The sequence below is a fragment of the Shimia sp. NS0008-38b genome, from assembly GCF_040370365.1.
Classification (GTDB): Bacteria; Pseudomonadota; Alphaproteobacteria; order Rhodobacterales; family Rhodobacteraceae; genus Shimia.
Genome location: NZ_BAABWQ010000002.1, coordinates 849,463 through 905,392, shown reverse-complemented (window position 1 = coordinate 905,392; position 55,930 = coordinate 849,463). Strand labels below are relative to the sequence as shown.

The window sequence follows — 55,930 nt, the reverse complement described above, 5'->3', positions numbered from 1 at the left end:
ATCAACCCAGCTCTGTCCTGCGCCATAGTTTTCAACAGTCCATGGGGACATGCTTGCTGGCAGGGGGTGCAAAAGACCACGTGCGGCCAGATCTGAGGCGAGGCCCGGCTGGGGGAAGACGGCGATGTTGGGCGCGGCACCTGCTTCGGCGTCGATCACGATCTGCTGCTCAAAGCTGTCAGAGCCAGTGTAAATCGCTTCTGCACCTGTGGCGTGAATGAAGTAGGCCAATACGGAGCGGAAGACATCGTCTTCAGGCTGCAACCATGGGCCAGCAACGGTGACGGTTTGACCGGACAGGTCAGGCGCGTTTTCGGCCCAAGCATTGTAGCTGTCCCAGCTGAAAGCACCTTCGCCGGGGGCGAATTTCAGGTGGCCGTCTGCCATGGCGGCGCCCGCCATCAGCGCAAATGCGGCCGCTCCTGCATACAAAGTCGTTTTCATGGAGTTCCTCCCAGTTCATGAAACTGAAAGCAGTTTACCAAAGCGCTTTGGATTTTGCAATGTGCTATAAATTGGAGCGCTTGTGCGAAAGTTACATATGAATTATTAGGTTTGTAGGAGGATGTGCTTTGAGAGAGTTGCGGGGGGAGCCCTAGGGCGTAGCCATAAAATTTAAGCGCTTTGGATAATGAAGTCTAAGAAAATGAACTTAAAAGACCTGTCGGAGGCATTGGGGTTGTCACAAACCACGGTGAGTCGTGCGTTGAACGGATATCCCGAAGTGCGCGAATCAACCCGGCAAAAAGTGTTGGAGGCGGCGGAGGCCTATGACTATGCGCCAAACACCCGCGCCAAGACGTTGGCGACCGGTCATTCGATGGCGATCGGGCATGTTCTGCCACTCAGTAAAAAGCATGAAATGGTGAACCCGATTTTTGCAGATTTCATTGCGGGGGCCGGGGAAATCTATTCGGACAATGGCTATGATCTTTTGTTGTCGGTCGTGGATGATCAGGACGAAGAGTCGAGCTATCGCAAGTTGGTGTCACGCGGGGCAGTCGATGGGCTGATTGTCCACGGACCTAAAGTGCGTGACCGGAGGATTGCGTTGTTGCAGGGGCTTGGTGTGCCGTTTGTGGTGCACGGACGGTCCTCAGACGTGATCGAAGACTACAGCTGGGTGGATGTGAACAACAAACGCGCTTTTCAGCGGGCGACCGAGTTTTTGCTTGATCTTGGACACCGTCGAATCGCGTTGCTCAATGGCTTGGCAGATATGGATTTTGCCACGCGTCGTGGGGCTGGATACAAAGCGGCGCTTGCTGCGCGCGGTATTCAGGCGGACCAGAGTCTTATGTTTCACGATGAGATGACTGAAAACTACGGGTATGAAGTGTGCAACCGATCGTTGGCGATGGACAAGCCGCCGACCGCCTTTGTGGTGTCGTCGATAATTCCTGCGATCGGCGTGCGTCGGGCGCTTGCCGAAGCGGGGCTGCAGATGGGTCGGGACGTGTCCGTGGTGATCCACGATGACGCGCTTAGCTATTTTGGAAATGTTGGGGAGGTGCCCGAATTTACCGCGGTGCGCTCCTCTGTGCGCGAAGCCGGTCGGCGGGTGGCACAGGGTCTGATCTCGATGATTCAGACCCCCGGTACAGTATTGCATCAGGAAATGATGGAGGCGGCGCTGACTGTGGGTCAATCCACAGGGCAAGCACCGGCGCTTCGAGAGGTTTTAGAGCGAGATGACTGACATGATGAACCACAAACGATCCGATTTTCCGGAAGGGTTCCAATTTGGCGTTGCAACGTCGAGTTACCAGATTGAAGGCCATAGTTTTGGTGGGGCAGGTCGCACCCAATGGGATGATTTTGCAGCCACACCGGGAAATGTGGTGCGGGCCGAAAATGGCGCCGTTGGGTGTGATCACTACCATAGGATGGATGAAGACCTAGACTTGATCGCCGGGCTGGGCGTGGACACTTATCGGTTTTCCACCAGCTGGGCGCGGGTTTTGCCAGAAGGGCGCGGTGCGGTAAATGAGGCCGGGTTGGATTTCTACGACCGGTTGGTTGATGGGCTTTTGGAGCGTGGTATCAATCCGGCAGTGACACTGTATCATTGGGAATTGCCCTCACCGCTGAACGACGCCGGTGGGTGGCGCAACCGGGATATTGCCAGTTGGTTTGGTGATTACACTGAGACTTTGATGAAGCGCATTGGTGACCGCGTCTGGTCGGTGGCGCCGATCAACGAGCCGTGGTGCGTAGGATGGTTAAGCCACTTTATGGGCCTGCATGCACCGGGGCTGCGCGACATTCGCGCCACAGCACGCGCGATGCACCATGTGTTGCTGGCGCATGGCACAGCCATTCAACGGATGCGTGGTTTGGGCATGAACAACCTCGGGGCTGTGTGCAATTTTGAATGGGCCGCTCCGATTGACGACAGCCCAGCGGCCGTGGCCGCCGCGGCGCGTTATGACGCGATTTACAATCGTTTCTTTTTGGGTGGGATTTTTAAAGGCGAGTATCCAGCGCTTGCGTTGGAGGGGCTTGAGCCGCATCTGCCTCAGGGGTGGCAGGATGATTTTGGTGTGATCACCACTCCGGTGGATTGGAGCGGTCTGAATTACTATACGCGCAAGGTTGTTGCCCCAGACGACAGCCCATGGCCGAGCTATTCAGAGCACACGGGGGATTTGCCTCTGACATCTATGGGATGGGAAATCTATCCCCAAGGTTTGCATGATCTGCTGATGCGGATGGCCCGAGAGTACACGGGGGACATGCCGATCTACGTCACCGAGAATGGCATGTCTGCGCCGGATCAGCTTTCAGGTGGGAGCGTCGAAGATCCTCACCGGGTGTCCTATCTGAATGCGCATATGGATGAGATCAAAAAAGTGATCGCTGCCGGTGTGCCGTTGAAGGGCTACTATATCTGGTCGCTTATGGACAATTACGAATGGGCGTTGGGCTATGAAAAGCGATTTGGGATGATCCACGTCGATTTTGACACATTTGAACGCACACCCAAGCAGTCTTATCACGCGCTGGCAGCGGCCTTGCGCAGCTGATCACACAAGAGAATTGAGAACATCTCTAAAGGTGGCCACCGTTGCACGGTCGGTCACCTTTTGCGTTTTAGCGAAGCCGAAACGGTGCAGATGATCGGCGACAGGCACTTCGGTGCTGCAAGAAGCGTGAAAAGACGTGATCTGGGTCTCGTTTGCAATTTTGGCCAAGTTAGACACTGATATTCCGCTGCCTGCCATAATTTCGATCCGCCCTGCTGCGGCGTTATGAAGGGCCGCAAGTGCGGTCAGGCCATCTACGGCCTTTGGTGCTCCACCTGATGTCAGGATACGATCAAACCCCAATGCGATGACCTGTTCCAATGCCAGCAGTGGGGCATCAACAAGATCAATCACCCGGTGGAGCGTGACCTCCATATTCCCAGCAGCTGACTTCAGGGCGCGCAACAAGTCGGTGTCAAGTGCGTTGCCAATAGAGGCGCCGACAACAATGCCCGCGAGACCTGCTTTTTTCACGGCAGCGACAGAGGCCAACATGGCGTGCTGATCTGCGGCGTTGTAGTGGAAGTCCCCGGCGCGCGGACGGATCATCGCGTGACACGGAAACCTGTGTTCCTTTGCCAATGCGATCAATCCGGGATCAGGGGTCAACCCGCCAAGATCCAAAGCACTGCACAATTCGACGCGATCAACCAAGCCTTCGCAGGCTTCAAGACCGGAAGGCGCGTCTATGCAGACCTCAAATGTGAGACTATTCTGCTGCATTTGGGGTCTGAGGGGCAATTGCATACTCCGACAATGTGCCCCGGACGGAGTGGTCCACATCAAGCAGAATGAGATCTTCTAATGGGCGGTTGAGCGGCGAAGCCAGAGCTGAAACGCCCATACACTTGGCGGGTGTGGTGATGGCCATACGCAGGGCTGCATCTGGTGAAATGCCCACTTTCTCAATCAAGCGCTGCACGCCTTCCGCCTGCGTGATATGCGCGCCGGCAAGATTGCCCGCGCTGTTGAGCAGGCGTCCGTCCTGTAGAACCACGTCCCGCCCATAAAGGTCAAACCGATCGGGTCCGCCGACTGTGGCCATTGAATCTGATACCAGCATCATGCGGTCCGGCTTTGGTCGTGCCCGGATCGCCAGACCAACCATGCTGTCATCCACGTGAAAACCGTCAGCAATGATGCCTGCATAAAGCGTTGAATTGATCACGGCGCCAACAGCCCCAGGTTCACGGCTGGTCATTGGTGACATGGCGTTGAACAGGTGGGTGGCACAGGTAGCGCCCGCGTCGATAGCGGCTTGCACTTGATCAGCAGTGGCATTGGTGTGGCCCAGTGAGACCACCGCACCGGTTTTTGCCAAAACGGAGATTTGTTCCAAAGGCGTGACTTCGGGAGCAAGCGTGATCATCACGGGCAGGCCGATGTTGCGCAGGTGGCTGACAACGGCAATCGTACGATCATCAAGCGGCCGGATGAAGCGCGCATCATGGGTGCCTTTGCGGGCCTCGGAGATATGCGGCCCTTCGATGTGCAAGCCAATGATACCCGGGATGCCCTTGGCCGAAAGAATTGCATTGGCGACGTCATCCAGCACGTTGGCTTCGTCTGTAATCACGGTTGGCAAGAGCGCCACGGTGCCAAATTGGCGATGGGCCTTTGCTATTGTAGCGATGCCTTCCCGTGTTGGGGTCGCGTTCAAAAGCACACCGCCGCCACCGTTGACCTGCAAGTCGATGTAGCCCGGGGTCAGCAAGCCATGGACCTTTTGCGCGCCCTTAGGAGCTGGTCCGATGTCGATCACGTGCCCATCTTTGACGTGCAGGCCAATGCCAGATTGGATTGTTTGGCCGTCAAACAGATGATCAGGGATGATCCAATGATCGATCATGAGGTTTCCTCAATGAAATAGGGTTCCAGCGCAAGTTCGATTTGAGCGTCGATCAAGCGTTGAGCATGTGAGCCTGAAAGCTCTTCAGCGCGTTCAAGCGTTGTGGTGCCAAAAGCTGCTCGGACCGAGGCTTCGTTGAGCACATTGGGTGTGTCCGCCATCAAGCGGGCGACAGCGGCCTGTGCTTTGGGTTGCGGCCAATAATAGCGAATGCGGTCCGCGAGACCAAAATGGCGCTGACGGTACACACATTTTGTGTCGCCGTGGTAGTGTCCCTGCCAGGATTTCGGGTTGCTCAGCATCAGTTCTTCCATCGTGGCGCGCAAGACGCCGGTTGGTTGGCGCAACGCATCTAGGGAATAGGCTGCCTGTCGGTAGGCAAAGGTCAGCGCTGGGCCCACCTTTTGAAAGGCAAAGCCCAATTCTGCAAGGCGTTTGAAGGCGCGCGGGCGTTGATAATCGGTGGAGTGTGCTTCTAGGCATACGGTTGGGTGATCGACAAGCGCCCGAAGGAAGCCCGGATCGCGACTCATAGGCAAATGATGCACGTCTGTGGGGCCAAATTCGACACCCGGTTGCACAACAAGCCCTCCGATCAGAGGTGCAAGATCGCCAAACGTATCGATGTGCGTCGTTAACGTGGCGGCCGCTGCGGCTGCATCTGTTGGTGGGATGTCATCGTCCTCATCCGCGCGCGCGCCGCCGGGTGGGGGCACTTCGGTGCCGACCACAAACAGCAGCCTGTCGCTTTCTTGTGCACAGACCTTGGCCAGATCAGCAGAGCGGGCGGCCGTTTCACTGTCGGTCAATTGAGCGGTTTCGCCCGCACAGCCTTCGGAACAATCGAGATGAATTTTGCCAAATCCCGCACGCACATAGTCTCGGACCAAGACGCGTGCTTTTTCCATTGCGGCCTCTGCGGGCAGGTTGCGCCATGCCTGTGGGCCGAGATGATCACCACCAAAGATGATGCGATCACGATCGACGTTGGCACGATCCGCAATGTCATGCACATAGCGGATAAACCCTTCGGGCGTGATGCCGGTGTACCCACCGTCTTGGTTCACCTGATTAGAGGTGGACTCGATGACGATGTGGCGATCTCGGCGCTGAGCAAAAGTGAGTGAGGCCCGCAACACATCAGGATGTGCGGAGCATACAGACGGTATGGCCACCGGCGTGCCCGCGCGGTTTTGGGAAATGATCTTGCGTAGCGTATCTGTCATGTGTTGGCCTCCTGCCAGGCGGCATAGGCTGCACCACGGGCACCGCTGCTGTCGCCGCCTTGCGCCAAAATGAGTCGGGCGGTCGAGAAATCACCGATTTGAGCTTTCTGCGCGGCAACGGACAAATCTTGGATAACCCCTTCAATCCGACTCAATCCACCGCCCAAAACGATCACGTCTGGGTCAGCCGTGAGTGTCAGGCTGTGAATAAGTTCCGCCGCGAAGGCGCACCAAATTGTCCAGACCTCAGCCATGTCTGTGTGGCGGCGGGCGGCTATCTCTGGTGGAGAGATATCTTGACCGGTGAGGGTTTTGGCAAGCGTGGCGAGGCCGGGGCCAGCAACATAGGTTTCAATGCAACCCAAACGTCCACATCCGCAACGATGGATCGGCAGGTTGTGCCGGCTGACCAAATGGGCGGGAGCGGAGGTGTGGCCGAACTCTCCTCCGGTGAGTGTTGGACCTTGCAGTAGAGACTGTTTCACCACAATGCCGCCACCAATGCCCGTTCCGAGGATGAGTGCCATCACCGTGTTGTGGCCTTTGCCAGCGCCAAATATCGCCTCTGATAGTGCCATTGCCCGGCAGTCGTTGACATATGTGATGGGGCGCCCTGCCGCGGCGTTGATATCGGCGGGAAAGGGCTTGTCCGTTGCTGGTAGATTGGCTGTGAGGGCAAGGCCGGTGTGCGGGTTTATGAGCCCCGCTGCGCCTACGCCAACAGGGAGTTTTTCACCTGATTCCGCTTCGGCCCAAGCCACTTGGTCGGCCACGGTTTGCACAAGATCATCATAGCTCTCAGGTGTTGGGTCGCGGTGGCGGGCCACTTCGTTCCAGTCTTGATCAAACAGGCGCACTTCGCATTTGGTGCCCCCCAGATCGATGCCCGCGACGGTCATGCGCCCACCCCGTGGAGTTTGACGCCGGACACAACACGGCTGAGCGTGCCTTGGCCCGTGAAGGGATCATCGACATTCAGGCCCAGATCAGAGGCCCATTGCACACCATCTATTTGCGCAGCTGCGATACATAGCGGGGCAGCCCATGCCGGCCCAAACGGCATATCGATGGGTATGTCACCCAGTGGGCCGATGTTGGTCACGCGCGCGTCGGGGAATTGGGCACGTAATTCCGTGACCAAATCTGCGTCATACGCACTGGTAGGCGCTTGCGGGCTGGAAAATATAGTGATGGCGGTGACATCCCGTACAAAGGATTTTGGCCCGTGGCGAAACCCCAATGTGCTGTCCCAGAGTGCAGGTGTTTGGCCTGCGGTGAGCTCCATAACTTTAAGCGCCGCCTCGCGCGCGGCGAAGGCGAGTGGACCAGATCCAACATAGACGGCGCGGTCTGGACGTGGTGATCCAAGCGCAGGCAGCAAGGCGTCTAGTTGATCTGCCAACGCATTGAAGCGTGTCGCTACATCACAGGGCGCGTCAAACAGGGCGAGCGCAGTGAGCAACATGGTGGAGAAGCTGCTGGTCATCGCAAATCCCGCGTCATGGGTGACCTCAGGCAGAGAGATGACTTTCAGAGGACCTGACGCGCTGCGGGTGGCCAAGGCACCATCTGGATTGCAGGTGATGTGCAGCCGCGGGGCGTCAGGTGCCAGTGCATCCAGCGCATCCAGCGTGCCGAGACTTTCTGTAGAGTTGCCAGACCGCCCAAAACTGACAACCAAGGGTCGGTTTCCGGTCAGGAATGCGCGCGGATTGGCGACCAAATCTGTGGAGGGCACAGACCGCGTGCCAGGCACAGCTGCGGAAATGATGTCGCCAATATAGGCGCTTGTTCCGGCACCACAGAACCACACTTCGTCAGCGTCCTGAGAAGCGATCCAATCACGAAGACCAGCCACATCGAGCGTCTGTCCCCAAGCGCGCCAGATCGAGGGCTGTTGATGAATTTCTTTCCATGTTGCCCACTTTTGAAGCGTGTCAGTCATGTTGTTTGTGTCACTTTCGACAGAGTTTCCGGTGCATCGGGGTTCAAACCCAATGCCAGAGCAGTTTCAAGGATCACGGGATACATCACTGCGAGAAGGTAGGCGGCTGCGGCGGCGGGTTTGACCGCAGTTTCGATATGATCGGTTACGCGCAGGCGGTGAACGTCACATCCGACGGAAGTGAAACGCGCTTCGGCTTGATCTAGGCTGTCCTGAATGTCAGCCTGCCCTGTGTCTAAGATCAGCACCATCAACGGGTTGGTTGCGAGCTGCAAAGGGCCGTGTAGCACTTCGGACGCGGAATAGGCTTCGGCATGAAGTGCACAGCATTCTTTGAGCTTAAGCGCCACTTCTTGGGCCGCTCCAAAGCCAGTGTCGCGGCCAATAACATAGAAGTGGCGCGCGCGCAGAAAAGCCGCCCGCAATGCTGTTGCGTTTGGCAAGGTGGCCGGGGCATTCCTCAATGCGTCCGCAGAAGTTTTGGCATCATATTTAGAGTCTAATCCAGCTAAAATCGCCATACCAGCTGCAATGGATCCAACCACGGTTTTGGTGGCAGGAACTGCGTTTTCGGCGCCTGCACCAATGGCGATTGTGGCCTCGGCGGCAGCTTCTACCGGGCTGTTAGGTATATTGGTCAGCGCGAGGACTTTGGCTCCGCGATCGGCGGCACCTTTGGCGCTGCGTACGAGGTCCTCGGAGGCGCCAGATTGGCTCACCACAAGTGCAGCTGCGCCGTCCATAGACACGCCTTTGCCGATGGAGAAAACAGAGGGCGGCAGGGAGGTTACCGGCACGCCCAGTTCGCGCATAAACTCATAAGATAGAATATTGGCCGCAGCGTCGGAAGAGCCGCGAGCAATGGTGTAGATTGCTTTGGTATCAGCCATGTTCGGAAGCGTGGCATTTTGAGTTGCTGCCCGGACAAAGACACCAATGGCCTCCGCGCTTTCCTTAGCCATCAGTGCGCCGGGCACAGTGCTGTTCATTGTCATTCTCGCAATCCATATGTGTCAAATTCGGCCCATGTGGGGGCCATGTTGATCATTGTTCCAGTCACGCGCGCTTCATCCAGCGCCATCGCAACCAATCCCGCTTCCAGAGCATCAACGACGCCCACAGGCAGGCTTTCGCTGTCGCCCTTCAGGAACGCGGCGATGTCATCCACCATCATGTGGTCTGCGCCGTAATGGGCAGAGGCCCGTGCTTGGTCCATTTGGGTATAGTCGTGATCGGCTATCACGGTGCCGTCGCGTGCGGTGGCTTTCAGGTAACCACGTACAAAGTCGCCTTCGGCCATGCCAAGCGCACCCATCACACAGAAGCGACGATGCTCGTCTGGCACGTTGAGATTCGTATGAAAGGCCAGTGAGGACCCGGTTTCGTAGTGCAAAATGGCGGTTTGGTTGTCGATGATATCACCGTCGGAGCGGAAAGGATCATCGACGCTTTGCCATACGCTTTTTTTGCGGTGCATGATTTCGTTTTCGGTGTTCGAGCTGGGTGCAAATTCCGGCACAAAGGATTTGCGTCCTCCAAAGCTGGCCACGCGATCCGGGCGTGAGCCAGTGATCATGTTGTAGATATCCAAATCGTGGCAGCATTTCTCCAACATGAAACCACCGGACCAGTGCACCATACGGCGCCAGTCTCGCATGAAGAAAGCCCCATGATATGGCGCAATGTGTTCGCTGGCATCCATGGACGTGATTGGGCCAAGCTGATCCAACACGCGGCGCAGATCGACCATATGCTGAGAGTAGCGTAGGACCAAGCCGACCATCACGCTGTCCGTGCCGTGCTCGGCCAACAACGTGGCCAGCTCCATGGTTTCCGCTTTTGTGGTCACCACCGGTTTCTCGGTGAAGATGCGGACACCTGCCGCCAATCCAGCCTTGATATGCTCCAGGTGGAAGCTGTTTGGAGATCCAACAAAGAAGAGATCTGGGGCCGTTTCAGCCAGCATAGTCTCTACATCGTCGTATTGAGGCACCTCCGTGCCAATCATTTCAAGATGGGTCGGTTGTGGATCAAAGAACCCGACAAACTCCACTTGTGGCATCGCCTCTTTGAGAATTGAGAGCACATGCCCGGCCCGAAGGCCAATACCTGCTGTAACAACGCGCATGACGTATCCTTATGCGACCAGAGCCGGGGCTGATTGGCGGCGCAGAACTTGGCCGTCGGTGCGGAAAACGTGGCAATCCTCAGGTGCAACCGTCAGGCGCATGTTTTTGCCTTGTTGGATTGGGGCGTCACCGGGCAGCGAGGCGCAGAACCGGGTACCGGTTCCAATTGTGCCGTAGGTGATGGACACACCACCGAGGCGTTCCAGCACGTTTACGGTGATATCCAGACCTTCGGTGCCAAGCGTGACGTGCTCTGGACGGATGCCTACCTCGACGGTGTCACCTTTGTCGACGCCTGAGGTGTCGACGGGCAGTGACATGCGGTGGCCCCCTTCCAATTCCACAGACAATGCGCCGGAGGTTTTGAGCACTTTGGCGGGCACAAAATTCATATTGGGTTGGCCGATGAAGCTGGCGACAAATTTGGTGGCGGGATGGTGGTAAAGCTCCATCGGTGTGCCAAACTGCTCCACCAGTCCGCCGTTCAGAACCACAATTCGGTCCGCCATGGTCATGGCTTCGACTTGATCGTGGGTGACGTAGACCATGGTTGCGTCCAACTGGTTGTGAAGCTGGCTCAGCTCAACACGCATGTCCCCGCGCAACGCGGCATCAAGGTTGGAGAGCGGTTCGTCAAACAGGAATACTTTGGGTTCGCGCACAATCGAGCGACCGATGGCGACCCGCTGGCGTTGACCACCGGAGAGTTGTCCTGGCTTCAGGTCCAGTTTTTCGGTGAGTTGCAGAACGTCGGCGGCGCGTTTCACGCGCGCATCGAGATCTTCTTTCGCCATTTTCTGCACGCGCAGAGGAAAGGCAATGTTTTCATAGACACTCAGGTGCGGGTAGAGCGCGTAAGACTGAAACACCATGGAGATACCGCGGTCCACCGGGGCGGCGTCGCTGACGTCTTCGCCTCCGATCACGATGGAGCCAGAGGTGGCTTCCTCAAGACCAGCAATGATGCGCAGCAGAGTGGATTTTCCGCAACCTGAGGGGCCTACGAAGACCACAAATTCCTTGTCCTCGATTGCGAGGCTGATGTCATGCAACACTTTGGCGGTGCCGAAAGATTTGTTGATTGCATTCAGGTTGAGCGTCGCCATTGGTCTGTCCGTTTCTGAGTGAAGGTTCGTGAGTGATGGCGCTCCGGCCATGCCGTCGAAGTGGCACGCCCGGAGCAGGGAGAAATCGCTTACAGCGCGTCGTCGAGCTCTTCGCCCGCGATGGTCACCAGATTGTCGACCGTGTCATCCTGCAAGATGATGCCTTGCACCATGTTGGTGAATACGGACTGAAGTGATTTGAAATCTTCCACGAGCGGCTCTGGACCACCGGTGGAGATTGACGCTGTGAAAGTCGGCCAAATGCCGTCTGCATAGTAGAGATCATCTTTGCCAAGCTTGGCGTAATCCAGAATTGGTGTCAGACCCCAGCTGCTGTCCAGATCGTACTGACTGTCACCAGATGTGATGCGTTTTGCCAATTCCTGCGCCAGATCTTCGTGACCGGAGCCTTTGAACACCACAATTGAATCGGTGATCAGGATTGAGCCACTTTCACCGGATGGACCTGCTGGAACAGGCGCAACGATTTGATTGATGTCTTCGTTGTGCTGGCCGTAGCCCCACGGACCGGACACATACATCGCGATCTGACCGTCGTTGAACAGGTCACGCAGTTGGTCGCGTTCCCAAGCGGTTGGGCCGTCTTGAGCCACATCCACAAGTTTGCCGTAGAATTCCAGAGTTTCGCGAGTCTGCGCACTGTCCAGCATGTTTTTGCCAGATGCAGAGTCAATCACCACACCACCGTTGGAGTACAGGTAATTGAGGAACTGGTGCATGGTGTTGTCGAAGTCTTTGCCTGCAAGACCAACGCCAGCAGAGTCGGTGTTGTCGACCACACCTTTGGCCATGTCATACATCGCGTCCCAGGTTGCAGGTGCTACGCACTCCTGACCGGACGCTTCAACGATGTCACAGTTGATGTAGAGACCTTTGGTGGAAAACGCGTGCGGATAGCCCCATGCGGTGCCTTCAACGGTCACTGTGTTTAGAACACCCGGCTGATACGGGGTTTCCGGATTGATTTCTGCCGGAACGATCAGATCGTTGTTGGCCAGCTGGCGCAATGTACGCGAACCCATGTACGCGATGGAGGGCGGATCGCCCGCGGCGGCCAGTGTCAGTGATTTGTCTTGGCAGGTGCCCCATGGCACGGCTTCGAGGTTCACTTTCACGCCATCAAAGTCAGCTTCAAATTGATCAACCACGGCTTGGTCTGCGGCGCGGACTTCGCCGCCACACATGATGAAGTGTAGTTCTTTGGCGTGTCCGTCAGCAAGCGCGGCTGTTGCAGCGCCAGACAGAAGGGCAGCACCCAATGTCAGTTTTGCGAGTTTCATTATAGTCTCCCTTGGTTTTGATTATTCTTTCACGGCGCCTGCGGTGAGGCCGGCGACGAGATATTTTTGGAGGAATAGGAAGATGACCATGACAGGCAATACGCCTACCAAGGCAGCGGCCATCATCTCGTTCCAGGTCACCGACTGGTAGCCGATGAATTCATACAGACCAGCAGGCAGCGGTTGCAGCTCGCGGGTCTGGTTGAATGTGATTGCGAACAGAAATTGCTGGGCATAGGCGCCGATGAACACGGCGACACCCACAACAATCAGACCCGGTACCGCCAGAGGCAGAACAACACGGCGCAGCGTGTAAATGCGGGACGCGCCATCTACAAAGGCGGCTTCTTCCAGTTCGCGTGGAATTTTCTCTAAGTAGGATCGCAGCAGCCAGATGCCTGTTGGGATCAAAAAGGCCACCCCGGGCACAATCATTGCCCAGTAAGTGTTCAAAAGCCCCATTGTGCGCAGCACGCGGTACAGTGGGATCAGAAGCACGGCGCCGGTGAACATGTTGACGCCGAGGAAGATCGCAAGGCTCATGCTTTTGAAGGGGAAGTCCAACCGAGCATAGGCGTAAGCGGCTGGCACCACAAAGACCATGGTGATGCTTGTCACAGCGCTGGCGATGAAAATCGAGTTGAAGATGTAGCGGCCTAAAAGTGGAACCGTGACCCACATGTCTTTGTAAGCCTGAAAGCTAAAGTCGTCCGACCAGAACTGATAGGGACTACGGAAAAGATGCTCCAGTGGACGCAAAGAGGCCATGAACATTTCAAAGAACGGCAGCAGGATAAAAGTGAGAAAAACTGCCAGCGCCGCGTAAATCCCGATCATCTGAAGCTTTGTGTAACGATCCATCATGTTACTTCACCCCGTAGCGTTTGTTGATTTTGTTAAGGAAGAACAGATAGATGAGAGAGAATACGGCGAGCAGGAACACGATGATCACAGCCCGAGCAGCGCCCTCGCCAAATTTGTAGTTCCCGATAGCGACCTTGTATGTGTCGACGATCAACGTGGTTGTTGCGCTGCGTGGGCCACCTTCGGTCAAAATCCAGATGATTTCGAAGCTGTTGAAGGTCCAGATCGCGGACAAAAGCGCCATAGAGACAATCACCGGCATGATTTGTGGTATCGTGATGCGGCGGAACCTGTACCAACGCCCAGCGCCGTCCACCCATGCAGCCTCATACAAATCGCGAGATACACCTTGCATGGCGGCAAGGAAAAAGAGCGTCACCATCGGCGTGCCAACCCAAACATCAGTCACGATTGCGGAGTAAAATGCAGAGGTTTTGTAGGCGAGGAATTCAAACGGTCCGTCGATGATGCCAAGCTTCATCAGAACACCAGACAGCACGCCAAAGTAGCCGTTATAGAGCCACAACCAGCCAATACAGCCGATGGCAATTGGGATCACCCACGGTGGCATGACAAGTACGCGAAACAAGGCCCGGCCGGGGATGGCAGCGTTTAGAAGGACGGCGCCAATAAGACCTAGCAACAGCTTCAGGCTGACACTGAGGAACATCCAATAGAAAGTACGCACGATGGTCTGATGAAATTTCCGGCTGTCTGCGAGGTCCTGATAGTTCTCAAGACCAACGAATTTTTCGCCACCCAGCCCGGCTTCCATAAACGACAGGCGAATGGTCTCCGCCAATGGCCAGGCCACAATCACAGCGATGAAGAGCATGGCGGGACCCACAAGCAACCATCCGAAAAGCCCCTCTGACAAAGTGCGGCTGCGCACCTCTGTGGCTGTCTGCGATGCCTGTGCAGATAGTTCGGCCATCAATTTCCCCCTTGGTCGATCTGTTGCTTCGACGCTGAGTCGAATCACTGCGTTACAAATATGTTACCCCAAAAGAACCAAAACACTACCAATATAATACCAAAGCTAAATCTCGTATTTTTACACATATAAAACAGCGAGTTATGAGAAATATTGAGGACACCTATTGCGCCTAAGTATTACATTGGTATGGTTTTTAGAGACCATGAGGGGGAGGCCTTATGACCACTACCAATGATTTTTTCCGTCCGGATGCGTGGTATCGTTCTGGTCGAGGCCCTCGGTATCAACAGCTTCATCGCCATATTTCCGCAGAGATACGCGCTGGGACTTTACAGCCGGGAGATCAGTTGCCACCGGAGCGTGATTTGGCAGAGGTGGCTGACATCAGCCGCGTCACCGTACGCAAAGCTGTGGCTCAATTGGTCGAAGAAGGGTTGATTGAACAGCGGCGCGGGGCCGGCTCGTTTGTGGCTGCAGCTTCGCCGAGACTAGAGCAATCCTTGTCGTCGTTGGTGTCTTTTACGGAGACAATGCAGGCGCGTGGCATGGAGGCTACAAGCGTTGTGCTGGATCGTGGTCTGTTTTCACCCAATCCCGACGAGATGGTGACGCTGGGGTTGGCTGCACATGAGAAGGTTGCGCGCATCAACCGATTGCGTAGCGCGGGCGGGACACCCGTGGCCTTGGAGGATTCCTCTTTACCTCGAGACATCCTGCGCGATCCGCAGCAGGTCCAAACTTCGTTGTATGAGGTGTTGCGCAAAGATGGCAGCGCGCCCACCCGCGCGATTCAACGAGTGACCGCGATGAACTTGACGCCGTCTGACGCTGAGAAGATGAAATTGCCTGAAGGCAGCGCAGTTTTGCAGATCGTGCGGACAGGGTATTTGTCCTCGGGGCGTCCGATAGAGCTCACACGAGGGCTGTATCGATCTGATATTTATGACTTTGTTTCCGAGCTTAGATTGGACTGACATGCAGTATGAAAGCCGCATTGCGGGTGACACGATCCTTTGTACATTTGTGTCCGACCGTGGGCTAACCGCCCCGGTATTTTGTTTTTCAGGCATGGGGACATTTGAAGCGATTTCAGGTGGAACAGTGACACATAGTTTGGGGAGCTACACCGAAATTAGCTTGCCAAATTTGACTGTCGGTGCGCGACACGTGCTGGAGATAAAATATGCAGGTGGGTTCACACCGGCCAATCGGGCGTGGTTGCCTTTGGGCCCATATTTGCGGGTGGGAGAGAAAACAATCACTTTGCCCAAACCGAACTCCGGGTGCCGAGCACAACGCCTGCCGGATTTGGGGCCCTTTGAGGGATTGGGTTTGGTGCCACAGCCAGAGACATGGCTGCCTTCTGAGGGCGTGATTTCGATAACTGGTGTTGTTTGTGATCATCCAGCTTTTGCAGCGGTTTCCTCGTTGGCCAGCCGAAAGGGCTGGTCATTTCAAGGTGAAATAGAGACTGTTTTTGAAGAAACGGACATGCCAGAGGATGCCTATGAACTGACGATATCGGAGATGGGGCTCAAAGTGCGTGCCGGCGGGTATGGCGGGTTCTTCTACGCGGGGATTACGTTGCTGACTCTGATGCAACAAGGACCTTTGCGTTGCGGCACAATCAAGGATGCTCCGCGATTTGGCTGGCGAGGCCAGCATTTGGACGCGGCACGGCATTACTATGCGCCGGAAACGATCCTTGAGCTTTTGGATTTGATGGCTTTGCTGAAGCTGAACAGGTTTCATTGGCACTTTGCCGATGATGAGGCCTTCCGATTGGAGATCGAGTGTGTGCCGGAGTTGTGGCAGAAAACCGCATTCTGTGGCGAGGGGCACCTCTTGCCAGCTCTGTTTTCTGGCGCGATCGAAGCGGGCGGCAGTTATTCCAAGGAAACGGCGCGTGCAATCGTCGCTCACGCCAAAGCGCTCAATATTGAAGTGATGCCGGAAATCGAAGTGCCGGCGCATGCTATTGCATTGACACATGTGTTTCCTGATCTGCGCGACCCAGCCGACAACGGTGCCGAGGTCAGTGTGCAGGGCTACAAAGGCAATGCGGTGAACCCGGCAATAGCACGCACCTGGGATGTGCTAGAGGCAATTGCGGCTGAGGTTGGAGCGTTGTTCCCGTTTGGTCATCTGCATCTTGGTGGCGATGAATTGCCGGAAGGTACGTGGATGGGCAGCCCAATGGCGCGGGCTCTGATGGAGCGCGAAGGTTTGGAAACAACCGACGACCTGCAGGGGTGGACGATGGCAAAGCTCGCGGCCAAAGTTGTCGAGAACGGGCAGCGCCCATGTGGCTGGGAAGAATCCGCGCGCGGCAATCAAGGAGGCATGGGGCACAATGCCATCTTGTTCAGTTGGACAGGTCAGGGACCCGGACTAGAGGCGGCGCGGCAGGGCTATGATGTGGTCATGACTCCGGCGCAACACGTTTATTTGGATATGGCACATACCGATGATGTGGATGACTGGGGGGCAAACTGGGCCGCTTATGTGAGCCTTGCTGATACCATCAATTGGGAACCCGTTTCTGATCCTGCGCTGACGGATCGCATTATAGGCGTGCAGGGTGCGTTTTGGTCGGAATTCACGACCAAGGATTCGCAAATGTGGCCTATGCTGATGCCTCGCCTGCTTGGCGTCAGCATCAAAGCCTGGCAATCCAACGAAGTGACCGTTGATGCGTTGACCCAACTGGCAAGGCTATATCAACACGGGTTGGGAAAACAGGTTTGGACGTAGAACCTTGGTTTGTCGTGCGTCTAGTTTAGGCGAGATCTGCCATCAGAATCTGCGCAACCTGTTTGGCCTGTTTGGCGGGGGCGGTGGTGTGGGACATGGCGGCCAGTACAATGGCCCCTTCTTTCAATAGCAGCAATTCTCGCGCCAGTTGGGACGGATTGCTCGCATTTGCCTGTTCCGCCAAAGTGCGGAAATGCTCTTCCAACAAGCGCTTGTGTTCAAAGGCGTGCAGGTTGATCGCGTCGCCCTGATCCTGAAACTCGGCGCTGGCTTTGATGAACATGCACCCTCTGAAGCTGTCTTCAAGGAACCACTGCTCTAAGATGTCAAACATAACCAAAAGCTGGCCCGCCGGGGTGTCTGCCATCTCTTCCATCTTGCGACACAGCCAGTTGCGAAAACTCTCATCGCGCAAACGCAAGACCGCAAGGATGAGCTCTTCTTTGGTGCGAAAGTGCTTGTAAATGGATGTTTTGGAGACGCCGGTTTCCTTGGCAACGAGATCCATGCCGGTGGCGTGAAATCCATTCCGATAGAACAGAGGTAGGGCATTTTCCACCAGTTCTGCGCGTTTGTTTTGGCTCATTTGTGTACCTAGGTTGACCGGTCAGTAAATACATTCACATCCTAGCCAGGTCAAATGGAACATTTTATATATATAAAAATCAAATAGATAGGAGGTGTTTTGGGAGGGATGATCCGAAATTCGAAAATGACATCTTGAAAAGGTGAACAGATCGGTACATGTATCATTTCGCAAACATTAACCGATCTGTTCACCTTGGGGGAATTGATGCCATACCTTTCAACGGCTCTCACGCTTCAACTATCCCCGTCGTGAAGGGCTTCTCGATCCCAGAGCCCTTCCCTAAGCCGACCTGCGGGCCCTGTCCCCCTGATCTCCGCAGGTCGGCACCTAACCCAAAACGGATATCCGAATGTCTATGACCCGTCCTCCTTTGCCCCCTTTCACACAGACCTCAGCGCGTCAAAAAGTGCGTGCCGCAGAAGATGCGTGGAACAGCCGAAACCCTGACATCGTGACCCCGGCCTATTCCGAGGACAGCGTCTGGCGAAATCGTTCCAGCTTTGTCGCTGGACGCACCGACATCCACGCTTTTCTGACGCAAAAATGGCACCGCGAACATGAGTATCGGTTGATCAAGGGGCTATGGACCTTTGCAGGACATCGCATCGCCGTCCGGTTTGCTTACGAATGGCATGATGTCGAAGGGCAGTGGTTTCGCTCTTACGGCAATGAAAATTGGGAATTTGCCGAAGATGGTCACATGCGTCGCCGGATTGCGTCGATCAATGATCTTGCCATTTCTCACACTGATCGCCTGTTCCATTGGCCGTTAGGCCCCCGCCCAGAGGGCCACCCCGACCTTGAAGATTTGAGCCTGTAGGAGACACATCATGGCCCTTGCATTTGCAGACATCGCGTTCACCCCAACCGTACAGGCGCAGCAGGAGAAAAACGGCTCTGGCAATTACCGAAACCTGTTGTCTCCCGAGCGCCAAGGTGGTGACAGACTGCGACTGGCCGAGGCCGCCTTTATTGAAGCACGTGACGGGTTTTATCAGGCGAGCACATCGGAAACGGGGTGGCCTTACGTTCAGTTTCGCGGCGGCGCGCCGGGGTTCCTGCGCGTGCTTGACGAGCAAACCATCACTTATGCGGATGTTCGCGGCAATCGGCAGTACATCAGCCTTGGCAATTTGACTGGAAACGACCGTGTGGCTCTCATATTGATGGACTACCCGAATGCCCGTCGGCTGAAAATCTGGGGGCGAGTGCAATTCTTGGAACAAGATTCGGCGGAGTTCGACAGCCTGCTTGAAGAACCACTGTCGTCGAAAGTTGAGCGTCTGGTGAAAATCCATGTGGAAGCCTTTGATTGGAACTGTCCCCAGCATATTCCACGCCGATTCACGGAAGGAGAGGCGATTGACCGGATTGCGGCACTAGAGGCTGAGAACGCAAAGCTGCAAAGGCGACTAAGCCAAGCCGTTCGAGAGACCCCTTCAAAAACCCAATGACTGCACTGTGCCTGACAGTAAAGTTTGAAAAGTCAGGCGCTTGTTCGAGCGACAATCTTGCCTTGAAAGGCACTATATCTGGCAAGATTAGGCTCTCCGCTGAGCACTTCAATTAGCCCATTGGCGAGAGCCTTTATGGGCTGAGCATAGGTGGTGAGATCATAGTTCGGATTGGCGGCATACGGCGTGTCGTCAAAGCCGGTGATTGCGACATCATCTGGAATACGCAGTCCAAACTCATAGCGCACGGCGTCGCTCGCCCCCATTGCGAGTGCATCGTTTTCGCACACCAAAACGTCAGGAAAATCCACCCTAGGGAGCGATTTCAGATGATGTGCAACGCGGTCGTAGGCTTGTTGTGGATCATAGGAGCCGACCACAAGGTGTTCGGGATTGTTGCCTTTGGAGTGTCGCCATTGCGCTTGAAAAGTCTCCCAGCGCAAAACGTGGGCGGAGGTGTGTTGCGGGCCAGCGACAAACAGGGGCTTTTGATAACCTTGTTTGAGCACGTAGGCACCGATCGTCTCCATTGCCTTCTGGTCATCGCAGCAGATTGAAATTGTGTTTGCATTGTCAGAATAGCGCGCAAACAGGATGAGTTTGCGGATGCGCTTGGCCACAAGCGCCGTTTGCAAAATCTTATCATCAAACTGCACCCCGATCAGCACGGCTGCATCCACGCGACGCTGGCTGGCGGTGAGCAGCGCGCTTGAAGCGTCTTCTGAGTTGAGTGTGTTGACCAGAAGTGTGTCCCAACCATTTTGGCGTAGGACATTGGTCAGAGTTTCGAGCATGACCAATTTGTGCGGATTGGCGAAGTCATCCACGAGCAAAGCCACAAGATTGCTGCGATCGGAGGCAAGACTGGAGGCCAACAGGTCTGGCGCGTATCCAAGTTCTTTTGCGGCAGCCATCACCCGTGTCCGTGCGCTCGCAGATATTGAAGCGTTTGTTTTAAAAGCGCGATTCACGGTCCAGCGGGAAACGCCCGCCAGTTCAGCAACATCATCTGCTGTAACGCTGTGTGATGTAGATTTGTCGACCATGTTTGCGCGCTCCTTGACGGCTATCCTATTGTGATCGGTTGTGTGATGCCACCGTTTTGCACGCGCGTGCAAAAAGAAGTTGCACGCGCGTGCAAAGTGGGGGAATTAGGAACCACAAACTGAATCGAGGGCAACATGATTAATGTAGGATTGCTTGGCGCGGGGCGCATTGCGACGGTCCATGCACGCGCCATCAAGGCACATCGTAACAGCACATTGGTGGCTGTGGCGGATGTTGTGGCAGAAAACGCCGCGCGGTTGGCAAGCGAGTTTGGCGCGGATGTGCGCACAAACGAAGAGATTATCGCGGATCCCAACATTGACGCGGTTTTGATCGCCACGCCCACGGATACGCACTCCCCACTGATTGAATTGGCGACGGCATCAGGCAAAGCTGTGTTGTGCGAAAAGCCAGTCGATTTGAGCCTCTCACGGGCCCTGAAATGCCAAGAGGTTGTTTCAGGATCTGATAAGCCAGTGATGATCGGTTTCAATCGCCGGTTTGACCCGAATTTTCGCGCTCTGAAAGACGCATTGCGAAACGGTGACATCGGCAAAGCAGAACTGTTGTCGATCACCTCCTTTGATCCAGCGCCTCCTCCGGTGAGCTATGTCAAGGTATCGGGTGGATTGTTCCGCGATATGATGATCCACGATTTTGACATGGCAAATTTCATCATGAACGAAGCGCCGGTGTCGGTGATGGCGACCGGATCATCGCTTGTAGACCCCGAAATTGGGGCGGCTGGGGATGTTGACACTGCGGTGGTAACGTTAAGCTACGCGGACGGTCGAATCGCTGTGATCAAGAACTCTCGCCGTGCGGCCTATGGTTATGATCAGCGGGTTGAGCTTCTGGGATCAGAAGGGCTTTTGCAGGCTCAAAACATGCTTGAAAACACTGTCGTTACATCTACGGCCAACGGGGTGACCGGTGCAAAGCCAACGTATTTCTTCTTGGAACGTTACATGCCGGCTTACGAGGCGGAGTGGTCCGACTTTGTAGAGGCCATTGAGAGCGAAGGCCCGATGCCGGTGTCCTTGGAGGACGGTATTGCCGCTTTGGCAATGGCGGAGGCGGCAACCCGATCCGCGCAAACAGGGCGCCCTGTGTTGATGTCAGAAGTGTTGGGCTGACAGGCGCAGTCAGTATATGAGCGACAGGGGGCGACAAGAAAGCTCTGTGTCGCTCTCGTTTCTTGTACAATTGATGGTTTTCGAGAATTCATTGCAGGTCGCTTGAAGCTGTGTGCCTAGCACAAGCCTCGAAAGGATGAATGTGATACCATCGGGAAACTCCGTGGCCTGGGGTTGCAAATAGCGATGCGTGAGCAAGCGAGGATATGATGGCAGACTTACTGAGAAAACCCTTTGGCACACGTGGCAAAGTACATGATATCACACCTGCCTCAGCTGGCTGGCGTTATGTTGGTTTTGGCCTGTACCACCTTAAAGCTGGCGACAAAGCTGCGGAATGTACCGGGGACACTGAAGTGATCTTGGTGGTGGTGGAGGGTAAGGCGCGTATCTCCGGCGCCGGACAAGATTGGGGTGTATTGGGCGCGCGCATGTCTGTGTTTGAAAAGACCGCGCCGCATTGCCTATATCTTCCCAATGGCAGCGATTGGGACGCGGTGGCCGAGACAGATTGCGTTTTGGCCGTGTGCGCGGCGCCAAGTAAAGGCGCACGCAGCGCCCATCGCATTGACCCGGACGGTATTGCGCTTACTGAGCGCGGAACAGGCACCAACACACGCTATATCAACAATATTGCGATGGAGAATGAGGACTATGCCGACAGCTTGCTTGTAACCGAGGTGTTCACCCCGGCTGGGCATTGGTCGTCGTATCCAAGCCATCGACATGACGAGGATGACTTTCCCCGAATTACCTATTTGGAGGAGACCTATTATCATCGCCTCAACCCGGCAAGTGGGTTTGGGGTGCAGCGGGTCTACACCGACGATGGACAATTGGATGAAACCATGGCGGTGTCCGACGGGGATGTGGTGCTGGTGCCACGAGGCCACCACCCATGCGGCGCACCTTATGGGTTTGAAATGTACTATCTCAATGTGATGGCGGGGCCACTACGGAAGTGGCGTTTCGTGGCAGCGCCGGAAGTCACATGGATTATGGAGCGAGACGCCTAAGCGTCTCGCCTTTCGATTTCAGTGCGGAACAAGTACGCTGACAGAGAACAGATCCTGAGGATCAGTCAGCCAATCCGTCACATACCACCCGCCTGCCTCCGCCAGCTCAGAAAGTGAGTTTCGGGTGTATTTGTGACTGTTTTCGGTGTGAATGCTCTCTCCTTCCTTAAAGTGAAAGCTGCACCCACCCAAATCAACAATCTGCGTTGTGCGGCTGACCAGATGCATCTCGATACGGGAGAGGTCTTCGTTCCAACGCGCCTCATGATGAAATTTCTCTACATCAAAGTTTGCCCCAGCCTCGCGATTCAGACGATATAGCAAGTTCTTGTTGAAGGCGGCTGTTGTGCCTGTTGCATCATCATAGGCATCAACCAGAACCGTGGCATCCTTCGCCAGATCGGCACCCACAACCATGGCACGCACACGGCCCAAATCACGCACGCTTCGCAAAAGACCGATGGCGGCATCCGAGGTGAGATTGCCAATAGTAGAGCCGGGAAAAAATACGATCAGATCACGGTCCAGAAGATGTGCAGGAAGGCTTATCGGGCTCATAAAATCGGCGACAATCGGTGTCACTTCGAGCGAGAGGTAGTCGGTTTGCAGCTGCGCCGCGACTCCTTGCAAAAACTGCGCCGAGATATCCACCGGTGCGTAGGTCGCAAGTTGTGGCGCGGCATCCAACAGCAGACGTGTTTTCACACTGGCGCCACTGCCAAGTTCGATCAACACCGCACCGTCGGTGATATTGGCCGCGATCCGACGCGCATGTGTGGACAAGATCGCGGTTTCGGTCCGGGTTGGATAATATTCTGGCAGTTTGGTGATGTCTTCAAAGAGCTCACTACCGCGATGATCGTAGAACCACTTTGGATCCAGAGCTTTTTGTCGATTTGACAGCGTTTGAAGGGCGGAGGCGAGCAGGTTGGGGGCGGTAACGGTTTGTTTGTCCATGTCACACGTCCTTTGCCAGGCGCAGGCCCAGCATTTGCCAGCGTTGGTGTGGATAAAAGAAGGTTCGGTAGGTTGGCCGCATCTGTTCGCGAGGTGTGGCACAGGAGCCGCCACGCAGCACAAATTGGTTCACCATAAACTTGCCATTGTACTCTCCAATGGCGCCTTGGGGCGTCTTAAAACCGGGGTAGGGTGAAAATGGAGAGGCCGTCCATTCCCAGACATTTCCCCAAAAGCCACCACCGGGCAAAGGTCTGAGCGCGCCGTCGTCGAGAAAGTTGCCATGGATGGGCGTGTCGCGCGTCGCCAGTTCCTGTTCGGCCTCGCGTGGCAGCCGTGCTCCAGCCCATCGTGCAAAGGCCTCTGCCTCGTAGTAGCTCACATGCACCACGGGGGCATCGAGGTTCACTGGTTGAGGGCCTCGCAATGTATAGCTCCACCAAGAACCGTCTTGTTGCCACCAATACAGCGGATGCATCCACTCTTCGTGCTGTCGCGCCGTAAATCCGTCCATCAGCCACAAGGACGGTGCATCATACCCGCCGTCGTCCATAAATGCGATCCAGTCGCGGTTGGTGACCGCCCGATCAGCCAGTTGAAACGGCGCAATGTAATTTTGATGGCGCGGTGTTTCGCAATCATAAGCGAAGTCCGTTCCCGCGTGGCCAATGTCTACAAGACCGCCGTCATGTTTGGTGAAGGTGAGCGGTTCCTCTTGGGTCACCGGCATGGGTTCTGGATCGCGGTAGGCTGGCAGCAAGGGATTGTAGGACAGGCCATGCAACAGATCGGTCACCAACAATTCTTGGTGTTGCATTTCATGATGACACCCGAGCTCTACCAGTTTGGCGATGTCGTCAGTATCATCGCGCCCCGATTGCAGCAGCGCCTGAAGGCTGTCTTCAACATGGGCGCGATAGGCATTCACAGCGGGCAGATCAGGTTGAGAGATCAAACCACGTTTGTCACGGGCATGCCGTGGACCAGCCTGCACGTAATAAGAGTTAAACAGAAAGGCAAAACGATCATCAGGGGACTGATACTCGGGCAGACGCTCGCGCAAGATGAACTGCTCAAAGAACCAAGTGGTATGCGCCAAATGCCATTTTGCTGGGCTGGCATCGCTCATGGATTGTAGCATCATGTCTTCGGCTGACAGCGGCGCCACAAGCATATCTGTGCGGGCGCGTGTGCGCTGAAACAAAGCGGTGATTTCTGAACTGGTCTGGTGGGGGGCGTTCTGTTGAATTTTCATGTGATAGCACTCCCTGAAATATTTTTTGTTCTGTGCGATGAAAGGTATGGATGAGCGATTGGTGTTAACAAGGCAGCTGGACGGTGCTCCCCGTCACGTCGTGACACGATTGTGTGACATTGCCGTCTAACCCTTTAGGCGGGTGCATTAGTCCCGCTCTCTTAGGGATCGTCATGATGGAGATCCTGTCCGCATACATTTGACGAGATCGACCCCTTCATGTGCGAAGCGGATTGGGCGCTGTCTATGTGGTGTGTTCGCCGTCCTTGCCGTCTCGATAGCATTGTCTGTTGTCTTGTTGCTGAACTCCCACAACAATTTGCCGATACTAGAGAGGTAATGCGCGCAGAGATGACCTCCGCGCGCTTCTCAGGCAGATGTTTAAGCGTGGCTCGGATTCATCTGTGGCTGGCCGACAGGCGCGCGGCGTTGTCGGATAGAGTTCCCGGTTTCCACACGCGTTTTGAGCGCTTCGGGGCCCTGCGGAATGGCCTTCTGCAACGCGCGACGCATGACCAGCACATGCATCAGCCACCCCAGCGGCCCAAACCGTAAATCATAACCAAGCTCTACCGTGATTTTTGAGCGATCATCCCCGTCGGGGTCAACGGTCCAGCGGCTCACAGATTTACCCAAGGGCCCAAGAGGGGTCACAGAGTAGGTTAAGCTGCGACCGTCTTGCCAAGCGATGATTTCTTCCTGAATGCTACCAAAGCCCTTGATGTCGCAATGCCGTGCCTCGCCCAGACCATGTTTGTCCGGTGTGAGGCTATAGGACAGCGTCACCTGCTCAGCATAAGTGTCCGGAGCGCTGAAATCCGACAACACCTCCCAGACTTGTTCTACCGGCGCATTCACTGCCACTTCGGTTTTGAGAGTGTGGCGACCATATAATGTTTTGTTTGGCATCGTGATGTCCTCCCTCATACCCGTTGCAGCCATTCAGCGAGACCGCGACCAATTTCATGTGGGTAATCTTCTTGAATGAAATGCGCCCCCGGGCCGAGATGTAGGGTCTCCAAATTTGGGACATTTGCTTTCATCCACGCAATCGCCTCTGGAGGGGCAATCGCACCCGGCGTGACGTGGAAAGTCAGCTTTGGTATCTCAGATGTCGTGAGGTAGTCGACAATCTCAAGGGTCAGCTTTGTTGTGCGCTCTGGCACGCCGCCGATCGGCACTTGACGGGGCCACTCCAGAATTGGCGCGCGTGATGCCGCATCCGGGTAGTAGCTGTTGTAGTGCGCTAAAACCTCGTCTGAGAGCGGGGTGGCGACGCCCTGTTTTCCCAGCATTTCATTGATAAACATATTGTCTTCAAGAATCATTTTTTCACCAACACCTGTGGTGCGCCAGGCCTTGAAGATTTCTCCCAATGGCCCCATGACGTCGTAGCTTTCAAAGGGCAAAACTGGGGGGGCGATGGTTTCCATGTAGGCGATGGCTTTCACTTTGTCGGGGTTTTTCATTGCCCAGTCAAATCCCAACGCGCCGCCCCAATCATGCAGAACCAGTGTCACATTCTGTAAATCAAGCGCGTCCAAAAGCCCGTGCAGATGTGCCGCGTGATCATCGTAGGTGTAGGCCAAATCCGGCTTGTCGCTGTTGCCCATTCCGATCATGTCCGCAGCGATCGCGCGGTGGGTGTCAGTGACATGTGGGATGACGTTGCGCCATAAGTAAGATGATGTTGGGTTGCCGTGAAAAAAGACGATAGGGTCGCCTGTGCCTTCGTCGACATACGCCATTTTGTGGCCAAGGATATCTTGTGTTTTCATTTCGAATGGGAAGTCTGCGTCGCCTTTGGCCCAAAGCTGCGCGGGCACGCCGAGGGCAGTCAAAGCGAGACCCGTGGTGGCGATAAACTCTCTGCGTTTCATGTATGTCCTCATCTGTTGGTTTGAGTGCGCGTGCTTGAATGCGCGCTGAATACGTTTCCCGACGGTGACCGGTGGTGTGGTGCCGTCGGTTGACCTCGCAAACCTAGTTGCTCTATTTTCGAAACAAACACCCAAAAATGTGACGCTGTGGATCAAAAAGGAGCCACTAAGTTGACAAACACCGCCCATGACTGGACCAAGCTTCCGTATTTTCTGGCTGTGGCGCGTTCGGGAAGCTTGCGCGCGGCCGCGGACACGCTGGAGGCCACACATGCGACGGTAGATCGAAACCTGCGTGCACTTGAGGAAGAATACGGTGTGCGCTTGTTTGATCGGTCGCGTCGTGGCTTGAAGCTCACGCAAGCCGGAGAAGCCCTTGTGCCGCTTGCTGAGGAAGCAGAGACCGCAGTGATTGCGGCGCGACGGCGCGTGCAAGGGTTGGACCACGAGGCGCAGGGCACCGTGCGTTTGTCTTTGCCAACCGGATTTGCCTCAATGGAGGTTCCACGCATGTTGGCGTCGTTTGAGCAAAAGTACCCAGATATCGAATTGGTGGTAACGGTGACCAACCGGATCGAAAGCATAAATCGCGCGGAAGCGGACGTGTCGCTGCGTATAGCCCATCAGGTTGACGACAATGTGGTCGGGCGCAAAGTGCTCCAGATTGCGGGCGGTATTTTTGCAAGTAAAGACTATCTTGAACGTCATTTTGCGTCGGCTGGTCCAAAGGGCGAGGGGCTGCAATGGATCGGTTGGGGGGATCGCGCTGCGCTTCCGGATTGGGTGCGCGCCAGTCCGTTTCCACGTGCAAAAGTGCGTTACAAACTGCGGTCACCAACACTGATCATCGAAATGGTCGCGGCTGGAATGGGGATGAGCTATCTCCCGCACGTCACTGTGCGCAATTTTGACAATGTTATCGAGGTACCCGGCACAACATCTTATTTGGATCGCTCAATTTGGTTGCTGTTGCATTCTGATCTTCGTCAGACAGCTCGGGTTCGATTGCTTGTTGATCATTTGGCGGAGGAGTTGCGTGCAATGCGGCCAGCATTTTTGGGGTCGCTTGCCTAAGTTATATTTTGGGCAAGCGACCGCAGGTTTTGTAGATTCTAGGTTTCTTGTTTCACAGCGACTTTGGCAGGCCGAGTTGTGGATAGTGCGGCGCCCAAAAGGACCAATGCAAAACCGCCGACCGTAGCTAAGGTTAGCGGATCTTGCAGTAGCCCCACGCCCAAAATTACGGCGCTGACCGGAATGAAGAACGCCAAGATTGACGCGTTAAATGCTCCAGCGTTGCGCACCAACCAGAACATCAACAGCGATGGGATCGCGGTACTTAGAACGGAAACGCCAAGGATCGCATATACCGTTGGGCTCGAGAGATGAGTTGGCAAACTGGTGCCAGAAACAAGCGTTGCGATCCAAAGAAGGGCGGTGCCGCACACCAGTTGCCCGGTGGCCATAACCATCGGGGGTATATTGGGGGGCAGTCGCAAAATTCTGGCGACAAGGAAATGGCGAGCAAACTTTGCGACTGAACCGCTATTTGTCAGGTCAGGTGATGCTGGCGCGCACGAGCGGCAACTACGATGGTTTGAGCGAGGCCGAGCATTTTCTGTGGCAGAGTTTAGCGTGATGTTTCGAAGTTGCGCGGTGGCAATGGAGCAAGAGCAACTTCGCCCTTCATTTGGCAAAAGCCGTGCCGGAAAATGGCTGTGTGAATAGTACTCAACGTACCTGCTCTAAAAATATGGTGCCGCTGATAGGACTCGAACCTACGACCCCATCATTACGAATGACGTGCTCTACCAGCTGAGCTACAGCGGCGCCGACGCGGTGTATAGGCATGCTCCTAAGGCAAGGCAAGCAAATTTCCGCAGGCAAAATACGGTCGAAAATGCACCCTTACCTGAGCAAAATGACTCTGCCGATCAAGCTCCAAACATTTTCTCTCAAAACCGCAGGGAACAAACCGATTTGGGTGCTTGGTTTTAAAGAAACCCTTAAGCAGTAGCGCTCTAAGACATGAAAATCGATCGCGGTTGTCATTCTGTGAATGTGCGTGGGCAGCGCACATGGTGGTCGATGAAACATGGGGTAAAGGGCTTGTCATGGGTAGGAGCCGAGACACAGTATTGCGCGTGGATCGCGTAGGGCAGTCGTTCCGTCCTGCCATCCGAGGTTGGTTTCGTGCAGCACCCGAACTGCGCCCTCTTAACGATGTTTCCTTTTCCATAAAAGACGGGGAATCGTTGGGTATCGTTGGCACCGGCGGTGCCGGAAAATCGACACTTCTACGAGTTTTATTGGGTCTGGAAGACCCGGAGGTCGGGCACGTCACATTTATGGGGCAAGAGGTGGCAACCCTAACCAAAGCGCAACGTCGGAGATTTGGGCCAAATCTGCGGTACTTGTCGTGTGAAACAATCGACTTTCTCAGCCGCCGCAAGACAGCATACGCAATTGTCGCCGCTGCGTTGGCCAGAACCGGTCTTAAAGACAAGGCACTTAAGCAGGCGCGGGTGATTGAGGCCCTGCGATTGGTTGGAATTGGCCATGCGGATTCAGAAAGGCGGCTTGCGACCCTGTCTCAAATACAATGCCAAAAGGTCGCTCTTGCGGCGACCATTGTCACAAGGCCTCGATTGGTTGTTGTTGACGAACTGGCTTATGGGATGGACGTCTCAGTACAGGCGCAAATGCTCAATTTGCTTCTTGAGATCCAGGATTTGTTGGATATGTCTCTGGTGATGAGCAGCTCAAACCTAAGCGTCGCAGGAAGCCTGTGTGACCACCTTTTGGTGCTCAAAGCCGGGGAAGTGGTGGAAACAGGATCGGCGCATCAAGTCACCAATCAACCCTCTCACAGTCACACATACCAGCTTCTGTCTCAATCTCGTGCTTCAGAAGCCTTTGCTTGAGTTACATGGGCGTCAATGGTTGCCGTCCATCCTTGCTCAACGCCCAGGTGCTTCTGCCTTCAAACACTGCCACACTCAGGGCGCGTCCGTACCCAGCGCCAGTGTCAACGCAGATTCGATTGCCAAAATGCGTGACCTGATCCACAGGTGTATGGCCGTGCACCACCATCCAAGGATAGGCCCCGGTGTGGGACAAAAACGGTTCGCGGATCCAGCAAAGATCGTCGACTGATTGATTTTCTAACGCGACGCCGGGCCGCACGCCGGCGTGCACAAACAGCTGACTATCGAGCTGCAAATGGTAGGGCAGTCCCTGAAGGAAGGTCACATGTGACTCTGGAACCACTTCAAGCGCAGCGGCATGGATCTCTCCCAACTTAGCGTCTGCAGAAAATGGCACGCCGTATGACATCAGCGTTTTGTCACCGCCCAAGCGTTCATGCAGCCAATAAAGATCCAACCGCAAACGCAAATCCGGGCGGGGTGACGGCTCCATGAAGTATTCAAACATACGATCATGGTTTCCCTTAAGAACGGTCCAGTTTCGACCCTGTGCAACCCCAAGTCGTAGAGTTTCGACAACGCGCTGGCTGTCGGGACCCCGGTCAACAAGATCGCCCAAAAAGACGATTTTTGCGTCGTGCCCACCATCGCGCTCAATGCACTCAAGCACCTCTTGCAGCTTTTCAACATGACCGTGAATGTCGCCAACGGCGTAAATTGCTTCGGCCATAGGCCCCCCAATACTGCGTCTGAGATGCAGGCACAGAACAAATTTTTTTCAACGCAATCAGGTATTTCTTTAGGACATTGTGTCGTCGCACTTCAAGACACAGTTAAGCACTGTGTCTAATTTAGCTCATCAATAGACGAGATGATCTTTCCTGCCAGACCGTAGCGCACCGCATCAGACGCATTCAGCCAGAAATCACGCTTGATGTCGTCAGCGATCTTCTCGGCTTTCTGTCCAGTGGCCTCTGCAAAGAGATGGTAAAACCGTTCGCGCATGATGCGAATTTGCTCGGCCTGAATGGCCATGTCGCTGGCCTGTCCGCCAATCCCTCCAGACGGCTGATGTAGCAAGAAGCGGGTGTTTGGCAGGCAATACCGGATTCTGAGGCGCCACCCCCGCATAGATCAGTGCGTCCGCGCTGGCGACCCATCCGGGCCCAATTGTGCGCACTTGAGGTTTGATGAAACGGATCATGTCATGCACCATATCGCCGCTTTCCACGTGTCCGCCGGGCGAAGATATGATCATGTTGATCGGCGCGTCACTGGCTTCGGCCAGTGTCAGAAGGTGGGTGACGTGCGCCGCGCTAATTTGTCGGTGTTCTCAAACAGTTGGGTCTGCATTGCGAAAGCTCCAATTTAGAATACGGCTGAAACAGACGTGATCGGGGTCGCAGATCGTCAACAGTCACAAAAAAAGGGCACCCAGTTGGATGCCCCTTTGATCTCAAGTTCGCGCGCTCTTAGGCGACATCAAATACCAGTGGTTTAACCTGACGGAACATGCCGGTGTCACACAGCTTGTCCAAGATTGGTGTTTGCACAGGAGCATCCACGTAAAGCAGTGCAATGGCTTCACCGCCAACATCGGCGCGACCAAGTGTAAAGTTCGCGATATTCACGCCGTTCTCACCCATGGTCTGACCCAAAGTACCGATGATGCCCGGGACATCTTCATTGGTGGTGTAGAGCATGTTTTCACCCACTTCGGCGTCAATGTTGATGCCTTTGATCTGGATGAAACGTGGCTTGCCATCAGAGAACACAGTGCCTGCAACCGAACGCTCGCGTTTGTCGGTCACCACGGTCACCTTGATGTATCCATCAAAAGTGCCGGTTTTGTCTTGGTTGGTTGTGGAGATCTGAATGCCGCGCTCTTTGGCAACCACTGGCGCGGAAACCATGTTCACGTCTGGGTTGGCCTTTTTCATGATGCCAGCAACAACCGCACAATTCAGAGCAGCAAGGTTCATTTCCGACACCACACCATCATAGAGGATGTTGATCGCTTTGATTGGCTCGTCGGTCATTTGACCGGAGAACGCGCCGAGGTGATCGGCCAGTTTGATCCAAGGGCCCATGACTTTGGCTTCTTCGGCAGTCACAGACGGCATGTTCAGTGCGTTCTCAACAGCGCCGGTCAGCAGATAGTTGGACATCTGCTCTGCCACTTGCAGGGCCACGTTTTCCTGCGCTTCTGTGGTTGCCGCACCAAGGTGTGGCGTGCACACAACGTTGGGTAGGTTGAACAGAGCGTTTTCTTTCGCGGGCTCTTCTTTGAAAACGTCAAATGCCGCGCCTGCGACGTGGCCGGATTTCAGCAGCTCGGCAAGGGCTTCCTCATCCACCAGACCGCCGCGGGCACAGTTGATGATGCGCACGCCTTTTTTGGTTTTGGCGAGGTTTTCAGCGGATAAGATGTTGGCGGTCTGCTCGGTAAACGGAACGTGCAGAGTGATGAAATCAGCGCGTGTCAGCAGCTCTTCCAATTCGACTTTTTCTACACCCATTTTGTCGGCTTTTTCTTCAGACAAGAAGGGGTCATAGGCGACCACTTTCATCTTCAGTCCACGGGCACGGTCGCACACGATGCCACCGATATTACCTGCACCGATCACGCCGAGGGTTTTGTTGGTCAGTTCAACACCCATGAACTTGGACTTTTCCCATTTGCCTGCGTGGGTGGACTCAGAGGCCTCTGGAATCTGGCGCGCCACGGCGAACATCATCGCAATGGCGTGCTCGGCGGTGGTGATCATGTTGCCAAACGGCGTGTTCATGACAATCACGCCTTTCTTGGAGGCGGCTTCTTTGTCGACGTTATCTGTGCCGATGCCTGCGCGGCCGATGACTTTCAGGTTGTCGGCGTTTTCCAGCAGCTTTGCTGTGGCTTTGGTGGCCGAGCGGATCGCAAGGCCGTCGTATTGGCCGATCACTGCGGCCAGCTTGTCTTTGTCTTTGCCAAGATCGGGCATGAAATCGACGTCGATGCCGCGATCACGGAAGATCTGAACGGCGGTTTCGCTGAGTTTGTCGGAAACGAGTACTTTGGGAGCCATGTTGAGCGTCCTTTGATGTCGGGGGCCGTATGTGGCCTGAATGGGAAAGTTGGAATCTGCCCGGCGTGGCCGGACAGGAATTCACTTAGGCTTGTGCTGCGATTTCGGCTTCAAAAGCCCATGCCAGCCAAGGCAGCATGGCGTTGATGTCAGCGGTTTCCACCGTGCCACCACACCAGATGCGCAGACCGGCTGGCGCGTCACGATAGGCGCCGATATCCAGAGCGATGTCTTCAGCTTCCAGACGTTTCGCAACGGCTTTGGCAAAGGCCGCGCCGTCTTGGATGCGATCGTCTGTGAACTTCAGACAGACCGAGGTGTTAGAGCGTGTCGCGTCATCTTCGGCCAAGTTTGCGATCCAATCGTTCGCGTCGCAGAAATCAAACACGGCCTGCGCGTTGGCATCAGCACGTGCGATCAGACCTTTCAGACCGCCTTCGGAGCGGGCCCAATCCAGCGCGAAGAGATAATCCTCAACAGCCAGCATCGACGGCGTGTTGATGGTCGCGCCGGTAAAGATGCCTTCAATCAGCTTGCCGCCTTTGGTCAGGCGGAAGATTTTTGGCAGCGGCCATGCAGGCGTGTAGCTTTCCAGACGCGCAACAGCACGTGGGGACAGAACGATCACACCATGGGCCGCTTCGCCGCCCAGAACCTTCTGCCAGGAGAAAGTTGTCACGTCGAGCTTGTCCCACGGCAGGTCCATAGCGAAGGCAGCGGAAGTTGCGTCACAAATGGTCAGGCCGGTGCGGTCGGCGTCAATCCAGTCACCGTTTGGCACGCGCACACCAGAGGTGGTGCCGTTCCACGTGAAAACGACATCGTTGCTAAAATCCACAGAAGCGAGATCAACGAGATGGCCATAGTCAGCCACTTTGGCTTCGGCGTCGATTTTCAGCTGTTTGACCACATCGGTGATCCAGCCCGCGCCAAAGGATTCCCATGCGAGCATCTCAACTTTGCGTTCGCCAAGCAGCGACCACAGAGCCATCTCAACCGCGCCGGTGTCAGACGCAGGAACGATGCCGATTTTGTAATCAGCGGGGATGCCCAAAACTTCGCGGGTGCCTTCGATGGCATCCTTCAGCTTGGCTTTGCCAACAGCTGCGCGGTGGCTGCGACCCAAAGGAGCGTCGGCCAGTTTGGACAGTTCAAATGTAGGGGGTTTGGCACATGGGCCAGAAGAAAAACGCGGGTTAGCCGGCCGCGTTGCCGGTTGCTGAGTAGCCATCAATGCTATCCTTACAGATAAATGCCTCTCGTTGGGGAGAGGTGTCCCACCGACGGACATAGAAGGGTTGCCCCGGACGCACAACATGCAAAATCCACTTGAGCGACGGATTGTGATTCAAATGCGACGTGCTCTGTCTCCTATCGGAAACTCTATGTCTCAGGGTTTCAAACGGATCCGTTTTCGCGCAATTTAGCGCTGAATGTCCTGACGCGAGCGTTGCAGATGCCTGGAGTGATTGAGAAAATACAGTATCTTCTGCGTGACCCCTACGTTGGTCTGCCGTCCGAGGTGACTGATTTATCAAGTGTGTTTCCTGACAAACGATACGTCATATTTTTTACACCTCGAAGCGGCAGTACGCGACTGACTGATTTTATCACCAGAGCTGGTGGATTGGGGCATCCAGATGAGTGCTTCAACCCGGATATCGTACCCCAACTGGCCAAACAATTGGGTGCAGACAGTTTGGAGAGTTACGCTGATCGACTTTTGCGCGCGCGACGGGATGGCAGGGTGTTCGGGTGTGAAATAACTTATTTACAGATGATGATTATGTTCAAATCGTCACGTCGTTTTCGGCGAGCCCTTAGTCCGACTGATCTGATTTGGTTGATTCGAGAGGACCTTGTGGCGCAATCTGTGTCTGCGAGCCGTATGGTGCAGACCGGAGTGTCTCAGTCGGTTTTCTCTAGCACGAAGGAATTGGCGCAGGCGGACAGGGATTTTGTCTATGATGCGTCCGCCATTCGAAGCGCGATGCTTCGCATGCTTGTTCAAGAATGGCGCACTGAGGTTGTTCTGGCTCAAATGCCGCATAAGCCGCTCCGACTGAGCTACGAGTTGGTCAATGCCTTTTCGCCACGGAGTGTCCTTACCCTCATACGTGACCATCTAGAAACCGAGCCGAAGGATGATTCACAGGTGTTTTCTACGCATCAGAAAGTGTCCGGAACCAAAAGTTTAGAGATGGCAGAACGATTTCGCGCAGAACACGCTGGTTTCGTTGCTTGGGTGGATCGACGTCGCGCAAAAAGAATCGCCGCACTTGATGAAGCGCGCGCAGCTTTGAGCGAAATGCGGTCGGCGTCGTGAGCCAATCTGGGCTGGCAATAGAAGGCACGCCATGCTCTATGCAGCGCGAGATCGTAACTGAGCTATCCAACTGAGGCTGACATGTATATTGCCACGCTGCTAACTGCCCCGAACTCCCCGACGCTTGAACCATCGTTGGTGGAAAACCTGCGCAACGCCTGGGGTGGCGGTGAGGCACAGTGGTTGGCACCCTCAGAGGCGGCAGAGTTTGCACTCGACGCGATGCCTGACAATCGCTGGGATGTCTGGGCTGATCTGCAAAATATGGGCATTGATTTGGTAATTTTGCCCAGACAGGGCCGTCGTAAAAAGATGCTTCTGGCTGATATGGATAGCACCATGATCGAGCAGGAATGCATTGATGAACTGGCAGAGGAAGCGGGTGTTGGCGCACATGTAAAAGACATCACGGCACGCGCGATGAACGGCGAACTGGATTTTGACGGCGCGCTGACCGAACGTGTGGGTCTGCTTAGGGATCTGGATGAGGTTGTGATTGCCAAAGTTCTGGCAGAGCGCATCACTCTTATGCCAGGCGGCAAAGCGCTGTTGGCGACAATGAAAGCGGATGGCGCCTATGCCGCTTTGGTGTCAGGGGGGTTTACGGCCTTCACCTCGAAAGTTGCTGAGGCGTTAGGGTTCGATGAGAACCGCGCCAACACGTTGTTGACGGAAAACGGCAAGCTGACGGGTGACGTGGGGCGTCCAATTTTGGGACGTGAAGCAAAGGTGCAGGCGCTCAAAGAGATAACGGCGCAGTTGAACATCGGTCATGCGGATGTGATGGCTGTGGGTGATGGCGCGAACGATTTGGGCATGCTGGGGTTGGCCGGCGCGGGCGTTGCTTTGCATGCTAAACCTTCGGTCGCTGCGGAATGTGATATTCGCATCAACCACGGCGATCTAACGGCTCTTCTGTATATCCAAGGGTATGCCAAAACCGAATTTGTGGCCGAGTAAAATATGCTTGAATTTGGAATAGACGGACTGTTGCTTTTGCTGGCAGCTGGGTTTTTTGCGGGCTTCGTGGATGCGATTGCCGGGGGCGGAGGTTTGATCACCGTTCCTGCTTTGATGATTGCTGGCGTGCCACCGGTTCAGGCACTGGCCACCAACAAAATTCAAGGTATGTTTGGCTCTGGCACAGCTGCGTATTCTTACTCCAAAAGTGGCCTGGTCGATCTGAAGACACAACTTGGGCCAGCTGCATTGGCGTTTGTTGCCTCGTTGCTGGGGGCGTTGGCGGTCTCTATATTGCCGACAGATTGGATACGTTTGATCCTTCCGGTGCTTTTGATCGGGATTGCGATGTTCTTCGCGTTTCGCAAAGATCCGGGCGACATGGACCGTACCGCTCGCATGAAGCCGGTGCTGTTCACGCTCACGGCTGTGCCATTTGTGGCGTTTTACGATGGCATTTTGGGCCCAGGGGCGGGCAGTTTTTACATGATCGCTTTCGTGGCGCTGGGCGGCTACGGCATTCTGAAGGCCACGGCCCACACCAAGCTCTTGAACTTCGCCTCAAATGTTGGAGGTCTTGCTGGGTTTCTTTTGGTTGCGAACCCGCTTTGGGCCATTGGCCTGTCTATGGGGCTTATGCAAATACTTGGCGCGCGTTTGGGGGCAAAGATGGCAATGGCGAAAGGCGCACGCCTGATACGGCCGTTGCTGGTTGTGACGTCTGTTGCGTTGGCGGCGAAACTATTGTGGGATGTGCTGTGACAAGCGCTCAATCAAGTATGTCGCGCGCGCTGAAAAATCCGACTGGATGGCACTGTGTTTGATGTCTGGGCACATCAACAGCATCGACCCGTCGCGATTTGCCGGAGTGAGCACAACAAAAAACACCAGCACGGTCTTAGCGAAGAGTTAGAAGCAGCGAAGACTTTGTAGATGGTGGCAACTCTGCTGGTGCGCCCCCAAAATTGGTGTGATCGATGACGGTGGGGCCAATCTGGTGTGTTGGTTGAAGGCTGTCCTTGATCAAAACGCAAAGCGAAGTTTTGAACTGGAATTGCGAGCGCTTGAGGTGTCATACCGCAAGCGCTCTTTTGATATCAGCGCAACGCCGGGGCGGCCCGCATCATCCCCGTTTGTAGACCATCCCAATTGCGGATCGGCGCATCAAGATACTTGGCGGCCTCAGGATTTGCCGGATCCAAGACACCTAACTTGGCCAGAACTGCCGCAATGGCGTTTTCCGCAGCGCGTGTCCCACCGTCAATGATTTTCAATGCGACCCCTAATTTCTGTTCTGGCAAAATCGCTATAAAATATGCTTCTGCGCCGGTTTTGATCGCAACAGAATGGCCCATAGCGCGCATCAGGTTGGTACAGGCGCGCCCTTCGCCTGCCACGTATTCCGGATGTTTGGCCATCGCGGTGCGCAAACGCGCAGCGGCGGTTTCGCGCGTCCCCTGTCCCTCTCTTGCAGACGCGTAGAATGCCATAGCGCGGGCCATCCCTTTGAGCGTGCTGGCATGGTTGGGGGCAGAGCAGCCGTCGATGCCATACCCAGGACTGGTTTCTTGTGTCAGCTCTTCGTGTGCCGCCAGAACCGCTTTCTGCACGGGATGATCCATGTCCACATAGTTGGCACCTGCACCCAAATGTTTGCTGAGCGTCAGAAAGCCTGTGTGTTTGCCCGAGCAATTGTTGTGCACGCGACACACAGGATCGTTGCAGCGGATCAGGTCGTCCCGCACAGCAATGTCGCGCGGCTCTTGTGGGCCGCAGATCAGGTCGTCGTCTCCAAAACCTTGCGCGGCCAACCAGTTGTTGACCAAATCGTTGTGGATTTTTGAGCCATTGTGAGATGCGCAAGCCATTGCCAGATGCTGTTCTGTCAATCCAGCCGCGTCTGCCGCGCCGCTCTCTACCAGTGGCAACGCCTGAATCATCTTCGAGGAACTGCGCGGAAGAACAATCGCGTCAGGGTCCCCCCAAGCTTCCACGATGTCCCCTTCGACATTACACACCACCGCATGCCCGCTGTGCATGCTTTCAAGGATGTCTCCCCGCCAAATTTCGGTCATGGGCACGGCTTGGGTCATCAGACTCTCGCTTTCATGGGCAATTTTGTGCCATCGGGACTTTCGCCGAGGCAAAGATATAGGCTACACTACGTTCATCGAGTAGAACAAAGTCCAACCCGACACAAATGGCAAAAGCCAAAAAGGGTGGAGCAATTGAGGCAATTCACAGCTGGGAGGCTGTAGAACAGATGACATCACGTTTGGTGAAAGCGCTGGTGGTGACCTTCGGGTCACTGTGGGCCGTAGGTGTACATGCACAGGCGACCAGCGAAAATCAGGTCAATGCCATTACCGACTGGAGCGTCTTTGAGCACAAAGATGGCGACAAGCGAGAATGCTGGGCTGTGGCTGCTGCAAAAGAATCCGTCAACACACGTGGCGGTCAGGTTGTGGCGGTGCGCCGCAGCGATGTGCTTTTGATGGTGTCTTTTCTGCCGCACGAGAGTGTGGCTGGTCAGGTTGGTTTCACCGGTGGGTATCCGTTTGCGGGTGGCTCCACAGTGGATGTGACCATCGGGGACCAGAATTTCGTGCTGATCACCGACGGTGAGTGGGGTTGGCCCGCCTCTTCAGGCGATGACGCAAAGCTGATGGCGGCGATGAAACGCGGCGCGGATGCAACGTTGTCTGCGCGCTCGTCGCGCGGGACAAGGACCCAAGATACGTTCTCTTTGCGCGGGTTTACCGCGGCTGTTGAGGATGCCGAACAGCGGTGTAAGTAACATCGCTGAGGCCCCTGCCAGGGCCTTTTAGACTGCCAAATATTGCCACCATGGGGGAGGCCAGCCGACACAATCGGTTGGAGCATCGTCCATGGGAGAGCAATCAATGGGACAGGCAGATCAACAAGTAGCTTCGCAAGAATTGGCACTCGCGCCAGATCTTAATCAAGCCGATCTAAGTCTTGTAGCGCAGGGCACACGTATCGCCACGCGACGCGGCGAGGTGCCCGTGCAGGATCTGGTTGCGGGCGACGAGATTGTCAGCCGCGACAGAGGGCTAACCGCTGTGCGGTGGGTCGGCATGCTGACGGCGGGTACCCCATCAGTCAAAGTGCCTGCCGGCGCACTGGGACGTAACGTGCCCATTCGCGACTGCGCGCTGTCCCCCAACGCACGGATTTGGATGAGCGCGCCCGAATTTGAAACGGCTTTCACCGCGCGCGAAGTTTTGGTTCCTGCAAAGGACCTGATTGGGTGGCGCGGTATTTCTGAAGACAAAACCGGCGTCCCAATGACGCGGTACTACTTGGTGCTGTGTGACACGCCACAAGTTTTGACCGTCAACGGCATGCACATTGAGATGCGCCACGTAGGGGCTGCAATGGAGATGTTTACAACCGTGCAGGCTGACGAGATGTCGGATTTGTTCCCTGAGTTACTGGCGCTGCAGGGCAAATCGGACAAATGGCGTCGGCGATTGGATAAGCGGGAAGCCTCTCAAGTGGTTGATGTCAAGAAGCGCGCGTGAGGCCGCTTTGATGTGTCGGCATGGCGGGTCCTCATCTGGCATTGTTTGCAAAAGCCCCTAAATGGTGTATCTGCACCGCTTGAATTCCCAGATGAGTCCCAGAACCATGAGCACCAGCGCGCCAATCACGCAGGACGTGATGACCATTCCTCGTAAGTTGCCCGAAGGTGGCAAGATCAACCTTGTTGGATTGACGCGTGACCAGCTGCGCGAGACGCTTATTGCCAATGGCACCAAAGAAAAGCAGGCCAAAATGCGGGTCGGCCAGATTTGGCAGTGGATTTACCAATGGGGGGTGCGTGATTTCCACGAGATGACCAACCTGTCCAAACCCTATCGGGCAGAGTTGGATGCGCTTTTTGAAATCAGCATTCCTGAAGTGATCACCAAACAGGTGTCTGAGGATGGCACGCGCAAATATCTGGTGCGTATCGCTGGCGGGCACGAAGTTGAGGTGGTCTATATTCCTGAGACCGATCGCGGCACCTTGTGTATCTCTTCACAGGTGGGGTGCACGCTGACCTGTTCATTCTGCCACACAGGCACCCAAAAGCTGGTGCGCAACCTGACATCTGCCGAAATTATCGGGCAGGTGATGATGGCGCGCGATGATCTTGACGAATGGCCCACACCTGGCACTCGTACGACTGAGGACAGCCCACGTTTGTTGTCCAACATTGTGCTGATGGGTATGGGGGAGCCGCTCTATAATTTCGACAATGTGCGTGACGCGATGAAAATCGCCATGGACCCGGAAGGCATCCAACTGTCCCGCCGCCGTATCACTTTGTCCACTTCTGGAGTGGTGCCTGAAATCGCACGTACCGCTGAGGAAATAGGCTGCTTGCTGGCGATTTCATTCCACGCCACAACCGATGACGTGCGTGACATGTTGGTGCCGATCAATAAACGCTGGAACATTGAAGAGCTGCTGCAGTCGCTGTCAGATTATCCCAAGGGGTCCAATTCAGAACGCATTACGTTTGAGTATGTGATGCTCGATGGTGTGAACGACAGCAAAGAAGACGCACATCGCTTGGTCGATCACATAAAGCGGTTCAACATTCCGGCCAAGATCAACTTGATCCCGTTCAATGAATGGCCGGGTGCTCCGTATAAGCGCAGTTCTAATAATCGCATTCACGCTTTTGCTGATATTATCCATGCAGCGGGGTACTCCAGCCCGATCCGCAAACCACGGGGCGAAGACATAATGGCAGCTTGCGGCCAACTGAAATCGGCCACGGAACGAGCACGCAAGTCGCGCAAACAGATTGCGGCTGAGGCTGGCGTGCCTCAAGTGTGAGCTGTGCCATAGGACTGGTACAAATACGAAAAACAGGTACTCTGGGTGAGAGTTTCATTTAGAGAGCTGTCTTATGCCCAATTTTGTTTTGTCCACCGCCGCCCATCTGATAGCCAATGCCGTCGGGCTTTTGCTAGCCAGTTTGCTTTTGCCTGGCTTCGCAATTGGTGTCTTGGGTCTAATCATCGTTACTTTGGTCTTTACAGTTGTGTCAGTGGTGCTGTTGCCGATCATACGCAAGATTTCAGAGAAGAAGATCCCCGAACTGTTGGGCGGTCTTTCGTTGAGTGTGACCTTTGCGGGTCTGATCATAACTGAGCTGTTGGTGAGTGATTTCACGATTGGCGGGATTGCAAACCTGCTGGCGGCGACACTGATTGTATGGCTGGGCGCGCTGATCGCTGGGATTTTGGTGCCAAAGTATCTGTTCCCATCTCTGGCGAACAAGAAAGCCAAAACCTAACATAGGAAAAGTTTGTCTAAAATTTTCCACAATCACGCACCAATTACGCCCTGATCAACAGTCAGTTTCCATTCTGTCAACAAACGGAAGGGATTGACCTATGACACATGCAGACATCGGCGGCGCAATGATTGACGCGCCTACACTGGACATTCTGAGACGCGAAAAAAACAACTCTCTGAGCCCACGCGAATGGAAGTTCCGCTTGGCTGGATATGGCTACGCGATCAAAGATGTCGCTGGAAAACAAGTGGTGACAAAACTACCTCAAGGCATTGAGTTAGGCTTTCTGCCAACACAGTTTCACTAAGTCGCGACCGTAGAGGCCTTTTGACCATCATCGAAAAAGGGGCTGCTTCTGCCGAACGTGACCGAGGCGAGATACAGCCATGCGCCGGACTTGAGCGGTCGCCGATCTGCCCATCCGATATCGTACAGGCAGAACGGGCATTTACCCAAAGCTCGTTCAGACGTTTAGCGCCCCGGAATAGCGTCCCGAGTGCTGTTGTCTTCCCAGGAGTCGATCACGGAGACAGCTTCTTCGGCGGTCTCCACAAAGCGGAAAAGCGAGAGATCCTCATCGGAAATTGTGCCTGCATCCGCTAGCGCATCCCAGTTTACAATCTTTTCCCAAAATTCTCGACCGAACAGCAGAACCGGCACCCGTTGCATGCGTCCGGTCTGAATCAGCGTCAGCGCTTCAAACAATTCATCCAATGTGCCAAAGCCACCAGGGAAGGCACAAATCACGCTGGCACGCATCAGAAAGTGCATTTTGCGGATCGCGAAATAGTGGAAATTGAAACACAGATCAGGCGTCACGTATTCATTTGGCGCTTGTTCATGCGGCAGTACGATGTTGAGGCCAATGGAGCGACCGCCAGCCTCTACCGCGCCGCGGTTGCCGGCTTCCATCACACCAGGGCCACCGCCGGTGACAATCACGTTCTTTTTGCCGTCACTGGCTTTGGTTATGATCTGTGCAAACTTGCGGGCTTCTTCGTAGAACTCGGACAAATCCGCGAGTGTTTTGGTGCGGGCAGAGTCTTTCTTCGCCGGTTCTGGAATGCGCGCGCCACCAAAAAGAACAACCGTGCTTTCGATTCCGTCTTCATCTAATGCCAGTTCCGGTTTTAGCAATTCCAGCTGCAAACGCACCGGGCGCAGCTCTTCGCGACAAAGGAATTCTTCATCCGCAAATGCCAGTCGATAAGACGGCGCACGGGTTTGGGGTGTGTCGGGAACAAGAGAGGCGGATTCGCGATCCGAGTGAGCATCCGAAAGTGGATGACGACGATCTTCTTTCATCTAAGCAGTCCTTGCTTGCGCGTTTTATTCAGGCCTATAGGGTTTTGGTTAATAAAACCAGTTGGGGGCAGAAAATGGACTGGAAATCTGAGATTACCACCGCAGCAGAGCGGATCAAAGGGCATGTACAGCGCACCCCAGTTGTGACTGTACAACGTGGCTTTGGGTTGGCGTATCCGATCCAGATGAAACTCGAACAATTGCAACATACCGGTACGTTTAAGGCCCGTGGAGCATTCAACACGCTTTTGTCTCAGAATGTGCCGTCCGCTGGGCTTGTGGCCGCATCAGGCGGCAATCATGGGGCTGCGGTTGCCTATGCTGCGCGTCAACTTGGACACAAAGCCCGGATTTACGTTCCGGAAATGGCCGGACCAGCAAAGATCGCTCTGATCCGCGACGCAGGCGCTGATTTGGTGGTCGTGCCCGGTGCATATTCCGATGCTTTGGATCAGGCGTTGGCATATGAGGCTGACACCGGAGCGATGCAAATCCATGCGTATGACGCCCCAGCCACAGTCGGTGGTCAGGGCACCGTTGTCTATGAATGGGAGGATCAGGGCCTGAATGCCGACACGGTCTTGATCGCCGTTGGCGGTGGTGGCTTGATTGCGGGCGCGATGGCGTGGCTGGATGGACGGCGACGTGTGGTTGCGGTGGAGCCGAAAACCTCTTGCGCACTCCATGCAGCGCTTGAGGCTGGAGATCCTGTGGACGTGGACGTCTCTGGTGTGGCGGCCAACGCTCTGGGCGCGAAACGCATTGGCCAGATCTGTTTTGACCTAGCCGTCTCTACTGGTACGGAGACGGTGTTGGTGAGTGATGAGGCCATCACCAATGCCCAGCGTGCTCTTTGGCGAGATCATCGCCTGTTGGTGGAGCCTGCGGGCGCCACTGCTTTGGCGGCATTGATGTCGGGTGCTTACGCGCCAGAACCGGACGAGAAAGTTGCTGTTCTACTCTGCGGTGCCAACATCGCGCCTGATCCGCTGCAATAATGGTAGCAAAGAGGGCGTGACGCCCGCCTCTGATCCCGTTAAAACGGCGCAAATCCAAGACATCTGGAGCCTGAAATATGTCTAATGCCCAACTGGAAATCGCCATCGAAGCCGCATGGGAGGCGCGCGATACCATTTCGCCTGCAACCACCGGTGAAACCCGCGAAGCAATCGAAGACACACTAAACGCACTCGACAGCGGCGGCCTACGCGTGGCTGAGAAACTGGACAGTGGCGATTGGCACGTGAACCAATGGGCCAAGAAAGCAGTTCTGTTGGGCTTCCGTATCAAAGACATGGAACTCCAAGATGGCGGACCACAGGGCTCTGGCTGGTGGGACAAGGTTGACAGCAAGTTCAAAGGCTGGGGCGAAAACCAGTGGAAGGCTGCTGGGTTCCGCGCGGTTCCTAACTGTGTGGTGCGCAAATCCGCCTTTATCGCGCCGGGCGTGGTGTTGATGCCCTCTTTTGTGAACCTCGGTGCCTATGTGGACGAGGGCACCATGGTCGACACGTGGGCCACTGTGGGGTCCTGTGCGCAGATTGGTAAAAATGTGCACCTTTCTGGCGGTGTTGGTATCGGTGGTGTTTTGGAGCCAATGCAAGCTGGTCCAACCATTATTGAAGACAATTGCTTCATCGGTGCGCGCTCTGAAGTGGTTGAAGGCTGTATCGTGCGCGAAGGTTCTGTGCTGGGCATGGGCGTGTTTATCGGTCAGTCCACCAAGATCGTGGACCGTGAAACTGGTGAAGTCATGTACGGTGAAGTGCCGCCATACTCCGTGGTCGTTGCAGGCTCCATGCCGTCTAAAAACGGTGTGAATCTTTACTGTGCAGTGATTGTAAAACGTGTGGACGAGCGCACGCGCTCCAAGACCGGTATCAATGAGCTGCTGCGCGACTAGTCACTGTTGATAGAAAATGGAAGCCAGCCTGAGATATCAGGCTGGCTTTTTCTTTGCATCTGTACCTAGACGCTGACGATGTGCCGGTTCCCGGATCTATCCGCGAAAAGTCTAGTTCCGAAAATTCGCACCAAACCACTTTTCAAGAAGCGCGTCATAGGTGCCATCCTCTCTAAGCTTTAGCAGAGACTGGTCGATTTCTTCACGCAATGCGCTGCCGTCTGGAAAGGCAATGCCGTAGTTTTCAGGCTGATACACACGCTCGATCAGGCGGGCTTTGTTGCGACCTTCTGTCATTTCAAAATAGGCTAAGATCGGTCCATCGAAGACGGCGGAATCGATGGTATTGTCTTTGAACGACGCGAGCATTGCCTGAGGTGAGTCATAGCTTGTGTAACGGATGTCGCGCGTATCCAAAAAGCGTGCGCTGGTTGAGCCTTCTACGGTTCCAACATTGCGGCCATCCAGATCATTGATTGAATCCACTGAATCGTGCAACGCATCGACCGTCACAGCCGCGGTGATCGTCGCGACAAAGACAGAGACCACAAACAGGCTGGCAACCACCAACAAAACAGCAAAGAACCGCCCTGGTCGTGACTGTGGCATGCGTTCTTCAAACCCGCCGTTCACCACAAGATTCAGCGCCCACCAGAAGGACGGGAATAGGGCATCTTTGGCCGGACGGTCGAAATAGGGTTGGTGCTTTCGCTCAAACATCCACATGATCATGCCGCCGCCAAACAAGAGACCCAACGCAATCAAGATCGCCGTCAGAATCTCTCGTGTGAGCAATCCACCAATGCGCGCCAAGGAGCCCGCTTCCGCAGGCATAAGAATCTGGATGCCGCTTGCGAAAATCGGCTGACTAAAGTCCATGACAGTTTCGCGTGACGCTGTGATCGAGATATTGGCAATCGCCCCATCCACTGCCCCATCCTGTACTGCACTCAGCATGTCTCCAAAATTGTCAAAAGGGGCAAAAGCGATTTTTGCCTCCAGATCGGTTGCGATTGCAGTGATCAGATCGATACTAAAGCCGCTTGGCGCGCCATCGCCCAAGCTGGCAAAAGGAGGACGGTCCACCGTCCCGAAGACCAATGTGTCATTTGTTTGAGCCAATGAGGACGACGCCATCGCCAGAACACAGTGGATCGCGAGCGAGGCTGCCAGAAGGATGCGCATGGGTAAGTACCGGAATTGTTCTGGCCCCCCTTAGCGCGCCCCTTTCAGGTGGGTCAACAGAAGGTTGGTTCTCCCCTAGCTGACCTATCCAAATGACCAACGAAAGGAGACTTTTTTACCCTATGCTGCCGTCAAAAGCGCCCTAGCTTCGAATTTGCGCAGCGAAACGCGCGCACAGGGCCCGTAACCATATCCCATCATCGCATCGGTGTTTGGCATTAAGCGCAGGATTTCTTCGCGCGTTTCCGCATCAAAGCTATCGAGCGTTTCCTGACCGGGATGATAACTTTCGCTATCCAGTCCGTTGGCACGAACAATCTCATGCCGTTCAAACAGCAGATGCACGTATGTGACTGGTGTGTGGTCTTCGCGCACTGTGATACTGCTGCCATTTACCAGGTCTTTCGCTTTCACCAACACTTCAGATTCACCAAACAGCATCGCAGCTTGAGATGATTTGATCAGAACGCGGTGGTTGGGGGAAAACTCCACGTGGTCATGTGAGCCCAGCGCGTCCTTTGCGAACCGGATTGGGGCATCGTTGCCGGTGGCCATCCGTGTGCTTTTGCCAATCCAGACCAATGGTTGAAACCCATTGTCCCGCGTCAGCACCTTGTGCCCGGGCTCAAGGTCCTCGATTTTGACAAGACCGGCCTGTGTGACAATCTGAGTGCCACTCACAAAACAAGGCGCGGTGGTGGTGATTTCAACAAAGGCCGTGTCGGTGTTGCCCTCGGAATCCTCAACTTGATAGGTGAACGTATTTGTTCCCTGATCGTTGTCCGTTTCTATAGAGATTGTGCCATCGTCATTTAGCGTGACTGTTTCACCCGTCGCCAGCAGCACGCTGTCTCCGGCACCGACCTCTTGGCCGTTGATACGGGTGATCGTCAAAGTCGCGCCGGTCGGGCTTGCGTCGTTGGCCAAGATGTTCACAGTTTGTGAGCCACCTGCATTGATGTCGTAAGCATCGTCTGCGGCGATCAGGGCACATTGAATGGAATCGCCTGCAATCAGTAGATTTGAATCATATTTATCATCGCCAATATCGGCGATGCCAATTTTGATTGTATTGATTTCACCGGCCTGCACGGGAGCCTTCAGAGTCAGCGTGACCGTCAACCCGTCCATTTCTGTATTGACGACTTCGCCGTCGGCTGGGTTGTTGACATAAAGGTTGCTGTTGTCTTCGTCGTTTATGTTGTCGATGGTGATATCACCGTCACCGACGGTCAGCACAGCGGGCTCGCCGTTTACCCAAATTCCAACGGCGTCGTTGAACCCAGTGTCTACGTATTCCAAGTATTCCTCAGAAGAAAACACCAATTGCATTGTGAGCGTATCACCCGCTGGCACAAAGGTGGCCTCAAACACCGCGGCATCATAGCTTGTGCCGCCGCCCACACCCGACAGATCGCTGTCGCCAGATGTCCCCATTTGCCCTGTGGTGCTTGCGGATGTGTTCACGTCACCACTGCTGTTGGTGATATCGGAGGCACGGCCTGTGGAAAGGATGACACCGGTATCAGACGGGGCCACGTCGGGCGCCACGGACTCACCGCTGGAGTAGATTCCCGAAGACGCTTCATTGCCCGTATAGTTGGCCGTGCGAATATCCACTCCAGAGCCAAACATTGACTCCGCCATGTCCATGGCACTTGCAGAGGTTTCTATTGGCAATTCAGATGCAACTGGCATGAGTTTTCCCTCCGGCCTTGGCCGTCAAATTATCGTATGCTCCACAAGTGTTCCCTGGGAGTTGGTGCGGCGTTTCGCGCGGTTCAAATATCAAATTTGTGATCGCACGACTTCGGGTTGCGCGAAGCGTTTAGAACACTCACAACCTGAAAACAACGGCACGTTCTGTACTCCAACAGTTTGTTCTTAAACCCTTTCCAAAAGGTGACTCCCGTTGGAGATATCTGGATCCAATGTCCTAAAAATTTTAGGGATCAGCTTGCGTGCTCTGTCCAGCAGTTGACCCACCGGCAAAGAGCAGGGTAAGGGCGGACCATCGAGAAAGGCCCACGCATGACCAAAGAGAAAAAGAAGAAGACTCGTCAGCAGGTATACACCTTGTTGGTGCAGGTTGGTCGTAGAGACGGCGACGGTCTGCCGGATGATGCCACCGGGGGAGCTTTGATGATCTACGCAAGTGGTATCGACGAAGCTGAAGCCGTGCGTGAAACCGTTGCCATCCTAAAACAGGCAGATCTCAATCCATTGGATGTCACCGGCTATGGCACTGTTGAAGAGCGCGAAGAGCAAGGACATGACATCGACTCAGAAGAACGCAGCTTGATGCAACGTGCACTGGATGAAAACTCAGTTGTGGTCGCGCATATGACCCCATTTTACCATGGTGAAGAGACCGAAGGTGAGAGCACAGAGCACTGAGCGCTCAACCACCGCGTCACGCTGCGCGCTGGGCCGCAAGCGTGAGCGCGTCAAACTCCCGTAGCACCGGATAGGCGGTGCGTGAGTGCTCCGGCAGCAGTGCGCGCGGGTAGGCCGCTAACAAACTGGCGCGCAAAACGTCCCGTCGACGCCGCAACCGGCCAACATCTAGACTTTCTACAAAGGTGCCGGCGGCCAGTATTGCCTGATGATCGGGCAACAACAGCTGGCAATAGGTTGCAAGCGGCAGGTCGCTGCCTTTTGTTGCCGCGGTCCCGTGCAACAGATGGCCAATCGGCAACAGCACGTTCTCCGCGCCAAACATATATTCCACGCGGCTTCCACCAATCACCAATCTCTGAGTTGAACTGGTGACAATGTCCTGTGCCAAACCAAAATACGGCGCACGCAATCGGATCGGAGCGAAATTTCCCACAGCAGGTACAGTGCGCTGGACATTGGCCAGAACTGGCACCAAGGCGCCCGTTGATGTTTGCACCACATCCCCGCGCTGTAATGCGCCAACAGGTCGATAACCGGTGTCGGTCATGACAGGCGTATCCAGCGACAGGCTTGGCGTTGGGCCAATGGGCTCAATGCGATCGGAAAATGCCAAAAAGGACACATCAGAAGAAACAACTCGAGCATCCTTGTCGTTGATACAGGCGTCAACGTCTTGCAGGCTCAGAGCGGTGGGGGTTTCAACGGCGCGTTGTTCTATCCGGAACGTGCCGGGCTGCTCTACACACAGCCGACCGGTCTTGGCGGTCAAATCCCAAGAGTATGTGATCCTAAGCAGGTCTGCCCGTCCACCTGTGTCTAAGTTGACGGTAGCGTGGCAGGTTTGACCTCCGCGATGGACCACCAACACAATACCGCCGCCCGGCACGGCTTGCATGGACAAGCGAAACCCGCTTCCGGTCAGCGTTGTGATCCCCAAGAGTGTCTGTGGCCGATCGTACGGAGAGACACGTGTCTCCACCACCATGCTGCCGCGCGGTAGCGGAGTGGCCAGCACTGAGGTGTTCTCCGCATCCAATTGAGGCGCCTCTGCGTTACACAGCCGCGCTAACCCTTGAGCGTCAAACCAGCTTCTCTCGCCTTCTAGGAGACCGACCCAACTCATGTGGCACCTGCCCTACGTATCAACCGCACGGTCTTACTCTGCCGCCCATTGGGCCATCGCGGCCACTTCAAAACTGCGCAATCCGCGCCGAGCCATTGGGCCATAACCTTCGCCAGAATGGCGGTCGATTTCCGGAAAAATAGAACAGATCTCCTCAACGATCTCGGGTTCAAAACTCTCCGCTGTTTGCGGGCCGGGCAAAAAGCTTTCGGTGGGCAGTTTTTCTGAAAATACGATCTGGTGTTCGTCAAACAGGATGTGCACGTATTCCACGACGCCACCCGGAACGCGGCGCACGGTTGAATCGTTCACCAAGTCGCGCGCGGCCACCAGCACCTGATCTTCGCCAAACAGTAACTCTGCCCAGCAATCTTGCACCATCACACGGTGCAATGGCGACAACGTCAGGCTGCGGTGGTCCCCAAAGGTGTTTTCGGCAATGTGAATCGGAGCCAGTTTGCCTTCCGCGGCCACACGGCGCTTACCGATCCAGCGCAGCGGCTGTGGTCCGTTGTCCAATGTCTCGACAAGATCACCCACTTGCAAACACTCAACCGGCACTTCGCCGTTTGGTGTACGAATAAAGGTACCGGCGGTGAAGCAAGGCGCTTGCGTGACGGTGACATATCCAACGTCAGTGATGCCGTTTCCATCATCCACCGTATAGGTGAAGTTCACAACTTCCTCATCGCCATCCGCCTGAATGGTGATGATCCCGTTGATATCGATCGAGATGATTTGGCCCGTTGGCAAGGTTACCGGAGACCCAACCGAAATTGGCTGGCCTAAAATATGGGTTATGGTGATGCTGTTTCCGGTCCCATTCACGTCATTGGCCAGCAAATCTACTGTACGGGTGCCATCTGGGGCGATGTTCACGGTATCTGTGTTGGCCACCAACGACGTTTGCAAGGAGCCCCCTGCGATCAGCAGCGAGCTGTCGTAAGAGCTGTCAGACACGTCCGCTATCACAATGCGCAGGTCATTCACCCCTTCGATGATATCAAAGGTGAGTGTCATGGTCATCGTGAAGCCGTCCATTTCGGTATTGTAGATACCGCCAGTGTTGTTCACGAAGAGACTTTCGTTTTCGCCGCTATTAATGTTGCCGGGGTCGACATCGCCATCCCCGATTTCCAGCGGGATATACGTGCCGTTGATCGAGACAGCGACAAAATCCTGATAAATTGAACTGACGTATTCGGGGTATTCTTCGGACGCGAAGACAAATTGCATTGTCATTTGCCCGGCTTCAGTCGCAACAAAAGACACATCCAGATATGACGCGTCATAGGTATTGGTCCCAGCCACCGCGTTGAATTCTGCGTTGTTGTCTTCGCCGTTGGTGTCAGAGGATCTGTTGGTGCGCTGGTTGAAACCACCTGATCGGTTTGTGAAATTTCTGGCCTGGCCTGTGGACAGGATCACCCCTTCGTCACTGGGGGTTACATCCGGTGATACACTGTCACCATTTGTGTAGATCCCTGAAGACGAGTTTTGCCCGTTGTAGGAGGCTGAAAGGATTTCAATCTCATCCCCGAAGATGGTTTCCGCCATGTCCATAGCGGATGCGCCGGTGTTGACTGGCAATCGTGGCATATGTGCTCGCCTCTGTTCGCCGCAAACACATCACACAACACCACCCCCGCCTGAAGAGGATGCAAAAACGGACTCCCCGCATTTCAAGATGCGTTTTTGGGATCCCTGGCTCTTGAGCCGAACTGCTGGTGACCTGCCTCGGTCATTTGTTATTGCCACAAGTAAACAGTATATTTTTTGAGTTGTTAAGAGGAGCCACACCGCTTTGTGTCCGAATTGTGGCTTTCCGGCCCCGCCTGCCTGTGCCAAAACCGCAGCCACTGCTCAAAACGGCTCCAACCACGCCCATGCCAATAAGGACTGCCTGCGATGACCAACACTGATGCCGCACAATTGACCGCAGACTTGATCCGCTGCCCGTCTGTCACTCCGGACGAAGGCGGTGCGCTGGTACATCTGCAAGAGTTGCTGTCGGGTGCAGGTTTTGAGTGTGTGCGTGTGGATCGCGGGGCCGTCTGCAATCTCTTTGCCCGTTGGGGGCCAAAAGGTCACGCCAAAACCTTTGGTTTTAATGGTCACACGGATGTGGTTCCGGTGGGAGATGAGGCTGCTTGGTCTGTTGACCCGTTTGGGGCAGAGATCAAAGAGGGTGTCATGTATGGCCGGGGCGCAACCGACATGAAATCCGGCGTAGCTGCATTTGCGGCCGCTGCCGTCGATTTTGTCTCTAACACACCGCCATATGGTGCAATCATCCTCACCATTACCGGGGATGAGGAAGGTGACGCTACCGATGGTACAACTGCTCTGTTGGACTATATGAACGCGCAAAACGAGCAAAAGTCGGTCTGTCTGGTTGGGGAGCCAACCTGCCCAAACGAGATGGGTGAGATGATGAAAATCGGTCGGCGGGGTTCGCTTAATGCCTTCTTTACCTTCACAGGCATCCAAGGCCATGCAGCTTACCCGCACCGTGCCAATAACCCACTGCCCGTAATGGCCCGCCTAATGGATCAATTTGCCAGTCACACGTTAGACACAGGCACCGAGCATTTTGACGCATCTACGTTGGCGGTTGTCACAATGGACACTGGCAATCTTGCGACCAACGTGATCCCTGCGGAGTGCCGCGCCACAGTGAACATTCGGTTCAATGATGCGCACTCTGGGGCTTCGCTGACCGCATGGATGCGGGAAAAATCAGACACTATTGCACTTGAAAGCGGCGTTGCCGTGGATCTCAAAGTGTCAGTATCTGGCGAGAGCTTCATCACACCTCCCGGTGCTCTGTCGGATCTCGTGGCCAACTCGGTGGAGGCTGAAACTGGCCGCCGTCCAGAGCTTTCCACGTCTGGGGGCACTTCTGATGCCCGTTTTGTGCAGCATCACTGTCCGGTGGTCGAATTTGGCCTGGTTGGCAAAACCATGCATCAGGTGGATGAACAGGTCCCAGTGGATCAAATTCATCAACTCAAAGCGATCTACAGCCGCATTTTGCGAGACTATTTTGCCTAAACCCCGCCCCAATTTGGTTGTGATGCTGAAAGACCCTCGTCCGGGGCGTGTCAAAACGCGTCTGGGTCGAGACATCGGCATGACCGCAGCGGCATGGTGGTTTCGCCACCAATCCGCGGCGCTTTTACGCCGTTTGGACGATCCACGTTGGCGGCTCATTCTCGCATTGACACCCGATACATCCGTGCTCACCTCGCGCCGCTGGCCCACCCACCTTACACGCGTACCGCAAGGCCGTGGCGATCTCGGGGAACGCATGGCACGTCAGTTGAGGGTGTTGCCTGGCCCAACGTGCATCATCGGTGCCGATATTCCTGGTATCACCCCAAAACATATCGTGCAGGCCTTCAACGCACTGGGCACTCATGACGCGGTCTTTGGTCCGGCTCCAGATGGGGGATTTTGGCTTGTTGGTATGAAGCACCCTCCCAAGCCCATGCTCTTTAAAAATGTGCGCTGGTCCACGCCGCATGCGCTTGCCGACAGTATCGCAACTATGCCTGACGCACGCATTGCCACCGTTGCCACGCTTTCGGATGTGGACACTGTCACCGATCTGGCACGCTTCTAAGGCTTAAGGTTCTTTAAAATGATCGCAGACTTGAATTAGGGCGGTCGGCCGTCCCCCTTCATACCCGCGTTCTTTCCCACGTGACCTCTCTCAAAACCCGTGTTAGGCCGAGCGTATGCCTATGCCCAGCAAAGAGGAAGTCCTTGAATGGATTTCCGAGAACCCGACCCTCACCTCCAAACGCGACATCGCCAAAGCTTTTGGCATCAAAGGTGCTGCCCGCATTGACCTCAAGCGTCTTCTCAAAGAGCTGGAGGCTGAAGGCCATTTGCAGAAGCGCCGGAAGACCTACCGCGATCCAGAAAGCTTGCCGCCCGTCACGGTGTTGCAAATTTTGGAGACGGATGCGGACGGTGATCTTTTTGCACGCCCTTTGGAGTGGCACGGCGAGGGAGATGAGCCCAAGATAATCGTGATCACACGCGCCTCCGATCCCGCCTTGGGAGCTGGAGACCGCATTTTGGGACGCCTGACCAAACTTGAAGGCGCAGATGTCCAATTTGAGGCGCGTTTGATCCGCCGCATCGGTGTGAACGCGCAGCGTGTGTTGGGTATGTTTCGCAAGACGGCAGAGGGCGGGCGCATCCTGCCCATCGACAAAGGTGACGGCAAAGAGTGGTCGGTACCCTCTGACCAAATTGGCGGTGCCAAAGACGGTGAACTGGTGGAAGCAGAACAATCTGGGCCCCGTGGCCGTCTTGGTTTGCCGCGCGCCCGCGTTGTGGCGCGCATTGGGGACCCTACGGCACCCAAAGCTGTCTCGCTGATCGCGATCCATCAACACGGAATTCCAGACAGTTTCCCGGATGCAGTGATATTAGAGTCTGATAACGCCAAACCTGCGCCTTTGGGCGCGCGCGAAGATCTGCGTGAAATGCCGTTTGTCACAATCGACCCGGCGGACGCACGTGATCATGATGACGCCTGTTGGGCCCACGCAGATGACGATCCGAAAAACCCAGGGGGACATGTGCTCTGGGTCGCCATTGCTGACGTTGCACAATATGTTGTTGGTGGCACGGAGCTGGACCGCGAGGCGCACAAGCGTGGCAATTCCAGCTATTTCCCTGATCGCGTTGTGCCAATGTTGCCTGATCGTCTGTCTGGTGATCTGTGCTCTCTGCACGAAGGGGTGCCCCGTGCCGTGCTGGCTCTGCGCATTCAGATCGATGACAAAGGCAAAAAGATTGATCACCGTTTCAGCCGCGCGATGATACGCTCTGTCGCCTCGTTGCACTACGGCGAGGTGCAGCAGGCCCAAGACGGTCACCCAAACGAGCGTTGCGCGCCGCTGATGGATGAGATCATCACGCCGCTCTATGCTGCATATGAGGCTCTAAAAACTGCAAAGGCGGAGCGTCAACCTCTGGCGCTTGATCTGCCTGAGCGCAAAATTGAGCTCTCTGATGCGGGCGAAGTGACCTCTGTGAACTTCCGAGACCGATTTGACGCCCATAAGCTGATTGAAGAGTTTATGGTGCTGGCCAATGTCTGTGCTGCGGAAACACTGATCGCCAAAAAGTCGCCGCTGTTGTTCCGTGTCCACGAAGAACCCAGCCCAGAAAAGCTCAACGCGCTGCGCGACACCGCACAGTCTGCGGGGCTGACACTGGCCAAAGGTCAGGTGCTGCAAACCCGCCACCTAAACCAGCTGCTCGTCGCAGCTGCGGGCACCGAACAGTCAGAGCTTATCAACATCTCCACGCTGCGCTCGATGACACAGGCCTACTACACGCCACAGAACTTTGGTCATTTTGGTCTCGCACTACGGGCTTATGCGCATTTCACCTCTCCCATTCGTCGCTATGCAGACTTGGTTGTGCACCGCGCCCTGATCACGGCGCATGGTTGGGGTGACGATGGTCTAACGCCACAAATGATTGAACGGCTGGAAGAGACCGCAAAACATATTTCGGAGACCGAGCGCCGCTCGATGCTGGCGGAACGAGACACCACAGATCGCTACCTTGCCGCCTATATGTCCGAGCGGATCGGCAATGAATTCACAGGTCGGATCAGTGGCATTGCCCGCTTTGGCGTTTTTGTGAAGCTCGATGAAACCGGCGCTGATGGCCTGATCCCGATGCGAGAGCTGGGGCGCGAGTACTTCCACTTTGATGCGGAAACCAACACACTATTGGGCTCTGATACCGGCATTGTGATTGGTTTGGGGCAACGGGTTACAGCGCGTTTGACGGAAGCGGCGCCAATCACAGGAGGCATCGCCCTTGAGCTGCTCTCCTTGGATGGTGAGCTGATCAAGCGGGCAGGTCGTGGTGGTAAAGGTGGCCGAGGCCGCGGTGGCCCACCCCGGCGCAAGGCCGCCAAGGCAAAACACAAGGCGGCCAAGACCAAACGCAAGGTCACTCGGCAGCGGAAGTAACCGCGGAGGCATATACGGACATGTCCGGATACAGTGCAGCGCGCACCCGATCGACATAGGGCTGGAACGCGGGTTTGGCGCGCGTTGCTGCGCGCAAATCGGTGTGGGCGGGCAAGCGCATGATCATATCCAATACCGGCGCGATCGTGGCATCTGCAGAGGACGGATTTTCGCCAAACAAGAAGGGCTTGTTACCAAGTTTAGAGTCTATTGTGGCCAAATCCCTGTCAAACCGTGCCTTGCGATCTTTGGGTGAGAAGCGCGCAATGCCGTGTCCCATCAAGCCAGCGCGTACGCTGTCTTGGGCGGGGACAGCAATCTCCGCGCGCATTTCTTTAGGCGCTTGTGCGAAAAACTCATCTCGCATGAGAGGCCACACATCCTCGTGTAGCCAGCGGTCATGAACCATACAAAGCACAAGGCTGTGCTCCACCATTGATTTCAGCGCATGCGCCTCAGAGATTTCGGCCGGTGACAGACCCGGATAAAAATTCGCGCCTCGTTCCGACAAAAAATCTTCAATGTTGGAACTGTCCGGGATCAACTGATCGCCGACACGGAGAAAAGGCAGTTTGCCAAGCGGCCCAACGGACACATCGGTGGAATATTCGGGCTCCCAAAGCTCCTTTGCCATTTCAAGCAGACACATGGCCTTAAGGCAAAAGGGGGAATGGCTGGGCAGGGCTTCATTGCCGGGAAAGATAACAAGCTGCATTTTGAACTCCTTAAAATGATGGCTATGATCTAACGGAGGCTCTTGCCAATTTTTGTCAGTATGGCGCAGTATCAAAAATTATGAGCCGCACTGACAGACTCTTCCAATTGATGCAGGCGCTGCGTGATCTGCCACCTCCCGCCACTGCGCAAGCTTTGGCACAAGAAACGGGCGTATCCGAGCGCACGATCTATCGCGATATCGATACGCTACGCGGTCTGG

General features: G+C 55.1%; 55 protein-coding genes, 1 tRNA gene and 1 pseudogene (2 of these 57 running past the window's edge). 25 read left to right on the top strand and 32 right to left on the bottom strand.

From position 1 onward, the window contains the following. On the bottom strand, positions 1-444 hold the 5' portion of the coding sequence (locus tag ABWV47_RS10525) for an ABC transporter substrate-binding protein (protein ID WP_353311485.1). 915 nt of this gene lie to the left of the window's left edge; the window shows 444 of its 1,359 coding nt (coding positions 1-444); it begins with the start codon at positions 442-444; its stop codon lies off the left edge, out of view. A 187-nt stretch (positions 445-631) separates the two neighbouring features. On the opposite strand from ABWV47_RS10525, the gene ABWV47_RS10520 reads away from it, so the two are divergent. Both ABWV47_RS10520 and ABWV47_RS10515 read left to right on the top strand, forming a co-directional pair. Continuing rightward, the gene (locus tag ABWV47_RS10520; RefSeq protein ID WP_353311483.1) at positions 632-1,699 is read left to right on the top strand and encodes a substrate-binding domain-containing protein; all 1,068 of its coding nucleotides are present in this window, start codon (positions 632-634) and stop codon (positions 1,697-1,699) included. A 4-nt stretch (positions 1,700-1,703) separates the two neighbouring features. Then, on the top strand, positions 1,704-3,026 hold the full coding sequence (locus ABWV47_RS10515) for a GH1 family beta-glucosidase (RefSeq protein ID WP_422063198.1): 1,323 nt from the start codon (positions 1,704-1,706) through the stop codon (positions 3,024-3,026). Here the strand turns inward: ABWV47_RS10515 and ABWV47_RS10510 are convergent, their stop codons facing one another. From ABWV47_RS10510 to ABWV47_RS10460, 11 genes are all read right to left on the bottom strand, one after another. Beyond that, on the bottom strand, positions 3,027-3,749 hold the full coding sequence (locus ABWV47_RS10510; RefSeq protein WP_353311481.1) for a copper homeostasis protein CutC: 723 nt from the start codon (positions 3,747-3,749) through the stop codon (positions 3,027-3,029). Then, positions 3,736-4,875: an N-acetylglucosamine-6-phosphate deacetylase gene (gene nagA, locus ABWV47_RS10505; RefSeq protein ID WP_353311479.1), complete on the bottom strand. Its 1,140-nt coding sequence runs from the start codon at positions 4,873-4,875 to the stop codon at positions 3,736-3,738. Before nagA ends, ABWV47_RS10510 begins: the two co-directional genes overlap by 14 nt. Beyond that, positions 4,872-6,101: a class II D-tagatose-bisphosphate aldolase non-catalytic subunit gene (locus ABWV47_RS10500; RefSeq protein WP_353311477.1), complete on the bottom strand. Its 1,230-nt coding sequence runs from the start codon at positions 6,099-6,101 to the stop codon at positions 4,872-4,874. Before ABWV47_RS10500 ends, nagA begins: the two co-directional genes overlap by 4 nt. Beyond that, a complete protein-coding gene (locus ABWV47_RS10495) occupies positions 6,098-7,000 on the bottom strand; it encodes an ROK family protein (RefSeq protein ID WP_353311475.1) in 903 nt (300 codons plus the stop codon). Before ABWV47_RS10495 ends, ABWV47_RS10500 begins: the two co-directional genes overlap by 4 nt. After that, on the bottom strand, positions 6,997-8,046 hold the full coding sequence (locus ABWV47_RS10490) for an SIS domain-containing protein (protein ID WP_353311473.1): 1,050 nt from the start codon (positions 8,044-8,046) through the stop codon (positions 6,997-6,999). The genes ABWV47_RS10495 and ABWV47_RS10490 overlap by 4 nt, the downstream gene beginning before the upstream one ends. Further along, positions 8,043-9,041: an SIS domain-containing protein gene (locus ABWV47_RS10485; protein ID WP_353311471.1), complete on the bottom strand. Its 999-nt coding sequence runs from the start codon at positions 9,039-9,041 to the stop codon at positions 8,043-8,045. The genes ABWV47_RS10490 and ABWV47_RS10485 overlap by 4 nt, the downstream gene beginning before the upstream one ends. After that, positions 9,038-10,174 (bottom strand): Gfo/Idh/MocA family protein, encoded by a 1,137-nt coding sequence (locus tag ABWV47_RS10480; RefSeq protein WP_353311469.1) that lies wholly within the window; start codon positions 10,172-10,174, stop codon positions 9,038-9,040. The genes ABWV47_RS10485 and ABWV47_RS10480 overlap by 4 nt, the downstream gene beginning before the upstream one ends. A 9-nt stretch (positions 10,175-10,183) precedes the next feature. After that, positions 10,184-11,281 carry an ABC transporter ATP-binding protein gene (locus ABWV47_RS10475; RefSeq protein ID WP_353311467.1) on the bottom strand — a complete coding sequence of 366 codons (1,098 nt, stop codon included), beginning with the start codon at positions 11,279-11,281 and terminating at the stop codon, positions 10,184-10,186. Between the two features lie 89 nt (positions 11,282-11,370). Further along, positions 11,371-12,582: an ABC transporter substrate-binding protein gene (locus ABWV47_RS10470; protein WP_353311465.1), complete on the bottom strand. Its 1,212-nt coding sequence runs from the start codon at positions 12,580-12,582 to the stop codon at positions 11,371-11,373. A 21-nt stretch (positions 12,583-12,603) separates the two neighbouring features. After that, complete coding sequence (locus ABWV47_RS10465) at positions 12,604-13,446, bottom strand: carbohydrate ABC transporter permease (RefSeq protein ID WP_353311463.1); 843 nt, start codon at positions 13,444-13,446, stop codon at positions 12,604-12,606. Position 13,447: 1 nt separating this feature from the next. Continuing rightward, positions 13,448-14,380 (bottom strand): carbohydrate ABC transporter permease, encoded by a 933-nt coding sequence (locus ABWV47_RS10460; RefSeq protein ID WP_353311461.1) that lies wholly within the window; start codon positions 14,378-14,380, stop codon positions 13,448-13,450. A gap of 221 nt (positions 14,381-14,601) precedes the next feature. Here ABWV47_RS10460 and ABWV47_RS10455 point away from each other — a divergent pair, with 221 nt between their 5' ends. Continuing rightward, positions 14,602-15,357, top strand: a complete 756-nt coding sequence (locus tag ABWV47_RS10455; protein WP_353311459.1) for a GntR family transcriptional regulator — start codon at positions 14,602-14,604, stop codon at positions 15,355-15,357. Position 15,358: 1 nt separating this feature from the next. Further along, complete coding sequence (locus ABWV47_RS10450; RefSeq protein WP_353311457.1) at positions 15,359-17,137, top strand: family 20 glycosylhydrolase; 1,779 nt, start codon at positions 15,359-15,361, stop codon at positions 17,135-17,137. 25 nt (positions 17,138-17,162) lie between these two features. Here ABWV47_RS10450 and ABWV47_RS10445 read toward each other — a convergent pair whose 3' ends face one another. Further along, positions 17,163-17,723 carry a TetR/AcrR family transcriptional regulator gene (locus ABWV47_RS10445; RefSeq protein ID WP_353311455.1) on the bottom strand — a complete coding sequence of 187 codons (561 nt, stop codon included), beginning with the start codon at positions 17,721-17,723 and terminating at the stop codon, positions 17,163-17,165. Positions 17,724-18,081: 358 nt separating this feature from the next. On the opposite strand from ABWV47_RS10445, the gene ABWV47_RS10440 reads away from it, so the two are divergent. Further along, positions 18,082-18,546, top strand: coding sequence for a nuclear transport factor 2 family protein (locus ABWV47_RS10440; RefSeq protein WP_353311453.1), 465 nt, complete (start codon positions 18,082-18,084; stop codon positions 18,544-18,546). Positions 18,547-18,556: 10 nt separating this feature from the next. Further along, the gene (locus ABWV47_RS10435; protein WP_353311451.1) at positions 18,557-19,180 is read left to right on the top strand and encodes a pyridoxamine 5'-phosphate oxidase family protein; all 624 of its coding nucleotides are present in this window, start codon (positions 18,557-18,559) and stop codon (positions 19,178-19,180) included. A 32-nt stretch (positions 19,181-19,212) separates the two neighbouring features. On the opposite strand, the gene ABWV47_RS10430 is transcribed toward ABWV47_RS10435, so the two are convergent. Further along, entirely contained in the window at positions 19,213-20,226 is a 1,014-nt protein-coding gene (locus tag ABWV47_RS10430; protein WP_353311449.1) for a LacI family DNA-binding transcriptional regulator, read from the bottom strand. Between the two features lie 135 nt (positions 20,227-20,361). Between ABWV47_RS10430 and iolG the strand changes: the two genes are divergently transcribed. Together iolG and iolB are read left to right on the top strand one after the other, a co-directional pair. Continuing rightward, on the top strand, positions 20,362-21,363 hold the full coding sequence (gene iolG, locus ABWV47_RS10425) for an inositol 2-dehydrogenase (protein ID WP_353311447.1): 1,002 nt from the start codon (positions 20,362-20,364) through the stop codon (positions 21,361-21,363). Between the two features lie 209 nt (positions 21,364-21,572). Continuing rightward, on the top strand, positions 21,573-22,379 hold the full coding sequence (iolB, locus tag ABWV47_RS10420) for a 5-deoxy-glucuronate isomerase (RefSeq protein ID WP_353311445.1): 807 nt from the start codon (positions 21,573-21,575) through the stop codon (positions 22,377-22,379). Between the two features lie 18 nt (positions 22,380-22,397). On the opposite strand, the gene egtD is transcribed toward iolB, so the two are convergent. The 4 genes from egtD to ABWV47_RS10400 form a co-directional block, all read right to left on the bottom strand. Further along, positions 22,398-23,336, bottom strand: a complete 939-nt coding sequence (gene egtD, locus ABWV47_RS10415; RefSeq protein WP_353311443.1) for an L-histidine N(alpha)-methyltransferase — start codon at positions 23,334-23,336, stop codon at positions 22,398-22,400. A 1-nt stretch (position 23,337) separates the two neighbouring features. After that, on the bottom strand, positions 23,338-24,591 hold the full coding sequence (gene egtB / locus ABWV47_RS10410) for an ergothioneine biosynthesis protein EgtB (RefSeq protein ID WP_353311441.1): 1,254 nt from the start codon (positions 24,589-24,591) through the stop codon (positions 23,338-23,340). A gap of 381 nt (positions 24,592-24,972) precedes the next feature. After that, on the bottom strand, positions 24,973-25,500 hold the full coding sequence (locus ABWV47_RS10405; RefSeq protein WP_353311439.1) for an SRPBCC family protein: 528 nt from the start codon (positions 25,498-25,500) through the stop codon (positions 24,973-24,975). A 14-nt stretch (positions 25,501-25,514) separates the two neighbouring features. Next, positions 25,515-26,471: a haloalkane dehalogenase gene (locus tag ABWV47_RS10400; protein WP_353311437.1), complete on the bottom strand. Its 957-nt coding sequence runs from the start codon at positions 26,469-26,471 to the stop codon at positions 25,515-25,517. Positions 26,472-26,642: 171 nt separating this feature from the next. Between ABWV47_RS10400 and ABWV47_RS10395 the strand changes: the two genes are divergently transcribed. Next, on the top strand, positions 26,643-27,545 hold the full coding sequence (locus ABWV47_RS10395) for a LysR family transcriptional regulator (protein WP_353311435.1): 903 nt from the start codon (positions 26,643-26,645) through the stop codon (positions 27,543-27,545). Positions 27,546-27,583: 38 nt separating this feature from the next. On the opposite strand, the gene ABWV47_RS10390 is transcribed toward ABWV47_RS10395, so the two are convergent. Both ABWV47_RS10390 and ABWV47_RS10385 read right to left on the bottom strand, forming a co-directional pair. Continuing rightward, entirely contained in the window at positions 27,584-27,970 is a 387-nt protein-coding gene (locus tag ABWV47_RS10390; protein ID WP_353311433.1) for an EamA family transporter, read from the bottom strand. 255 nt (positions 27,971-28,225) lie between these two features. Beyond that, positions 28,226-28,301 (bottom strand) — tRNA-Thr (locus tag ABWV47_RS10385). Between the two features lie 284 nt (positions 28,302-28,585). On the opposite strand from ABWV47_RS10385, the gene ABWV47_RS10380 reads away from it, so the two are divergent. Further along, positions 28,586-29,395 carry an ATP-binding cassette domain-containing protein gene (locus ABWV47_RS10380; RefSeq protein ID WP_353311431.1) on the top strand — a complete coding sequence of 270 codons (810 nt, stop codon included), beginning with the start codon at positions 28,586-28,588 and terminating at the stop codon, positions 29,393-29,395. 1 nt (position 29,396) lies between these two features. Here ABWV47_RS10380 and ABWV47_RS10375 read toward each other — a convergent pair whose 3' ends face one another. The 5 genes and pseudogenes from ABWV47_RS10375 to ABWV47_RS10355 all read right to left on the bottom strand — a co-directional run bounded on the left by ABWV47_RS10375 (position 29,397) and on the right by ABWV47_RS10355 (position 33,697). Further along, entirely contained in the window at positions 29,397-30,128 is a 732-nt protein-coding gene (locus tag ABWV47_RS10375) for a metallophosphoesterase family protein (protein ID WP_353311429.1), read from the bottom strand. A 116-nt stretch (positions 30,129-30,244) separates the two neighbouring features. Further along, complete coding sequence (locus tag ABWV47_RS10370) at positions 30,245-30,529, bottom strand: ClpP family protease (RefSeq protein ID WP_353311427.1); 285 nt, start codon at positions 30,527-30,529, stop codon at positions 30,245-30,247. A gap of 37 nt (positions 30,530-30,566) precedes the next feature. Beyond that, positions 30,567-30,662 (bottom strand): annotated as a pseudogene (locus ABWV47_RS10365) (ATP-dependent Clp protease proteolytic subunit); the annotation flags it as partial. Between the two features lie 208 nt (positions 30,663-30,870). Continuing rightward, on the bottom strand, positions 30,871-32,466 hold the full coding sequence (gene serA, locus ABWV47_RS10360) for a phosphoglycerate dehydrogenase (RefSeq protein WP_353311425.1): 1,596 nt from the start codon (positions 32,464-32,466) through the stop codon (positions 30,871-30,873). A gap of 85 nt (positions 32,467-32,551) precedes the next feature. Further along, positions 32,552-33,697, bottom strand: a complete 1,146-nt coding sequence (locus tag ABWV47_RS10355; RefSeq protein WP_353311423.1) for a phosphoserine transaminase — start codon at positions 33,695-33,697, stop codon at positions 32,552-32,554. 234 nt (positions 33,698-33,931) lie between these two features. On the opposite strand from ABWV47_RS10355, the gene ABWV47_RS10350 reads away from it, so the two are divergent. The 3 genes from ABWV47_RS10350 to ABWV47_RS10340 all read left to right on the top strand — a co-directional run bounded on the left by ABWV47_RS10350 (position 33,932) and on the right by ABWV47_RS10340 (position 36,514). Beyond that, positions 33,932-34,792, top strand: a complete 861-nt coding sequence (locus ABWV47_RS10350; protein ID WP_353311421.1) for a Stf0 family sulfotransferase — start codon at positions 33,932-33,934, stop codon at positions 34,790-34,792. An 81-nt stretch (positions 34,793-34,873) separates the two neighbouring features. Then, a complete protein-coding gene (gene serB, locus ABWV47_RS10345; protein WP_353311419.1) occupies positions 34,874-35,752 on the top strand; it encodes a phosphoserine phosphatase SerB in 879 nt (292 codons plus the stop codon). Between the two features lie 3 nt (positions 35,753-35,755). Then, positions 35,756-36,514, top strand: coding sequence for a TSUP family transporter (locus ABWV47_RS10340; protein ID WP_353311417.1), 759 nt, complete (start codon positions 35,756-35,758; stop codon positions 36,512-36,514). A 335-nt stretch (positions 36,515-36,849) separates the two neighbouring features. Here ABWV47_RS10340 and ABWV47_RS10335 read toward each other — a convergent pair whose 3' ends face one another. Next, positions 36,850-37,845: an asparaginase gene (locus ABWV47_RS10335; RefSeq protein WP_353311415.1), complete on the bottom strand. Its 996-nt coding sequence runs from the start codon at positions 37,843-37,845 to the stop codon at positions 36,850-36,852. Between the two features lie 170 nt (positions 37,846-38,015). Between ABWV47_RS10335 and ABWV47_RS10330 the strand changes: the two genes are divergently transcribed. From ABWV47_RS10330 to ABWV47_RS10310, 5 genes are all read left to right on the top strand, one after another. Next, complete coding sequence (locus ABWV47_RS10330) at positions 38,016-38,549, top strand: invasion associated locus B family protein (RefSeq protein WP_422062737.1); 534 nt, start codon at positions 38,016-38,018, stop codon at positions 38,547-38,549. A 91-nt stretch (positions 38,550-38,640) separates the two neighbouring features. Beyond that, positions 38,641-39,297, top strand: coding sequence for a Hint domain-containing protein (locus ABWV47_RS10325; protein WP_353311411.1), 657 nt, complete (start codon positions 38,641-38,643; stop codon positions 39,295-39,297). 106 nt (positions 39,298-39,403) lie between these two features. Continuing rightward, a complete protein-coding gene (rlmN, locus tag ABWV47_RS10320) occupies positions 39,404-40,603 on the top strand; it encodes a dual-specificity RNA methyltransferase RlmN (protein ID WP_353311409.1) in 1,200 nt (399 codons plus the stop codon). Between the two features lie 73 nt (positions 40,604-40,676). Next, complete coding sequence (locus tag ABWV47_RS10315; protein ID WP_353311407.1) at positions 40,677-41,066, top strand: hypothetical protein; 390 nt, start codon at positions 40,677-40,679, stop codon at positions 41,064-41,066. 100 nt (positions 41,067-41,166) lie between these two features. Beyond that, on the top strand, positions 41,167-41,376 hold the full coding sequence (locus ABWV47_RS10310; RefSeq protein ID WP_353311405.1) for a hypothetical protein: 210 nt from the start codon (positions 41,167-41,169) through the stop codon (positions 41,374-41,376). Between the two features lie 164 nt (positions 41,377-41,540). On the opposite strand, the gene ABWV47_RS10305 is transcribed toward ABWV47_RS10310, so the two are convergent. Beyond that, entirely contained in the window at positions 41,541-42,374 is an 834-nt protein-coding gene (locus tag ABWV47_RS10305) for an LOG family protein (protein ID WP_353311403.1), read from the bottom strand. 74 nt (positions 42,375-42,448) lie between these two features. On the opposite strand from ABWV47_RS10305, the gene ABWV47_RS10300 reads away from it, so the two are divergent. Both ABWV47_RS10300 and dapD read left to right on the top strand, forming a co-directional pair. Beyond that, positions 42,449-43,372 carry a threonine/serine dehydratase gene (locus tag ABWV47_RS10300; RefSeq protein WP_353311401.1) on the top strand — a complete coding sequence of 308 codons (924 nt, stop codon included), beginning with the start codon at positions 42,449-42,451 and terminating at the stop codon, positions 43,370-43,372. A 77-nt stretch (positions 43,373-43,449) separates the two neighbouring features. Next, positions 43,450-44,277 carry a 2,3,4,5-tetrahydropyridine-2,6-dicarboxylate N-succinyltransferase gene (dapD, locus tag ABWV47_RS10295; protein WP_353311399.1) on the top strand — a complete coding sequence of 276 codons (828 nt, stop codon included), beginning with the start codon at positions 43,450-43,452 and terminating at the stop codon, positions 44,275-44,277. 111 nt (positions 44,278-44,388) lie between these two features. On the opposite strand, the gene ABWV47_RS10290 is transcribed toward dapD, so the two are convergent. Together ABWV47_RS10290 and ABWV47_RS10285 are read right to left on the bottom strand one after the other, a co-directional pair. After that, complete coding sequence (locus tag ABWV47_RS10290) at positions 44,389-45,462, bottom strand: transporter substrate-binding domain-containing protein (protein WP_353311397.1); 1,074 nt, start codon at positions 45,460-45,462, stop codon at positions 44,389-44,391. A gap of 120 nt (positions 45,463-45,582) precedes the next feature. Beyond that, entirely contained in the window at positions 45,583-47,160 is a 1,578-nt protein-coding gene (locus ABWV47_RS10285; RefSeq protein ID WP_353311395.1) for a choice-of-anchor L domain-containing protein, read from the bottom strand. 333 nt (positions 47,161-47,493) lie between these two features. On the opposite strand from ABWV47_RS10285, the gene ABWV47_RS10280 reads away from it, so the two are divergent. After that, positions 47,494-47,859, top strand: a complete 366-nt coding sequence (locus ABWV47_RS10280) for a DUF8846 family protein (RefSeq protein WP_353311393.1) — start codon at positions 47,494-47,496, stop codon at positions 47,857-47,859. A gap of 16 nt (positions 47,860-47,875) precedes the next feature. Here ABWV47_RS10280 and ABWV47_RS10275 read toward each other — a convergent pair whose 3' ends face one another. Then, positions 47,876-48,985, bottom strand: coding sequence for a Hint domain-containing protein (locus ABWV47_RS10275; RefSeq protein ID WP_353311392.1), 1,110 nt, complete (start codon positions 48,983-48,985; stop codon positions 47,876-47,878). Between the two features lie 33 nt (positions 48,986-49,018). Further along, complete coding sequence (locus tag ABWV47_RS10270; protein WP_353311390.1) at positions 49,019-50,584, bottom strand: Hint domain-containing protein; 1,566 nt, start codon at positions 50,582-50,584, stop codon at positions 49,019-49,021. Positions 50,585-50,893: 309 nt separating this feature from the next. On the opposite strand from ABWV47_RS10270, the gene dapE reads away from it, so the two are divergent. From dapE to rnr, 3 genes are all read left to right on the top strand, one after another. Next, on the top strand, positions 50,894-52,039 hold the full coding sequence (gene dapE / locus ABWV47_RS10265; protein WP_353311388.1) for a succinyl-diaminopimelate desuccinylase: 1,146 nt from the start codon (positions 50,894-50,896) through the stop codon (positions 52,037-52,039). Between the two features lie 22 nt (positions 52,040-52,061). Continuing rightward, a complete protein-coding gene (locus ABWV47_RS10260) occupies positions 52,062-52,610 on the top strand; it encodes a TIGR04282 family arsenosugar biosynthesis glycosyltransferase (protein ID WP_353311386.1) in 549 nt (182 codons plus the stop codon). 121 nt (positions 52,611-52,731) lie between these two features. Further along, the gene (rnr, locus tag ABWV47_RS10255; RefSeq protein ID WP_353311384.1) at positions 52,732-54,993 is read left to right on the top strand and encodes a ribonuclease R; all 2,262 of its coding nucleotides are present in this window, start codon (positions 52,732-52,734) and stop codon (positions 54,991-54,993) included. Here the strand turns inward: rnr and ABWV47_RS10250 are convergent. Continuing rightward, positions 54,974-55,708: a glutathione S-transferase family protein gene (locus tag ABWV47_RS10250; protein WP_353311382.1), complete on the bottom strand. Its 735-nt coding sequence runs from the start codon at positions 55,706-55,708 to the stop codon at positions 54,974-54,976. The two genes, rnr and ABWV47_RS10250, sit on opposite strands and share 20 nt — an antisense overlap. Positions 55,709-55,788: 80 nt before the next feature. On the opposite strand from ABWV47_RS10250, the gene ABWV47_RS10245 reads away from it, so the two are divergent. After that, positions 55,789-55,930, top strand: the start of a protein-coding gene (locus tag ABWV47_RS10245; protein ID WP_353311380.1) for a helix-turn-helix transcriptional regulator. 572 nt of this gene lie beyond the right edge of the window; 142 of the gene's 714 nt are visible here — the first part of the coding sequence; it begins with the start codon at positions 55,789-55,791; its stop codon lies off the right edge, out of view.

Bases quoted from the DNA above. Each gene is read 5' to 3' on its own strand.
- ABWV47_RS10370 (WP_353311427.1), bottom strand. From the start codon at position 30,529: ATGCGGGGGTGGCGCCTCAGAATCCGGTATTGCCTGCCAAACACCCGC.
- ABWV47_RS10490 (WP_353311473.1), bottom strand. From the start codon at position 8,046: ATGACTGACACGCTTCAAAAGTGGGCAACATGGAAAGAAATTCATCAA.
- ABWV47_RS10515 (WP_422063198.1), top strand. From the start codon at position 1,704: ATGAACCACAAACGATCCGATTTTCCGGAAGGGTTCCAATTTGGCGTT.
- ABWV47_RS10485 (WP_353311471.1), bottom strand. From the start codon at position 9,041: ATGACAATGAACAGCACTGTGCCCGGCGCACTGATGGCTAAGGAAAGC.
- ABWV47_RS10260 (WP_353311386.1), top strand. From the start codon at position 52,062: ATGCTGAAAGACCCTCGTCCGGGGCGTGTCAAAACGCGTCTGGGTCGA.
- ABWV47_RS10480 (WP_353311469.1), bottom strand. From the start codon at position 10,174: ATGCGCGTTGTTACAGCAGGTATTGGCCTTCGGGCCGGGCATGTGCTC.
- ABWV47_RS10290 (WP_353311397.1), bottom strand. From the start codon at position 45,462: ATGCGCATCCTTCTGGCAGCCTCGCTCGCGATCCACTGTGTTCTGGCG.
- egtD (WP_353311443.1), bottom strand. From the start codon at position 23,336: ATGGACAAACAAACCGTTACCGCCCCCAACCTGCTCGCCTCCGCCCTT.
- ABWV47_RS10280 (WP_353311393.1), top strand. From the start codon at position 47,494: ATGACCAAAGAGAAAAAGAAGAAGACTCGTCAGCAGGTATACACCTTG.
- rlmN (WP_353311409.1), top strand. From the start codon at position 39,404: ATGAGCACCAGCGCGCCAATCACGCAGGACGTGATGACCATTCCTCGT.
- ABWV47_RS10500 (WP_353311477.1), bottom strand. From the start codon at position 6,101: ATGACAGATACGCTACGCAAGATCATTTCCCAAAACCGCGCGGGCACG.
- serA (WP_353311425.1), bottom strand. From the start codon at position 32,466: ATGGCTCCCAAAGTACTCGTTTCCGACAAACTCAGCGAAACCGCCGTT.
- ABWV47_RS10435 (WP_353311451.1), top strand. From the start codon at position 18,557: ATGGCCCTTGCATTTGCAGACATCGCGTTCACCCCAACCGTACAGGCG.
- dapD (WP_353311399.1), top strand. From the start codon at position 43,450: ATGTCTAATGCCCAACTGGAAATCGCCATCGAAGCCGCATGGGAGGCG.
- ABWV47_RS10445 (WP_353311455.1), bottom strand. From the start codon at position 17,723: ATGAGCCAAAACAAACGCGCAGAACTGGTGGAAAATGCCCTACCTCTG.
- ABWV47_RS10475 (WP_353311467.1), bottom strand. From the start codon at position 11,281: ATGGCGACGCTCAACCTGAATGCAATCAACAAATCTTTCGGCACCGCC.
- rnr (WP_353311384.1), top strand. From the start codon at position 52,732: ATGCCCAGCAAAGAGGAAGTCCTTGAATGGATTTCCGAGAACCCGACC.
- iolG (WP_353311447.1), top strand. From the start codon at position 20,362: ATGATTAATGTAGGATTGCTTGGCGCGGGGCGCATTGCGACGGTCCAT.
- dapE (WP_353311388.1), top strand. From the start codon at position 50,894: ATGACCAACACTGATGCCGCACAATTGACCGCAGACTTGATCCGCTGC.
- nagA (WP_353311479.1), bottom strand. From the start codon at position 4,875: ATGATCGATCATTGGATCATCCCTGATCATCTGTTTGACGGCCAAACA.
- ABWV47_RS10465 (WP_353311463.1), bottom strand. From the start codon at position 13,446: ATGATGGATCGTTACACAAAGCTTCAGATGATCGGGATTTACGCGGCG.
- ABWV47_RS10430 (WP_353311449.1), bottom strand. From the start codon at position 20,226: ATGGTCGACAAATCTACATCACACAGCGTTACAGCAGATGATGTTGCT.
- ABWV47_RS10340 (WP_353311417.1), top strand. From the start codon at position 35,756: ATGCTTGAATTTGGAATAGACGGACTGTTGCTTTTGCTGGCAGCTGGG.
- egtB (WP_353311441.1), bottom strand. From the start codon at position 24,591: ATGAAAATTCAACAGAACGCCCCCCACCAGACCAGTTCAGAAATCACC.
- ABWV47_RS10440 (WP_353311453.1), top strand. From the start codon at position 18,082: ATGACCCGTCCTCCTTTGCCCCCTTTCACACAGACCTCAGCGCGTCAA.
- ABWV47_RS10520 (WP_353311483.1), top strand. From the start codon at position 632: ATGAAGTCTAAGAAAATGAACTTAAAAGACCTGTCGGAGGCATTGGGG.
- ABWV47_RS10270 (WP_353311390.1), bottom strand. From the start codon at position 50,584: ATGCCACGATTGCCAGTCAACACCGGCGCATCCGCTATGGACATGGCG.
- ABWV47_RS10375 (WP_353311429.1), bottom strand. From the start codon at position 30,128: ATGGCCGAAGCAATTTACGCCGTTGGCGACATTCACGGTCATGTTGAA.
- ABWV47_RS10355 (WP_353311423.1), bottom strand. From the start codon at position 33,697: ATGGCTACTCAGCAACCGGCAACGCGGCCGGCTAACCCGCGTTTTTCT.
- ABWV47_RS10315 (WP_353311407.1), top strand. From the start codon at position 40,677: ATGCCCAATTTTGTTTTGTCCACCGCCGCCCATCTGATAGCCAATGCC.
- iolB (WP_353311445.1), top strand. From the start codon at position 21,573: ATGGCAGACTTACTGAGAAAACCCTTTGGCACACGTGGCAAAGTACAT.
- ABWV47_RS10405 (WP_353311439.1), bottom strand. From the start codon at position 25,500: ATGCCAAACAAAACATTATATGGTCGCCACACTCTCAAAACCGAAGTG.
- serB (WP_353311419.1), top strand. From the start codon at position 34,874: ATGTATATTGCCACGCTGCTAACTGCCCCGAACTCCCCGACGCTTGAA.
- ABWV47_RS10470 (WP_353311465.1), bottom strand. From the start codon at position 12,582: ATGAAACTCGCAAAACTGACATTGGGTGCTGCCCTTCTGTCTGGCGCT.
- ABWV47_RS10310 (WP_353311405.1), top strand. From the start codon at position 41,167: ATGACACATGCAGACATCGGCGGCGCAATGATTGACGCGCCTACACTG.
- ABWV47_RS10450 (WP_353311457.1), top strand. From the start codon at position 15,359: ATGCAGTATGAAAGCCGCATTGCGGGTGACACGATCCTTTGTACATTT.
- ABWV47_RS10335 (WP_353311415.1), bottom strand. From the start codon at position 37,845: ATGACCCAAGCCGTGCCCATGACCGAAATTTGGCGGGGAGACATCCTT.
- ABWV47_RS10495 (WP_353311475.1), bottom strand. From the start codon at position 7,000: ATGACCGTCGCGGGCATCGATCTGGGGGGCACCAAATGCGAAGTGCGC.
- ABWV47_RS10250 (WP_353311382.1), bottom strand. From the start codon at position 55,708: ATGCAGCTTGTTATCTTTCCCGGCAATGAAGCCCTGCCCAGCCATTCC.
- ABWV47_RS10400 (WP_353311437.1), bottom strand. From the start codon at position 26,471: ATGAAACGCAGAGAGTTTATCGCCACCACGGGTCTCGCTTTGACTGCC.
- ABWV47_RS10305 (WP_353311403.1), bottom strand. From the start codon at position 42,374: ATGAAAGAAGATCGTCGTCATCCACTTTCGGATGCTCACTCGGATCGC.
- ABWV47_RS10380 (WP_353311431.1), top strand. From the start codon at position 28,586: ATGGGTAGGAGCCGAGACACAGTATTGCGCGTGGATCGCGTAGGGCAG.
- ABWV47_RS10510 (WP_353311481.1), bottom strand. From the start codon at position 3,749: ATGCAGCAGAATAGTCTCACATTTGAGGTCTGCATAGACGCGCCTTCC.
- ABWV47_RS10300 (WP_353311401.1), top strand. From the start codon at position 42,449: ATGGACTGGAAATCTGAGATTACCACCGCAGCAGAGCGGATCAAAGGG.
- ABWV47_RS10275 (WP_353311392.1), bottom strand. From the start codon at position 48,985: ATGAGTTGGGTCGGTCTCCTAGAAGGCGAGAGAAGCTGGTTTGACGCT.
- ABWV47_RS10455 (WP_353311459.1), top strand. From the start codon at position 14,602: ATGACCACTACCAATGATTTTTTCCGTCCGGATGCGTGGTATCGTTCT.
- ABWV47_RS10460 (WP_353311461.1), bottom strand. From the start codon at position 14,380: ATGGCCGAACTATCTGCACAGGCATCGCAGACAGCCACAGAGGTGCGC.
- ABWV47_RS10285 (WP_353311395.1), bottom strand. From the start codon at position 47,160: ATGCCAGTTGCATCTGAATTGCCAATAGAAACCTCTGCAAGTGCCATG.
- ABWV47_RS10325 (WP_353311411.1), top strand. From the start codon at position 38,641: ATGGGAGAGCAATCAATGGGACAGGCAGATCAACAAGTAGCTTCGCAA.
- ABWV47_RS10330 (WP_422062737.1), top strand. From the start codon at position 38,016: ATGACATCACGTTTGGTGAAAGCGCTGGTGGTGACCTTCGGGTCACTG.